This window comes from Porphyromonas gulae DSM 15663, assembly GCF_000378065.1.
GTDB classification, from domain to species: domain Bacteria; phylum Bacteroidota; class Bacteroidia; order Bacteroidales; family Porphyromonadaceae; genus Porphyromonas; species Porphyromonas gulae.
This window is the reverse complement of the sequence record NZ_KB899166.1, coordinates 1-47,473: the sequence shown is the minus strand read 5'-3', so window position 1 is coordinate 47,473 and position 47,473 is coordinate 1. Positions and strand designations below refer to the sequence as shown.

Genomic DNA, 47,473 nt, shown 5'->3' with positions numbered 1-47,473 from the left:
TGCCCTAACAACAATGTTGCTACTCTGTTGGCTAAAGCATACTGCTCGTTACAAATGGGGGCTGGCAAACCTTGTCGTGTCGTTAAGGCTGAACACTTTTACCAAAATTGATCTTGAAAAGTGGCTTAACGAACCCTTCAAACCGCCTCCGGATGACAACAATTAGGGGAAAGGCGGGATTAAAATTCTTATTTTTTCGTTGGGCTGTATAACTCAACGGGTTACGCCTAACTCATAATTTATTTAGGACAACATTGGGTCTGGATATAAAAACACAACTCTTCTGATGTCTCAGATAGTTCTTTTCACTTTTAAAAGGCGTTGGCATACAATAATTTAGTAAAATCCTGTTGAACAAATGCTTTCTTGTATTCCCTTTTGTAAACTATAGTAGAATGCTGAAGGAATGATCCCCTTACGCTCCAAAGTTAGCCAAAGCTTCCTTTAATTTCTCAGGTTCTTCCAGTTGTTTATCTATTGCCTCCTTCAGTTCTTCTATTTCTTTACAAAAATGTTCTTTTAGTACTTACTAACGAGAGGTCTAAATAGGACTGTTACAGAATTCACAAATCTGGTCTTAAGTTTCTTTCAATAAACAGTAGCCTGCTTCATACTTCATCTCCTTCTCGTTTCATCGGCACAGGACCACACTCTGAGCCAAATAATTCGAATACTTTATTGACTTTATCAAGGCGAAGCGTGGTCTTTCCCTGTTCCAGCTCACGCACGAAGCGTAACCCTACTCCTGCTTTCTCAGAGAGATCTACTTGTGTCAGTTTATATTTCTTGCGCATCTCTTTCACGTACTGCGCTATGATTGTCTTTGCTACCATATTATTTACTTGAAGTATCACAATCTGAATATGTACCCAAAAGAGGTAAAATGGGTACATATTCAAGGCTTATCACTGTGCACCGCATACTTCTTCAAAGTCATTATATACCTTATCAGTGGCGAATATAGGGAATAAAAGTCATTATACCCCTTTTCGGGGATACAATTCTTATGAGAAATAGTTAGAATTCAGCCTCCATATTCTCCAGAATTTTGAATCCAATTCTGAGTTCATCTTCGATTTTCAGCAGAAGCAGAATCAGTAGCATGAGAAGGATGTAATAGTTCTTGATATGGACTTGTACATCGTCACCCACAGGTATTGCACCATGAGCATATTGGTTACGGATAGCGGGGCCATTAGTGTATTTGCTATTATTGAGATAGTAAGAGAACAGATTACGCTCAGATTCGCAAAGTAGGTGGTCGTCAATTTCTAATAAATCTTCTTCTTTCCATTTGTCTAGCAATTCACGAACAGGCTTACTATGATGCCAATACGATACTACACGATTGCGCCAAAGGCAAGCTAGTATTTCAATTGCAGATTTGTTGTTAGGTCTTAGTACCCCTTGCTCATCAATCTTGACATATCCTCTGGAAATTAATTTGTTTATCTTATTCTTATGGTAATCTTCCTTATAAACTGAATAAGAGACGTCACAACTTGTGATAAAATCATAGAAGTTATGAATCCTTGTAGTATCAAATCCATCAACAACATGCAGGACTTCTGCCGTTCGGTACAAAAGCATCATCGGTTCTAAAATCTCCAAAGGATGCCCTTTGATCACGTAATACTTATTGTCGAAAAGACTTTTAATATCTGTTATCAGCAATGGTTTCCCATATGAAAATAGTCTAGGGTCTATATCTCCCTCTTCTACAAACAAATTGTATTGTTTTGAAACCGAGTCCAACTCAGGTATTATAGTTCGACATTTAGCCACCCAATCGGCATCTTCTGCTGGCAATGTTAATTGCAAAGTTGGATAGCCATAGTCTTTCTTAAAATGATTCTCATAGAAGTTTTTTACCAAGGATTCCAGTCTTTGCCCTATTGCGGGAAGCACTTGCGAATAGAGGTTTGTATTGGCTAGTGCGAAGTTATTGCTGATCTGACAACTTTGATTCATGAAATAAGCATCTTTGCCACAATCCATAAGAACCGATTCAAAACCACCAGTTTCAGAATCTTTATTGACAAGGTTTATCAGACAATCCTCTCCAAGCAGACCGAAAAGATTTCCAAAAACGAGAATCTTCTCCGTTTCGTTCAGACCCTCAATATATTTCCAGCTATGAACTTGCATAAATACATTTTCTCTTTGCTCTATTCTGGTTGGTGGAATATTATCATTTCTATCATACTCTACACCATAAGAGAAATGAATTGCATTTGCCTTGTCAAAGAACTTCTCATTCAATTGCTTTTCCACATCTTGTGCAAGAAGTCTTGTCTTTGGAGTAAGGACAATCTCATTAGCATTGTCCTTTACTTGCATCACGAGCCTCACGTAGTTGAGGTTAGGCTCGCCCTGGTTCAAGAAGTCTACAATAATCTGCTCCTTGTCGGCAGATGTCAATGATGACGGGAAGAAGTACGTCTCACCATTATCATTTAAACTACTGCGTGCATATTGATCCAAGAGGATATGAGCAGATAGACTATTACTCATCATCTTGCTCTTGAGATATTTCGCGAACTTATTTACGATCCGTTCCTGTTGCAGAATCAGACGCAAATTTCTATCTTCAGTAAGTACTTTGTCCAAAAAAGACTCATCAAGCAAATCTAAAAGATTATAATTGGCGACCACCTCCCAGAATGATTTTGTATAGCTCCAGTCTATCGACTTGTAATAATCATACAGTGCTTCTTTGGGTATAGCTCGTAGATATCTCACAATAATTCCTGAGAAACTCTTGACCATTGATTTCAGACCATCAATATAATCCTCTTTCCAAGTTGATAGATGGTTGTCACGATCTATATGTTTTTTGATGTGATAGAGTTCCAGAACATCATTGATATCTTTGACGAATTTTGATGCATCAAAATTCATCAATAGGTCCTCTATTTGCTGTAAACTCCAGCCTATGCTCAAATCATGTTGGGAATAGTATTGTACTCTATATCTTTCCATATTTATATCTATGAAATTATAATAGGTAGATCTCCTTTATTTACTGTGCTATAATTATCTTCGTTAGTATATAAAACATTTTATACCCTATCAATGGCAAATACAATGAAAAGAAAACCATTATATCCCCTTTCAGGGTTATTTATTTTATTCTAATGCTTTGCCGAAAGTTCCCAGCGATCAGCGAAGAGGACTATTTCTCTTTTGGATACTCCCAGTTGAGTAGCCAAAAATTGCCAATCTTTTAGGGCATTGCACACCTCCGAGATGATATTGTTAGCAACTTCTCGACTCAGCATATATTCCTCTGAAGCATCTCTAAGAAGCAAGAGGTCTGCCTCGTTAGACGTAGAAGTAACCAGTAAACTCTGATGTTTACTTAATGTCGGGTTTATATCGTAAGCAGGAGAAAGTGTCCAACCTTTTTGGGTGAGCAAGAACCCATGATTTCGGAAGTGGTCATCACTATTGCCAATGCAGATATTGAAAACAACACGACGATATAGTTCTCTTAGGTTACTCTCGACATCTGTACAGTGGCGAATGATAAAATCCACAATATCTAAGTAACCGTAACCATTCATGGCATTATCTCCATCATGCAATCCAAGAAGCGTCATAGCCGAGGCAAAGTGGATACGTTTCCCTTGCTCTGTTCTATCAAAACGCTTGGAGATTAGGGAGTGATAGGTCTCTGAGGTTTGTAATACCCTTGTGTCTGCCACAGTGATCCCAGCCCTTTTTGCAAGCAAATGACAGAGGTGCTCCCACAATTCGGCATCATAATCATCCTTACGAGAGGGAAACTTTGCAATACATAAAGAGCCATCGGTATCCAGCACACTGGCTTTGGGACGCGCTCCACCAAGAGAAGTGCCAGGCTGAATCAGCTGTACGATCCATCTTTTATCAGGGAGTTCGTTCCGCTCTTCACTTTGTTCTATTTCCTTGCTTGCAGCTTCCAATGCGCGAATATCGGTCAAGGGTGGAATCCTCAGGGTCGGAGAGCTATTAATAAAGTCAGCATCTGCACTTTCTTTGAAACGGAAACCTCCCATTCGTGAATAATCATCAATCCCCAAGAGGTAATCAAAGGAGGTAAGACGGCGAAGAGGACGTTTCTCCTCTTGTGCTAAAATCTGCTCTTTGCGATTAAGTAGTGTCCGCCCCCATCTATCGGGCAATGCATCCGAAAAGCATCCGAAAATATCACCACCTCCTGTTGTATACTGTACACCCGAGTAATTGTTAAGATCTGCGCTTAGGAATAATCCTCCCTGTGTTCGTAGCCATTCTTCATTGAAGCAGAAGCCATAGCTGTCTGTCCCCCGCAGAGACTCATAGCTCAATTCCCCAACAAGTGTCGGTTCTTTCAGCCAATCAAAATCAGCATATATAAGTAGTTTCTGCATAGTTTATTCTTTCTTGGAGGCACGGCGGCGATTGATGAGAGAAAGGTCTTGGAGACGTCGCCCCAGTTCATCGTCTTTAGCAAGATGGAGGATGTCGTCCTCAAGTTGAAGGGCATAGAGTACTCGCAAGTAAATCCCGATCGACACAGTAGGAGCTCCTTTCTCCACACGAGAGACGGTCAAAGGGGAACAAGTAGCACGCTCAGCAATCTGTGCCACACTAAGATTACGACGCAGTCGGGCTAACTTGATTTGCTCTCCTACAATCTGCATCTTCTGCTCTAATTTTCGGGGCAACTTAGTCCCCATTGTATTCTTTGCCATATATTCAACATATCATATAGTATGCAAATATACGCTTTTAATCTCACTATTATGATTGTTGAGAGAAAAATAAGTATATCAAGTGTTTTTCCTGCACCACATTGCCTTAATATGCTCCGAAATGGGTACTTTTGCAGTGGGCAAGCATGCTAAGTACAAATGGAAGGTGTTGTAATCTATTGATTTATAGAGTGCAACACCCAAAAGAAGATTGAAAGACTGAGAACTAAGCCATGCGGGACAAGCACGTAACCACCTATAAAACAGTTAGATAAAACTGATTTTTCATTTATTTTAGGGTGTCTTGTACCGATTAAATGCTTAATTGCCTTAATGATAGAGAGGTAAACGTGCTGCATCGGAAAATAACTCAAAGCCTATCTGGAAGAATCTAAAGAGCTACCCGAAGCGGAAAGGAAACAAGGGATTGTCGAAAAGCTAAAAAGTTTTGGCAAAGACTTGGGACTTAATATTCTCGCGAACATCATTACTAATCCCTCGATATGGGGAGGGCTTTAGGCAAGATATATAAATGTAATGGGGCTGCGCCAAAATTCATTTTGACACAGCCCCTCTAAATTGTTCGTGGGAGGGTCTATCGGAAGGGTGTTTAGCTAAGGCCTTCGATGAAACCGTCTACTATATCTATATGTACTGCTTGCGGCTCTTTGGGGAGTCCCGGCATACGCATGATTTCTCCGATGATGACCACGAGCATACCTGCTCCGCGATTGATAACGATGTCGGAAACTTTTAGCTCGAATCCTCTTACATCACCCTTGGCTTTGGGGTCGGATGAGAAAGAGTACTGTGTCTTGGCAATACAAACAGGGAGATGATCCAATGACTGCATAGCCACCTTCTTCAGTTTGCTCTCTGCTTTGGAGCTATACACCACACCTCCTGCGCTGTAGATTTCCTTGGCAATCTTTTCGATCTTTACTTTCACGGGGTTCTGCGGTTCATAAGCGTAGTTGAGAGGCTTGGACGGATTGTTTTCTACTGTCTCTACGACCAGTTTTGCCAGTTCTTCCGCACCCTTTCCTCCTTCAGCGAAAGCGCTGTTTACAGCAAAGCCTACACCCTGTGCCGCACAATGCTCGCGAACGATGCTGATTTCTTCTTCCTCATCGGTGTCGAAACGGTTGAAGGCAACGACTACCTGCTGACCGAATTTTTTCAGATTGTATATGTGGCGATCCAGATTGGAGAGTCCTCTTCTGAGGGCTTCGGCATTGGGCGCTTTGATCTCTGTTTCGGCAACACCTCCGTGCAACTTGAGGGCACGCAGAGTGGCTACGAGAACCGTTAGCTTGGGTGCAACCCCCATTTCACGACATTTGATGTCGAGGAATTTCTCTGCTCCCAGATCGGCACCGAAACCGGCCTCTGTAACGGCATACTCACCGAAAGAGAGTGCCATCTTAGTGGCCAGAATGGAGTTACAGCCGTGGGCGATATTAGCAAAAGGACCACCGTGTACAAACGCCGGCGTATGCTCTGTGGTTTGTACAAGATTGGGCTTTACGGCATCTTTGAGCAAGACGGCAATCGATCCGGCTATGCCGAGATCCTTAACCGTAAAGGGTGCACCGTCTTTGGTATAGCCGAGAAGAATATTCTCAAGACGGCTGCGGAGGTCTTCAAAGTCTTTGGCCAGACAGAGGATAGCCATGATCTCGGAAGCCGGCGTGATATCGAAACCTGTCTGACGAGGTATTCCGTCCGAGATGGTACCCAATCCCGTAACGGCATTGCGCAGAGAGCGGTCGTTAACGTCCAATACACGCTTCCAAAGTACTTCCGAAAGTCCATCGCAGGTATTGCGGTTCTGATAGATATAGTTCTCCAGAAGGGCGGTAATCATGTTGTGAGCCGAAGTGACGGCATGGAAATCACCTGTGAAGTGGAGGTTGATGTTCTCCATGGGCAACACTTGTGCGTAGCCACCACCGGCAGCACCACCCTTCATACCGAAGCATGGACCGAGCGAAGGCTCACGCAAGGCTACGATAGCCTTCTTACCGATATGGTTGAGACCCAAGGCTAATCCGATGGAGACCGTGGTCTTACCCACACCGGCCTTGTTCGGCGTAATGGCTGTCACGAGAATCAGATTTCCCTTTTTTACTTTCTCTTCATCGATACAACTTAGCGGCACTTTGGCTATGTATCGTCCGTATGGCTCTAATTGCTCGACAGGCAGGTCAATAGACTCTGCGATCTGTTCGATTTTTTGCAGTTCGATCTCGCGTGCAATCTGAATGTCCGATTTCATCCTGTTTTATTTTTGAAGTTTGAGATTCCTTTTTTGAGGCGTTTTTATTCACTATGTATATAACAAAAAAAGAAGAGATCGGTTGTATGGTCGGGGAAAAAGCTTACCTTTCGAAAGATTTTTCAGAAAAGACTTAATTCAAAAAAATGCACTGTTATGGCTGCTAAAGGGAAAAAAAAGAATTTCGTGTTGGACACTAATGTGATGCTGCACGACTATGAATGCATAGAGAAATTCGAAGAAAACGACATCTATATTCCTATCGTATCGCTCGAAGAGTTGGATAAGTTCAAAAAAGGAAGCGAACAAATCAACTTCAACGCAAGAGCCTTTGTGCGCCGTCTGGATGAAATATCCGATCAGGACCTGTTCAAAAAAGGTGCTTCCCTGGGAGACGGTCTGGGGAGAATCTTTGTCAAGATCAATGGCCAGTATCATAATAAAGTAAAAGAAGCATTCGGCGAAAATAAAGCCGACCATCGCATCCTGTCCATTGCTATGACTCTGGCCGATGAGCAGCCGAATATCAAGACTATCCTCGTCACCAAAGATGTAAATCTACGGATGAAAGCGCGTTCCCTCGGAATGCTCGTAGAGGATTACATCAATGACAAAGTGACTCGAGTAGACCTTTTCGAAAATGCAGAGCCCGAGTACGAAGGTGTCGATGGCGACCTGATCGATCGTATCTATGCCTCCAAAGACGGCATCGACATAGACGAATGGGAATTGGGTTCGAAGATCGATCCTAACGATTGCTTCGTGATGAAGAGCGAACGCAACAGCGTATTGGCTCGTTATAATCCCTTCACCGGTAAGATCGTACGGGTAGAGAAAGGACACTATTTCGGGATCCAACCGCGCAATGCCGAGCAGACCTTCGCCATGCATATGCTCACAGATCCGAATGTAAAGCTCATAGGACTGACGGGAAAAGCCGGTACGGGCAAAACATTACTGGCTCTGGCAGCAGCTCTCAGCCAGGAACAGTCCTACAAACAAATCCTGCTGGCACGGCCCATCGTCTCGTTGGCCAATAAGGACTTGGGATTCCTGCCGGGCGATGAGAAAGCCAAGGTGGCGCCGTATATGCAACCTCTCTTCGACAATCTGAATGTAATCAAAGGACAGTTTGCTCAGAACAGCAGCGAACTTCGCCGGCTGGACGAAATGCAGAAAACCGAAAAGCTCATTATCGAAGCTCTGGCATACATCAGAGGACGTAGCGTGTCGGAAACGATATTTATCGTCGATGAAGCTCAAAACCTGACGCCCCACGAGATCAAGACGATTATCACCCGTGCCGGAGAAGGTAGCAAACTGATTTTTACGGGCGACATCGAACAGATCGACTCACCATACCTCGATGCCCAGAGCAACGGATTGGCCTATATGATCGAAAGGATGAAAGGGCAACCGCTCTTCGCTCACGTCAATCTGATCAAGGGAGAACGAAGCGAGCTGAGCGAATTGGCCAGCGATTTGCTCTGATTTCGTTTCCTCAAGGAAAAACAAAGAGGCCGACGTTCGATGTCTATTATTCGAACGTCGGCCTCTTTTCTTTGCCAACGCGCTAAGCACGATTGCCCTCTCGCCGGTGTAAGAAGATTATAGCAGTGAAGTAAATTCGAGAATTTCTTAGCAATGTATGCTTCTGTATTTCATATATTTGTTTCTCAAATAGTAAGATTTAATAAGAAGTTAATGGGGAAAACTGTAACGACATATTTGGTCGATGGCGATCCGAAAGGAACTCAATACGCATTTATCAGCAATAAGATTTGTCAGATGTACGTGGTGCCACGTTCCGACCTCTCTTACCTGAACGAACAAGAGAAGCTGCATAAACCGGCATTCTATATCCTGATAGGCGAAGACGAAACTACCAAACCTCAGGCCTATATAGGAGAGACGGAAAACTTCAGAGAGCGCGTAAAAGACCATGAGAACAAAAAATCATTTTGGCAGAAGGCTCTTATTTTTGTTTCGAAGGATGCCGATATGACGAAGGTCGATGTGCAATATCTCGAACACAAAGCCATTGCAGAAGCCAAGAAGTCAAACACTTTTATCCTCAACGAGAATAAGCAAGTGCCCAAAGCACCGAACCTGCCGGAATATCAGAGGGATACGATGGATGAGTTTTTCGAGGACATCAAGTTTCTCGCTTCTTTCATTGGGTGCAACATCTTCGAGATCACGAAGCCCAAAGAGGAGCATCTCTTTTATGCGAAAGGTAGGGGCTGCGATGCCAAAGGATTTTACAGTTCGTCCGGTTTTACTGTGTTGAAAGGAAGCATTATAGCCGAAAAAAGTACTCCTTCTTTTCATTGGAAGGAGAAAAGAGAAAAACTGATAAGTGAATATGCCACGAAAAAAGGCCTTGCATTAATTGTGACATCGGATATACCATTTTCCAGTCCGAGTACTGCAGCCATGTTTTGTCTTGGTCGAAGTGCCAATGGATGGGATGAATGGAAAGACAAAGAACACATAACTCTGGATGCCATTTATCGCAAGCAATTGGAATAATTAACCGCCGTCTATTAGTAAAGCAATCGGATTATCAGGCACGAAGGCCCTATAAAGGCTGGTAAGTGGATAATAATCAAATAGAACGTGAAGAATGTGTTGTACATAATATTGAGCGGTCTTTTACAGCTTGTCTCGCTTATAGGAGCACCTTGTCCAAAAAGCAAGACGGTCCAGAACCATATTTTATATATTTTGGTGGCCAAGCACTTATCATAGGTTCAAACATATATACTATAAGTAAATGTCAAGTAATATAGCTTTTCGAAAAATCTTCCCTCATGAGTATTGCATGTTGGAGAGCTTTTTGTACGAAGCCATTTTTATACCTGAGGGAGTAGAACCCCTTCCGTATGACATTATTTATCAACCAGAGCTGTATATGTACATTGAAGACTTTGGGAGTAAAGCTTCAGATCTAGCAGTAGTAGCTGAAGTGGACGGAATCATAATCGGAGCAGCATGGGCACGTATCATAATGGACTATGGACATATTGATGATCAAACGCCCTCTCTTTCCATCTCGCTACATCCAAACTTTAGAGGACAAGGCATCGGTACAAAACTTTGGAAGACATTACTTGACCATCTCTTTCTGGCTGGTTATCACCAATGTTCTCTATCTGTACAAAAAACAAACTTTGCTACTAAAATGTATCTACGCAGTGGATTTTATATCGTCAAAGAGAATCAAGACGATTATGTAATGGTAAAGAGGCTCAGAGAGTAGGGAAATCAGAGACACTACCACATTGTCAACAATATACCATAACCGATCGTTTGCAATCGATTTCAGCAATCATATTTGTACCATGCAATTGCAATCCCCTGTAAATCAATATGGATTTATTTTGAAGAAGAAATCATGGAGATGTTGATGATTTACAGAAGCTGCTACAGAGTAATTTGAGGATAGTGATTGCTTGAGGATACTACATTGCCGGGGTGAAAATGCGAGCCGAAAAAGTTTTCAACAACGAAGAAGTGTTTGGAATGATTCTAAATAAGCTGTTGAAAGAGGGTGAGGTGCAAGGTGAAAAAGGTGAGGGAACGGAGTTTGGAGGATCGAAATTCGCTTATTAAGAAGTTGGAGAACGATTTTTATATAAAGCGATTTCAATAAATATATAGATCGTTTTCAATTTGTATATAAATCGTTTTTCATTTATATATAGATCGAAAATGATTTCTATATAAATCGCAGGCCGAAAAAGGCCTTTTCAGGAGCTGAAATAAAAGAGGCACCCACCGAGTTGCATAGCGAACTCGGTGGGTGCCTTGTCTTTTGGCGTGAGTATGGAAACCTTATTTCGGACTATTCATCATAGGCGAAAATGCTCTTTGGGTAGATACTATATGGGTGTATTCGCTGAATAAGACGAGAGATAACAGGGGATGAGATGTAAGGTGCATAAATGGGAAGAGTATAAGTGTTTATTATTAAGCCGTTTTCGTTCGGATGATAAATGTTGAAATAGAATAGAGATCTTTAGCTTCATTGAAGCGGTTTGTCTTTTGCAAATGTAGCCAATTCCTGCGATTCCCAAGGGACTTGATGACTTGTGTGTATCATTTGTGTCTGTTCTGCTGATTGCCTATAGGAAGGGTACGGGATGGTCATGGCTCGATATGGAAGCAAGGGAGCCTTGCCGTATGCTACATAAGGTATTCTGTTTGGTAGGATGGACGGGGATAGGCTTCGATTTTTTCCGTAAGTTTGTATTGATATTGTTTCTTGCATACACATTCAAAACTGTTGACAGCATGGCAAGCGAAAGAAAACTGAAAAAGCAGATAACCGGAGCCATTTCCGAAGTTTTTACCGATGCATTCCTGCTCAAACTCTTTGTGAAAGAGGAAAAAAATGCAGAGGTGGAAGCTATCCTCAATCGTATTCTCCAACTTCAAGATACCACCATCGCCAAGATTCGTTGCAACGACGGCAAGCACAATCCTGCACTCGTAAAGAAGTATTATCGCCATCTGGTGGATGATTTCAAGAAAGAACTGTCCGAGATCGTGAAGAGTATTTCGGCATGCGCGTCCGATAATTGATTTGTCTCTTACGTGCATTAACGCAGAAATAGCATAGACATAATAGAGGTATTTTGAAGTTTTTATCACGATTGTTGCTCAGGATGATGGGCTGGAAAGCTCTCGTCCCGTCTGCGAATCCGCCCCAAAGCGTCATTTGCGTGGCTCCTCATACCAGCAATTACGACTTTTTGCTGGGCAAGCTCTACTATTGGTCTATCGGTCGGAAAGCCGGCTTCCTGATGAAGAAGGAATGGTTTTTCTTCCCTTTGGGGCCGATCTTCAAGGCCATGGGTGGGATCCCGATCGACCGCTCGCAGCGAGGTTCCACTGTCGAACAGGTGCGCGAATTTTTTAAGCGGCATGCTGTTTTCAACGTTGCTATCACCCCGGAGGGTACAAGGAGTTATTCCCCTCAGTGGAAAACGGGATTCTACCGTATCGCCGTAGGTGTCGGAGTGCCTATTCAGCTCGCCGTGATTGATTATAGCCGTAAGGAAATGAGCATATTCGAGCTGTTCACACCCACCGGCAATGAGGAAGCGGATATCGCCTACATCAGAAGTCGCTACAGGGCATCGCAGGCACGACACCCTCAAAATTTCGCAGAATCAGCAATATGATCAAACACGAAAGCTCTCAGCCACTGAGAGTCGCCGTAGCTCAATGCCGGATAGACTGGGAGGATAAGCAAGCCAATCTTCGCCGAATGGAACGATTGGCCGAAGAAACAGCCGGCAGGGCGGATGTCCTCTTCTTTCCCGAAATGATGACTACGGGCTTTTCGATGAACGTACAGACACTGGCCGAACCATTCGAAGAGGGCGAAACCATTATGAGTCTAAAGGGAATGGCAGCCCGATATGATTTGGCTCTGTCGGCTACGATGGCCGTGCGAGAGGACGGGAAGTTCTATAATCGTGCCTATTTCGTGACACCGGAGGGAGAGGTCTTCCATCAGGACAAGAGGCACCTCTTCCGTGTGGGAGGAGAGCATGAGGTGATGACTCCGGCACAAGAACGCCGGATCTTCAACTATCGCGGTTGGAAGATATTTATCATTCCTTGCTATGATCTGCGTTTCCCCGTCTGGTGTACCAATACGGATTTGGAATACGATTTGCTCGTCTGCATGGCCAACTGGCCTGAACCGCGTCGTGCTGTCTGGCAAACGCTGCTCCAGGCTCGTGCCATGGAGAACTATGCCTATGTGTGCGGCATCAATCGGGTGGGGGAGGACGGCATCGGCCTGCGCTATACGGGCGATTCGGCTATCCTTTCACCACGCGGTGAATATCTTGCCACTTGTGCCGAGGGAGAGGAAAAGGTACTTTGTCATACACTCGACAAAGGGGCGATGCAGCGTTTTCGCGACAAGTTCCCCGCGTGGATGGATATGGACTCTTTCGTCATCAACTATAATATTGACCTGCATCCGTAGTACTTACGGTCAGGATAAGGAAATGGAAATAGGCTTCGTGCTTTTTTCTATAATTTTGTACCGCGTCGTACTAAGACGATAATACAGAAAATAAACAATGAAAACACTTGGAAAACTCATCGCCTCGAAGCTCATCGAGGTGAAAGCCATCAAACTGCAGCCGAACAACCCTTTCACATGGGCTTCGGGATGGAAAGCTCCTATCTATTGTGACAACAGAAAAACGCTGTCTTATCCCCAAATTCGCTCCCTTATCAAATTGGAATTGGCTCGCGTGATTTCCGAGACTTTCGGCGATGTCGAGGCTATTGCAGGTGTAGCTACAGGGGCTATAGCTCAGGGAGCATTGGTGGCCGATCTGCTTGGATTGCCTTTTGTGTATGTGCGCTCGTCTCCCAAGGATCACGGATTGGAGAACCTTGTGGAGGGCGAACTCAAACCGAACAGCAAGGTGGTAGTAATCGAGGACTTGATCTCTACAGGTGGTAGCAGTCTCAAGGCAGCCGAAGCCATACGCAATTTCGGTTGCGAAGTATTGGGTATGGTCGCAGTCTATACGCATGGATTCCCGATGGCTGAGCAGAATTTCGAGAAGGCAGGAGTCAAGCTTGTGACGCTTACCGACTATGATCAGGTGATAGAAGAAGCCTTGCGGACGGGCTATATTTCTGCCGAGAATGTGCATCTGCTTCGCGAATGGCGCAAGAGTCCCGAAACGTGGGGTGTCTGATCTCTTTTCGGGCTACACACTTCGCACACCAAATTATATACACTGTAAAGTATGACAGAATACGCAAGCGAAATAAAAAGTATAGCGGCACCGATCACGGCTGTCTATTCCAAGCTGTCCGATCTCTCCAATCTCAAGGGAATGGAGGATAAATTGCCCGAAGGCAAGATCAAACTGACGGGGATAGACAGCGATAGCTGCACGCTTTCGGTGAATCCGGTGGGGCAGATCTGTTTGCGAATAGTAGAGCGTCGGCAGGACGACCTGATCAAATTCGAGGCAGAGCGTTCTCCCATGCCTTTCAACGTGTGGATTCAGCTCAAAGAGGCTGCACCCGATGATACCAGACTGAAGATTACCCTGCGTGCCGAGCTGAATATGTTTGTGAAGCCTATGCTGGACAAGCCCCTGCGCGAAGGTGTGGATCGGCTGGCGCAGCTTTTAGCTTCGTTGGACTATGCATGAGCCGGTTGTTATGAGCAGAAACGTCGTGCTGAAAATGCTCTCTCTGATACTTATTGGAGGGAGCATCTTTGCTTCGTGCCGGAAGCAGATTGCCGTGCAGAGTATACCGAATATGCCTGTGAACTATACCATCTACGACAATAGTGCACAGGCGATCAAATTGGCCAAGGAGGGGATGCTCTCTATCACGAATGTGGAGGTGGCGAATACCGCTATAGGCTATGGAGGGCTCTTGGTGGTGTCGAGGACGATAACACCTTCGGCCGAGGATCTTGCCTACGATCTCAGCTGTCCCTATGAGGTGAAACAGGATGTGAGGGTTAGGCCCTCTACGGACAATTCGTTCGCCGTTCGCTGTCCTGTCTGTGGCAGCGTATTCAATGTGGCTGAGAATGGCGGTGCTCCCATCGCGGGCCCTGCTGCCTCATCCAATTCGCCCAGAAGAATGCGTCAGTATCGGGTGATCCGCCAGCCCGATGGCATTCGTATTATCAACTGATGCCCGTCCCATTTTTTAATCAGCATCATATTGTCAATAAAAATCTGATGCTTAATTGGAAAAGGGAAAGTGCTAAAAATCCCGTAACCGAGTACTCCGGTTACGGGATTTTATTTGGTTTTTAGCAAGAGGGGGAACTTTCAAGTGTATGTTTCGGGAGCGAATACTTTGAGTGATCGGCCGTAAGTGCGGATTTCGATACGCTTGCCGAACATGACAGGATCGCCATCGAGGTGCATCACGCCCTCTGTCTCTCGCTCGATAATCAGGTTTTCCGCCTTGTAGGTGTCCAGATTGGAGTTGCTGTTGATACGCTTGGTAAAGAGTTGTAAGGCCAATTGTGGTGCTTCCAATGGATTGAACGGACGGATAATAACCACATCCATCTTGCCATCCTCCAAGTCGGCCGAAGGAGCGATATAGGCGTTATTGCCATATTGGGGCGCATTAGCACAAGTGACGAGGAAAGCTTTCTCCACAAAGGATTTGCCGTCTATCGTCAGTTTGTATTCTTTCGGCTCGTTTTGGAGGTAACTCTCGATCATGGTGCGCGCATAAGTGATAGGGCCTCGACTACCTGCTTGCGCAAACTTCTTGCTTACTTCGGCATCGAATCCCAATCCGCAGGTGCAGAAGAAAGGGCGACTGTCCGCTTCACAGCAGTCGATAGTGCGAACATGTCCGGTCTTGATCACTTCGAGAGCCTTCCCGACAGTGAGCGGCAGCTTGAGGGCACGTGCCAGCCCGTTGCCGGATCCTTTCGGGACGATCCCCAGCACTACATCCGTATAGCGAAGGCTTTGGGCTATCTCGTTCACCGTTCCATCGCCTCCTACTGCAATGACGCAGTCGTAATGCTTCTCCACAGCTTGCGCTGCCAATTCACGTGCATGGCCTGCGCGTTGCGAATAGGTGATAAATAGTTCGTGAGGATCACGAGCAAACACATCGGCTATCAGGCTCGGTATATTGCTTTTTGATCCGATGCCCGATATGGGATTGATAATGGCCAGAATCTTCATGTTGGGGCTTGTCTGCTTAACGGTGTGTTTCCATTCTCTTTTCCGCCAGAAGCTCATATCGGCTTCCCGGCTCGCCATAGTTGCAGAATGGCACGATGCTGATACCTCCGCGAGGAGTGAAGTCGCCCCACACCTCGATATAGCGAGGTTGCATCAGGGCGATAAGATCCTTCATGATGATATTGACACAATCCTCATGAAAAGCACCATGATTGCGGAAACTGAACAGGTAGAGTTTGAGGCTCTTACTCTCTACCATCTTAACGTCCGGAATATAGTTGATGTAGATGGTGGCAAAGTCTGGTTGGCCTGTGATAGGGCATAGGCTTGTAAACTCGGGACAGTTGAACCTTACCCAATAGTCATTCTCCTGATGCTTGTTGGTGAATGCCTCCAAGACTTCGGGGGCATAGTCGTTGCGGTATTCTGTTTTGGAACCAAGGAGCGACAGTTCCTTTTCTCCTTCTCTTATGCCGGTCATACGAGTTCGTTCTTATAATGATTATGATACAAAGGTATTGTTTTGGTGCCAAAAAGATGGCTGCATCTTTTTCTGCTGAAAAATTGCCGAAAAGACTCTGCGTTTTGGATGTTGTCCTTTTTCCCTTTCGTACGAGTCAGAGCAGTTCGCGATAGAGCTGTAGCATACGAGAGGATACTACTTCACGCGAGTAGTGCCTGAGGACAAAGGAGCGACAAGCTGAAGCAACAGCTTCGGGGGAGGTTTCTTGTAGGGTAATGGTCTTGGCTATCCCTTCTGCCAAATCGGATGGATCACGAAAAGCGGCCAAATATCCGGTACTGCCCGATACGATCATCTCCGGTATACCTCCTACACGAAAAGCCACACAGGGAGTACCGACGGAGAGAGCTTCCATAATAGTATTAGGGAGATTCTCCTCCAAAGAGGGCGTTACAAAGAGATCGGTGGCACGGTACAATTCGGCCATTTGGCTTGGCTCACGAATATAACCGACCGGAATAAGGTCATAATCGGGAAAAAGACTTCTCACCTCATCGCGGAGAGAACCGAATACGACAAGAGTGATTCGTTTGCTTAAGTCCGGCTGTTTCTCTCGAAGTCTTTTCATCGCTTGCGACAGCTCATGTATCCCCTTGCGAGGATCATCCGCCTGTACAGCTCCGAAGAGAAGCAATATTCTGTCTGTCGGCAAATCCATTATTCGGCGAGCTTCCGAACGTGAACCCGGGGCAAAGAGATTCGTGTCGATGGGATTCGGTATCGATTCGATTCGCAGTCCATCCGTCAGTGCGCTTTGCCGTGCCAAATCGGCCAACCAATGGCTACAACCGATAAGCGTAGGCCGGAGTAGGGATATTACTCGGGATTTTCTATTCCATACAAGACGAGCCAAATCCTTCTCCTTTTGGGAGGAAATCTGAGGACAAGCACCGCATTCGGTTTGGTATCGCAGGCACTCTCGGGCATGGTGACAAACTGCTGTCACAGGCCACATATCGTGCATCGTCCATACCACGGGTTTGCCACAGCGAGCAAAACGCTCCAGCCCTCTCAGTGAGAGGAATCCCTGATTGATCCAGTGCAGATGGATGACATCCGCCCAGCGTACCCACGGGTGGCGACTGACATCATAGCCGGTGAGAGCCGTACTGACATGAAAGAGGCGGCTTCTATCCCGACCGTTATGCATGTAAATATGAAATCGTTCGGCTAAAAAACGGTATCTGTCGGCTGTTTTTCCACATCGTCCGCCATGTAAAGCCATTATATCGGGGTTTATCGTATCGCGGTTCAATACCAACATCCTGACTTCGGCTCCTGACTCCTGTAAAGTTTCCATCAAGCGCATGGCAGCTACAGCTGCTCCGCCTCGTGCATCGGATGTATTCAGCAAGAGGATTTTCATCGGCTAAGCAGGGATAGCACCGGGGCTATAGCTTGTTCGAAAGTAAACGGCATGAGAGAAGGCCGAAGGCTGTCGCCACAGAAAGGTGTGATGCTTGCAAGCAGATCATTGCACGCTTGAGAGAGAGCATTCGGTTGCATGGGGGAGAAAGTACGTCCGTTGCTTTCTGTAATCAGGCAAGATGCCCCGGCAATATCGCTGCAAACCACAGGAACGCCTGCTATGAGAGCTTCGTTTACGACCGAACCGAAACATTCGCGCGTACTCGGTAATACGAGACAATCGGCTTGCGTATAGTAGGCATAAAGCTCTGCTCCCTCCTTTTTCCCCGCAAATACGATTCGTTCCGGATAGCCTGTAGCTTGCGCTTGATTCATCAGGATTGACTGCATCGGACCATCACCGACGATAACGAGATGAACGTCGTTGGGTAGGGTGGAAAGACTATCGATCAGTGCCGGCAGGTTTTTCTCCTCTGACAAGCGTCCCACATACAGCATCATTCGAGTACTGTCAGGGACGAGATCATGCCTCAGATCTCTGCCTATACCGAAGGCCTGTTCATAGAGGGGTCGCAGTACTTTCTCGTCCTGTAGGATCGGGAAGAAGACGAATCGCTCCCTATCCAGTGTGGCGAAGCGAGAGGCATAGAGATCGCAGGCACGGCTGTCGCATAGAATAACGCCGTCCACGTAGGAGAGCATCCGATGCTTGAGACCTCGACCATAACGCAGCTCTGCTTCTGCCATTTGTTCATTGTCATCGCACAAGACATACAGCTTGGTTTTCGGACTGAACAGGCGACAGGCAGCAGCGAGGGTCAGTGTCAGGAGATTGAATTCGCTACAGAGCACGACATCGGGACGAAGGCTGCGAACCAATGACGCGGCATAGGGACGAAAGTTTTTCAATCCTGGAATTTCCGGAGCGGGAGGAAGTACACTGCTTTGAAAGTGAACACGCTTAGCCAGTTCACCGGCATCGAATCGTTGTTCAATAGGTGACGCAAATTCGAAGTAGATATGTGCATCGAAAATTGCCGACAGAGTATTGAGCAGTTCGATACGGTAAGGAGCAAGGGCGCGGTGAATGACAAGCAGTCGTTTGGGCGGATTCATTGCCTTTTTCTCTTATAACTACCCAACAAAGGTAATTCATTTGTCGAACGGCATTTCTGTCGGACAGCGAAGAAATGTCTGTAGTGTGTTGTACTGACTATTGGAAATTACAGCCAAGGAGCTCGGGAGGATTCCTTGGCTGTAGTAGATCGAGAGTCCTGTGCGAAAAATGGGCTTCTTCGGAATGAATCGGTATAGGGCAGGGCTTTGACCTCCTACAAACATCAGCCCCATTGATACGGCTGCTCAGCTCTCTTCGGAGGTTGGGGCCTCTACCACTTCGCCGAAGAGAGTGACCGAAGAAGCATCCTTGATTCGTACATAGATGTATTGTCCCACGCGGTGACCGTTTTTATCGAAAATCACCACCTTGTTTTGCTGAGTGCGGCCGAATAGCTGTTCGCGCGATCGTTTGCTGAAGCCCTCTATCAGCACTTCGAAGGTCTTGCCTATATCCCTCTTGTTGCTCTCCTCGCTCAGACGATTCTGGAGGGCTATCATCCGATCCAGACGGGATAGCTTTACCTCTTCGGACACATCGTCTGCGAGGTGGCGAGCAGCATAAGTACCCGGCCGTTCGGAATACTTGAACATAAAGGCAGAGTCGTAACCCACCTCTTCCATCAGGCTTAGAGTGGCTTCGAAGTCTTCCTCCGTCTCCGAATGGAAGCCACAGAAGAGGTCGCTGCTGATGGCGCAGTCCGGTATGGCCCGGCGGATGGCTGCTACCCTGTCGAGATACCATTGGCGCGTATAGCCGCGCTTCATGACGCGGAGCATCTTGTCGCTTCCGCTCTGTGCCGGCAGGTGTATATGATTGCAGATATTGCGGTATCGTGCCATGACCGCGATGGCCTCGTCATCCATATCCTTGGGGTGAGGAGAGGTGAAGCGTATGCGCATGTCGGGCACAGCTTCGGCCACTGCTGCGAGCAGATCAGGGAAGCGAATGATCCGCCCGTTCTGTTCGTATCGGTAGGAGTTTACATTTTGCCCCAGCAGTGTTACCTCGCGGAAATTCTTGGCTTTCAGATCCCGTACTTCGTTGAGGATGCTCTCTATTTCGCGGCTTCTCTCTCGGCCTCGTGTGTAGGGTACGATGCAGTAGCTGCAGAAGTTGTTGCACCCACGCATGATGGAGACGAATCCGTTGATATGCACACCACCCATTTTGAGCGGCATCACATCTTTGTACGTTTCCTGCGTGGATAGCTCCACGTTGATGGCCTTTTCGCCTTGTTCTGCTGCTCCGACGAGGTTCGGCAGGTCGAGGTACGAGTCGGGTCCCGCCACCACATCCACATGATGCTCACGGATCAACTCCTCCTTGACACGCTCGGCCATGCAGCCCAATACCCCGATAACGAGACGGGAAGAGGCCCGTCTTTTCTTCCGTAGCGAGTGGTAATATGCCAGTCTGTTCAGCACTTTCTGCTCGGCATTGTCCCGTACCGAACAGGTATTCACCAGGATCGTATCTGCCTCATCCACATTGTCCGTGAGGCTGTAGCCGTCCATCTGCATTATGGATGCTACCACCTCACTGTCGGCTACGTTCATCTGGCAGCCATAGGTCTCGATGTAGAGCTTGCGCTCTTGTTTGTTCTCGGCGGATTTAGAGTCCGCTCCGATTTGTTCGATCATGCTTGTATGTTATATCAAATTGTCGTATTATCTCGATTATTACCGACAAAAGTTTGTAAAACTACTTCGTGTTCATTATGTTTGTGATGGAAAAGTAAGATTTTTCATAGTTAAGGTTTTGGTTAATTTGGGAAGGAGTGAGTCGTGAGACTCGCTCCTTTTTTGTTTTGATACTCTTGTCTATCGCCCCTTGTCGGAATTTGTCGATATTCTTCCCTCTATATGAAAGAGTTTCAGTATTTTCGCAGGCAGCAAAGTTAATCGATTTCAACAACAACCAATTAAGCAATAATAATACGTACTATGGCTCTAAGATTTATCACTGCGGAAGAAGCAGCGGAGTTTGTGCATCACAACGACAATGTCGGCTTTAGCGGTTTTACCCCTGCAGGCAACCCCAAGGTAGTACCTGCAGCAATAGCCAAACGGGCTATTGCAGAGCATGAAAAAGGCAATCCCTTCAAGATCGGTATGTTTACCGGTGCCAGTACCGGTGCCCGGTTGGACGGTGCTTTGGCACAGGCCGATGCTGTGAAGTTTCGCACTCCATATCAGTCCAATAAGGATCTGCGCAATCTTATCAACAATGGTAGCACTTCCTATTTCGATCTTCATCTCTCCACCTTGGCTCAGGATCTGCGCTATGGCTTCTATGGCAAGGTGGATGTAGCCATCGTAGAGGCAGCGGACGTTACCGAAGACGGCAAGATCCTGCCTACTACGGGTGTCGGTATCCTTCCCACCATCTGCCGTCTGGCAGACCGAATCATCGTGGAGCTTAACGACAAGCACCCGAAAGAAATCATGGGCATGCACGACTTGTGCGAACCTCTCGATCCGCCTGCCCGTCGTGAGCTGCCTATCTATAGTCCTTCGGATCGTATCGGCAAGCCTTATGTGCAGGTGGATCCGGCCAAGATAGTCGGAGTGGTGCGCACGAGCGAACCCAACGATGAGAGCGATTTCGCACCCCTTGACCCTGTAACGCAGGCTATCGGAGACAATGTGGCTGCCTTCCTCGTGAGCGAAATGAAAGCCGGACGAATGCCCAAGGACTTCCTTCCCTTGCAAAGCGGTGTGGGCAATGTGGCTAATGCCGTCTTGGGAGCATTGGGCGACAATCCCGAAATACCGGCTTTCAACGTGTACACAGAGGTGATTCAGGATGCCGTTATCGCTCTGATGAAGAAAGGACGTGTCAAGTTCGCCAGCGGATGTTCGCTCTCTGTGAGTCGCTCCGTGATACAGGATATCTATGCCAATCTGGATTTCTTCAAGGACAAGATCCTCCTTCGTCCGCAGGAATACTCCAACAATCCCGAGATCGTCCGCCGATTAGGTGTCATTACCATCAATACGGCTCTCGAAGCGGATATTTTCGGCAACATCAACTCTACGCACGTTAGCGGTACCCGTATGATGAACGGTATCGGAGGTTCGGGCGACTTCACTCGCAACGGCTATGTCTCCATCTTCACCACACCATCCATCATGAAGGACGGCAAGATCAGTTCTTTTGTCCCGATGGTAGCGCATCACGATCATAGCGAGCACTCCGTGAAGATCATCATTTCCGAATGGGGCGTTGCAGACTTGCGAGGCAAGAACCCACGCGAGCGTGCTCATGAGATCATCGACAAATGTGTGCATCCCGACTATCGTCCCCTCCTCCGCCAGTATCTGGAGCTTGGAGTCAAAGGACAAACACCGCAGAATCTCGACTGCTGCTTTGCCTTCCATCAGGAATTGGCCAAGAGTGGCGATATGCGCAATGTACGCTGGGAAGACTACATGAAGTAATCGGTCGAGCAAGGACGCTTGTGTCGGATTTGTGATGTACAAGCGCGAATAAGATCCCGACGTTTTTGTCAGATACTAAGGCATCCGCCTGAGTTCGGTCGCGAACTTGGGTGGGTGCCTCTTTTTATTTCATCTGTCGAAGAAGCCTTTTCTGCTTCTCGTTTTATATATAGAACGCTTTACAATCTATATATATAATGAAAACGATTTATATATAAAACGAAAATGATTTATATATAAATTGAAAACGATAAATATATAAATCGAAAATGGTCTATATATAAATCGTTTCCCGATCTCTTTTCAGCCACTTCTGCTTTTCCATTCAGCCGCTTATTTAGAACCATTCCAAACGCCTCTTCGCTGTTGAAAACTTTTTTGGCACAAGTTTTAATGCTTGCCGGAAGGCTGTTTTGCCTATTATGAGATCGAAAATCATAAAAGATCCCTTGTGCGACTAAGGCTTTCTTTGCATATTTGCACTTATGAAAACCAATTTATCAATAGTAGATTTTAAGACTTTGCACTTATTATGAATAAGGAGCTACCAAAAACTATCACCTCAAGACAACTTGTCAGGATGCTGAAAGATGCTTCCGGAGAATCCAAAGGGCCGAAATTCTGTTTCTTGATAGGAGCAGGAGCATCCATGTCTTCCGACATTCCCACCGGAGCAGATTTGGCAAGGAAATGGATCCAGGAAATAGAAGAGGATTGCGGTAAAGACGATTTTGCGAAATGGAAGAATAAGGTTGGAATTTCAGAGGACAATGTGGGAGAGTTCTATCCGCAGATCTATGAAAAACGTTTTGGCCATATCCCTGAATCCGGTTACGATTGTATTAGACATTATATGGAGGGTAAAGAGCCATCCCTTGGCTACCTTATTTTGGCTAATATCATGGTGAGGGAAAAGCACAATGTGGTGATCACGACCAATTTCGACAATCTTTTGGAGGATGCCATTCGTACTTATACGAAGGAAAAACCTTTCATCGCCGGGCATGAGGCTTTGGCCGGTTATGTGCCCAAACGTAGCGATAGGCCTATTATTCTGAAGGTCCATCGGGATTTGTTCTTCCATCCCTTTTCTGATCGGGAGCATACCGGAACCATACAAAAAGCCTGGGAAGACATATTAGATAGATTCCTTTCGGATTATTTTCTGATTGTGCTTGGCTATGGGGGAAATGACGAAAGCTTAATGGACTATTTCACATCGCTCAATAATCGGAAGCAGATTTATTGGTGTGTATACAATCCTGGAGAAGAGCCATCTAATCAAGATTCAGAAAACGATCTTTCTTGGCGAGAGCATCTTTGGGGTAAACTCTCTTCAAAAGCTCGAAACATACTGAATCCTAATGATTTTCTGATAACAATAAATGGATTTGATATATTTATGTACGATTGTTATGCTGCATTAGGATATAAATTTCTTGATGGAATAGAGGAAATAAAAAGACCTAATCCAATGCATGAGCTATTAGAGGCGACTTATCGACGTCTTGAGAATATTAATGCACAAAGAAAAGAAATCTCAGAGATAAAAAGGAGTTTGTCACAGGAAACCTCAGCATCATATCACAATGTTTTGTCCGGTGCTTTGAGCTATTTGTTTGACGCAAATCAAGAGACAGATATAGACAAGAAAGACAAGATCTACCAAGAAGGTATTGCCAAGTATCCTCAAGATGCGAATCTATTAGGAGATTATGCCAATTTCTTACATACTATTCGTCACGATTACGACCAAGCCGAGATGTATTACAAGCAAGCATTAGAGGCAGATCCGAAGAACGCAATTACTCTTGGCAATTATGCCGTATTTTTAAATAATATTCGCCACGCTTACGACCAAGCCGAGAGGTATTACAAGAAGGCATTAGAGGCAGATCCGAAGAGTGCCAATAAGCTTGGCAATTATGCCTCATTCTTACATGCTATCCGTCGTGATTACAAGCAATCCGAGGTGTATTACAAGCAAGCATTAGAGGTAGATCCGAATCATGCGAATACTCTTGGGGATTATGCCTTATTCTTACAGGATATTCGTCACGCTTACGACCAAGCCGAGACGTATTACAAGCAAGCATTAGAGGCAGATCCGAAGGATGCCACTGCTCTTGGGAATTATGCCTTATTCTTAAAGGATATTCGTCACGATTACGACCAAGCCGAGTCGTATTACAAGCAAGCATTAGAGGTAGATCCGAATCATGCGAATACTCTTGGGAATTATGCCGTATTCTTAAAGGATATTCGTCACGCTTACGACCAAGCCGAGGCGTATTACAAGCAAGCATTAGAGGCAGATCCGAATCATGCGAATACTCTTGGTAATTATGCCTTATTCTTAAAGGATATTCGTCACGATTACGACCAAGCCGAGGTGTATTACAAGCGAGCATTAGAGGCAGATCCGAATCATGCGAATACTCTTGGTAATTATGCCGTATTCTTACAGAATATCCGTCACGCTTACGACCAAGCCGAGGGGTATTACAAGCGAGCATTAGAGGCCGATCCGAAGGATGCCACTGCTCTTGGTAATTATGCCTTATTCTTAGAGAATATTCGTTGCGATTACGACCAAGCCGAGGTGTATTACAAGCGAGCATTAGAGATAGATACTAATAACGCTAATAAGCTTGCCAACTATGCTCATCTTCTTATTACGTATCGTGAGGATCTCAAACGTGCTGATAGTTTGATCCGTCAAGCATTCGAGAGTGCCGATAATAACGAAAGGATGAAACCCTTGCTGGCCGAGTTATGGTTCTACAGATATGCGCACTATTACGAGGAATGGGGAGCCGAGGCGGAAAAAGAGCTGACAGCTTTGTTGAATGCCGGAGCGAAATCCATCGGCTGGAACTTGGCCCCGGATATTGAGCTGGCTCGGAAAAACAAGCATCCGCATATAGAGCGGGTGGAAGCCTTTGCCAAGGCATTGACAGAGGAAGCGTAGCAGGCTTTTGGCTGCATTGCCATTCGCTATTTACTTCGTTGGAACAAAATGCGGATATCCTTGTTCCATATTTGGGTTGCTCATGATTGAGGCAATTCGCTTCGGACAGAGGGCATAACGAGGAGGGAGGAAGTCTTTTTCTCCTTTGGTATAGTATGCTTCGCCTACTATCCTATCCCATACCCCTTTGGGGTTCATGGGCTTGAGGGGTGGTGAAAAGTAGCGTATCTTGCTCTTTTTTCGTTAATTTGCAATTTGCAACAAAAAACAGCCTCCTCCGGAAGCTCGGAGAAGGAGTCGGTTATCGCTTTTTGTCATAGGTAAGAACTATCCAAATCATAATAATAACGAACGGACTAATCTAAATGGAAAAGAAAAGAGTCTACACCTTCGGCAATGGGAAGGCCGAGGGAGAAGCAGGGATGAAGAACCTGCTCGGAGGTAAGGGTGCCAATTTGGCCGAAATGAATCTTATCGGTGTGCCGGTGCCTCCCGGTTTTACGATCACGACAGAGGTTTGTCAGGAATACTATACATTGGGCCGAGACAAAGTAGTGGAACTGCTGCGTGGCGAAGTAAACGATGCGATCAGAAATATCGAGGGACTGATGAAGTCGAAATTCGGCGACACCGAGAACCCTCTTCTCGTATCCGTACGTTCGGGTGCTCGTGCTTCCATGCCCGGTATGATGGATACGATCCTCAACCTCGGTCTGAACGACGAAGTGGTGGCCGGTATCGTACGCAAGACCGGCAACGAACGATTTGCCTGGGACTCTTATCGTCGCTTCGTGCAGATGTACGGCGATGTGGTACTCGGTATGAAGCCCACGAATAAGGAAGACATAGATCCGTTCGAAGAAATAATCGAGAAGGTCAAGGAAGAGAATGGTGTACACTTGGACAACGAACTCTCCGTAGAAAACCTCAAAGACCTCGTATCCCGTTTCAAGGCAGCCGTAAAGGCACAGACGGGCAAGGACTTCCCTCTCTCCGCCGAAGAGCAGCTTTGGGGTGCTATCATGGCCGTGTTCGACTCTTGGATGAATGAGCGTGCCATCCTCTACCGTCGCATGGAAGGTATCCCGGCAGAATGGGGTACGGCCGTGAACGTACAGGCCATGGTATTCGGCAACATGGGCGAAACTTCGGCTACCGGAGTGTGCTTCTCTCGTGATGCCGGTAGCGGTGAGGATCTCTTCAACGGGGAATACCTCATCAACGCTCAGGGCGAGGACGTTGTGGCCGGTATTCGTACGCCTCAGCAGATCACGAAGATCGGATCGCAACGCTGGGCCGAAAGAGCCGGTATCGCAGAAGATGTGCGCGTGGCTCAGTATCCTTCCATGGAAGAGGCCATGCCCGAAATCTACAAGGAGCTGGATACCCTGCAGCAGAAGCTGGAAGATCACTACCGCGATATGCAGGATATGGAGTTCACCGTACAGGAAGGTAAGCTCTGGTTCCTCCAGACCCGTAACGGTAAGCGTACGGGCTCTGCCATGGTAAAGATCGCCATGGATCTCTTGCGTCAGGGTGTGATCAGCGAGGAAGAAGCCCTTATGCGCATTGAGCCTAACAAGCTGGACGAATTGCTCCACCCCATTTTCGACAAGTCTGCTCTCCTTAGAGCACGCGTGCTGACCAAGGGCTTGCCTGCTTCGCCGGGTGCCGCTACGGGTCAGATCGTATTCTTCGCCGATGATGCCGCTCAGTGGAAAGAGGATGGCAAGCGCGTGGTGATGGTGCGTATCGAGACTTCGCCCGAAGACTTGGCCGGTATGTCCGCCGCCGAAGGTATCCTGACGGCTCGAGGAGGTATGACTTCGCATGCTGCCGTAGTGGCCAGAGGTATGGGCAAGTGCTGTGTATCGGGAGCAGGAGCATTGAACATCGACTATAAGGCTCGTACCGTAGAGATCGACGGAACCCTCTTCAACGAAGGCGACTACATCTCTATCAACGGTTCTACCGGTGAGATATACGAAGGACAGGTGGAGACGAAAGCCGCCGAAATGGATCAGGACTTCACCGATCTGATGGCTTTGGCCGATAAGTATGCCAAGCTGAAAGTTCGTACGAATGCCGATACTCCTCACGATGCCGAGATGGCTCGCAGCTTCGGTGCGGTAGGTATCGGTCTTTGCCGTACGGAGCATATGTTCTTCGAAGGCGAGAAGATCAAAGCCATGCGCGAGATGATCCTGAGTGAGACGGCAGAAGGTCGCGTACGTGCTTTGGCCAAGATCCTGCCTTATCAGCAGGAAGACTTCAAGGGTATCTTCCGTGCTATGGATGGTTTCCCCGTGAATGTACGTCTCCTCGATCCTCCCCTGCACGAGTTCGTACCTCATGATCTGAAGGGTCAGGAGGAGATGGCTCAGATGATGGGTGTGGATGTGAAGATGATCCAGAAGCGTGTGGAAGACCTGATGGAGCACAATCCCATGCTCGGCCACCGCGGTTGCCGTCTGGGCAATACCTATCCGGAGATTACGGAGATGCAGACGCGTGCCATCCTCGGTGCTTGCTTGGAGCTGAAGAAGGAAGGTGTAGTCTGTCTGCCTGAGATCATGGTACCTCTGACGGGTATCCTCCATGAGTTCAAGCATCAGGAAGAGGTAATCCGTGCCACGGCTGCCAAGCTGTTCGAAGAGAAGGGCGACAGTGTGGAATTCCAGGTAGGTACGATGATCGAAGTACCGCGTGCTGCCCTTACGGCGGACAGAATCGCTTCTTCGGCCGAGTTCTTCTCATTCGGAACCAACGACCTTACGCAGATGACCTTCGGTTACTCTCGTGACGACATCGCTTCGTTCCTCCCCATCTATCTCGATAAGAAGATCCTGAAGGTGGATCCGTTCCAGGTACTCGACCAGAAAGGTGTAGGCCAGCTCGTAAGAATGGCTACGGAGAACGGTCGCAAGGCTCGTCCCGATCTGAAGTGTGGTATCTGCGGTGAGCACGGTGGTGAGCCTTCGTCTGTGAAGTTCTGCCACAGAGTGGGATTGAACTATGTGTCCTGCTCTCCTTTCCGTGTGCCCATCGCACGATTGGCAGCAGCACAGGCTGTCATCGAAGAAGGCAAGTAAGAAAAGAATACGTCAGCCTCTTTTCCGCCTTTGTGCAAGGAGGCTGACGGCTATCAGTCTATAGTGGAAAGAGCAAGTCCGGTTGTCGGGCTTGCTCTTTCTTTTTTATTCCTATTCTCTCTCCTCTCCGAGATTCATCCTGAGCATACTCTCCTCCCTCCTTTTTTGCACTTAACTCGATATGGAAAGTGCAAGGACTCACTGGCAGTACAGGTCCGAACATCTGTCGATAAACCTGCGTGCCGGGTATGGTATGGAAAACAAGCTGCCTACACTGAATCATCTGTATCCGGACAAGATCTACCGTGACTTCATGGTACTGAATGCCTATATGCAGAATCCCGAACTAGATCATCTCATCACTTATGCTTATATCCACAATCCCGAGAATCCGATTATCAGGGAGAATCGCAATGTCAAAAAAGAGATCGGTATAGATATGACGTACAAGCGGTTCAACTTCTCTCTGACGCTCTTCCACGAAGAATCGCGAAGCGGTTTCGCGTATTTCGAATCCTATCTGCCGATAGCCTTCGATCGCTATACCAAGCTGATAGCCCCTCTGCAAGCATGGACACCATACCATGAGCGGAATGCTACGCCCCTTTGCCGGTATAGCCTATGACCATGTCGGCTCCAAATTGGATTTTGGACTTTCGCTTTCGGCTGCTTATCGAATAGTGCTGACGCATTCGTATAAGATTCGTATCATCCAGAAGGAGCAGCTCGACTATCAGCTGGCCTATTTGCCCTATGCCTATCGTAATAGAGAGGGTGTGGAGGTGCGCTCCTCTCTGTACGTTTCAATTCCGATGCGGAATACCGATCGCCTGATGGCAGAGCTGCGGTTGTATGGCGACCTGATGAAAAGAAAGGACGGTATAGCCTATGGCAAAACGCCCGGCGTCATCTCACATATCCTGTCCGATCCGCAAGCCGAACGAACATCCGGCCATACTATCGGGGCTACCTGCAATATCTTCTACCTCTTCTAAGCCTTCTGTCGGATAACTTGATCCGATAACCAAAGCCGATAATCAAAGAATAATCTGTGATGAGTGTAGGCGAATGGCATGCTCCAAGGGAAGCATGGCATTGATCAGCAGTATTTCTTCTGCCTTCCTGAGGTCTTCGATTTGCAGGTCTGCCGGTCGTATTTGACCCGTTTGGAGCAGATACCGGCGTTGTACGCCTCCTAAGAGAGGGATGCGTGGTGTGAGAAGTTCTCCTCCCATACGTAGAAGAAGGTTGGTGTAGGATGTGTCTGTCAGGAGTCCGTCGCGTAGGATAATAATCTCATCGGCTTCTCCTTTTTGCAAGAGAAGAGCTTCGAGAGGCGAACGGTCAGCCTGCTTCAAATGATAGTCCAAATCGGCTGGGGCCGTTACGATACGCAGGGAGGATATTTGGCGTGGCGTATAAGGTGAAAAGGAAACGTCCGAAATCCCCTCCTTACCGTATAGAATACGACATTTGGCTATTCCATGCATCAATTCCCGAGGGCATAGATTCGTCAGGCAAGGCATTTCCGGTAGAGGAAAGCCCTTTTCGTCGCATGTGCGACTCATTCGTTCCCGATGGAGCGCAAGCAGATAGGGCAGGCCGTCTTCGATGCGGATGGTTTCTATATAGCACATATCCGATCAGAATGGCAGATATACCTTTTGTTGCGTTTCGCGGTATTCATCGTCACAGCGGCTGTTGATGGTGATACCACCGCCACTGCGAAAAAGGTATTGGCCATCGGGAAGCTGTTCGATGTAGCGAATCATTACAGCCGAGTCGAAGCTACTTCCATCGAAATAACCGAAAACACCTGTGTAGAAGCCTCGTTGCTGCCCCTCTGCCTCCCGTATAGCTTCGATAGTAGCCTCTTTGGGTGCTCCGCTGATGGAGCCGGCGGGCAACAGTTCTTTTATAATGGAGCCGAAACGCTTCTCTTTATCCGCAGGGAGTGTCCCCGTGATCTCCGAACTCATTTGCAGCAGTCGCCCCTTGTTCGTGCGGAGTTCATCCAGATAGCGAAAGCGAGAGACGCGCACGTGATGGCTGACTCGGTTCAGATCGTTGCGTAACAGATCTACGATGGTGCGATGTTCGGCCGTTTCTTTATAGTCGGACAGCAGACGGCCGGCGGCATCCGGCAAGGAAGCATCTATGGTTCCCTTCATCGGGTTGGTGGAAATTTGCCCATTCTCTATTTTGACAAATCGTTCCGGACTGAAACAAACCAGTCGTTCGGGAATCAAGAGCTTGTATGAGGCGCGGCTGCGACTGAATACCTTCTCAAGCGAGATATTCATCTCTATGGGTGTAGCAATGGTGAGATTGGCCAAGAAGCTATCGCCACGCATCAGGGCTGTGCGGATCCGATCGAAACGATGTCGGTAGGTCTCCAATGATTCGGGGTGGGGGATAAAAGTCACGGGAGCCTTGCTCTCATTCGTATCGGTATGTGTGGGAGCATTCCCTTGTCCTCGTACGTCGAATAGGATTTCTTTTTGATTCAGCGGTTCCGATATGAAGATCCCCTCATCCATCTCAAAGTCTATGGCAAACAGAAATGATCGTCCGCACCGGCCGGATTCATCCATTCGCCTGATCGTTTCCTCTGCCTTCATTTGAAAGGGGCAGCCAGCCCCGTAAGCCTTTGTCATATTAGCCTGATGCCGTTGTGATGGAGAATATCCTCATTTATATCCCTATGGTTCTATCGCTTTTCGGATCGGGTATTCTCCTTTTTCTCGGCAAAGATAGGAGGTATATGCTGTATGAGCGCGAGTTCGATCTATCGTCACCTCGGAAATACGTCCCAAAAAATCTGTAATTGCGGTCTGAGTTTCCTGAAAAAGTGGAACCGCAATTTTTTCGTTTCGGCGCGTAAATTTTTTGCTTCCCGCGCCACAATCAAGAAATTTTCGCGCCACGTTTTGGGGAGTGTCAAACGGGGAAATTTTGGCGCGTGGCCTGTGCTGAAAAAGCTATGAGCCAAGGACGTGAAGAGAACCCTAAAAGTTGTTTGTCTAAGTTTTAGGGTTCGCTTCAATTCACTTCATTTGACATAGCCTCTTGTTTTATTTATTTTTGTATCAGAACAAGAAAATAAGCATCAAGTTGATGATACAGAGAATAGATATCACTGGCTATAAGTCAATCAAAGATCAGTCCATAAAACTCTCTCCAATCAATGTGTTGATTGGGGGGAATGGGATTGGTAAAAGCAACTTTATTTCTGCATTTAGCCTGATCAATAGTTTGTATGAACAGAGATTACAGAGCTACATCATAGAGCGAGGTGGGGCGGATACTTTCCTATATATGGGGCGGAAGATGACCGATCGTATTAAGTTGGATATCTACTTCGGCGAGCGAAATCAGGAAGCTATCAATCGGTTTATTGCAAGCCTAAAAATAGCAGAAAATCGATTGTATGTGGAGTCTCTTAGCACTGCATTCAACAATGGGATATGGCACGAACGTGAATATGAGCGCGATGTAGATGAGTCTTCTTTTAAACATTACAATTGGGGACAGGCATATTTTGTTAATGAACTGATCCAAGCATTGAAGATCTACCACTTCCATGACACAGGAAATCAATCCCCTATGAAAGCACTATGTCGTGTAGATGACAATCATAGCCTTAGGCGTGACGGTGCCAATATCGCAGCTTTCTTGTATTACCTCCAACAAAAGCACCCGAAGCACTTCTATCGCATAGAGCGTACGGTTTGCTCTGTTGCTCCATTCTTTGAGGGTTTTAACCTTATGCCCAATCGTCTTAATGAGAGTACAATCCAGCTAGAATGGAAGCAAAAAGGGGCGGAGGATGTCTATTTCAACGCCTATCAGCTATCGGACGGCACGCTTCGCTTCATCTGTCTTGCTACGCTTTTGCTTCAGCCTGAGCCACCTCGGAGCATTATTATTGATGAGCCTGAGCTTGGCCTACACCCTATGGCGATCAATAAACTCGCAGCTCTTATCAAGAGTGTTTCTCTGCAGTCGCAGGTGATCATCACAACCCAGTCTGTAACCCTAGTAGACAACTTTGCTCCGGAGGATATCATCGTCGTTGATCAGTCCCACTACGCGACAACCTTTAGGCGTATGTCTACGGAAGAACTTACTGCTTGGCTGGAAGATTATAGCCTTGGAGAAATTTGGGAGAAAAATATCATTGGTGGACAACCTTGGGCTAAGTAGTGAGATGGGGAATATGAAAAAACGGTTTGTTTTTATTGTCGAGGGAAATACAGAGGTTGCCTTTATTCATAAACGTGTGATCCCATACCTAATGAGCAAAGGCTACCGCAATGGCTGGTTTACGACCTCTATACCGGCGATGTATGCCCAGAAGATTACCACCAATAGGCAGCTTAATAAAAAGGGAGGTGTGGCTAGCTTCAAATCCTTAAGCAATGAAGTAAAAAAGATAGCTGCTCAAAGAAATGTCTTGATTACTACATTATTGGATTTCTTTAGACTGCCAAACAATTTTCCCAACTATACTACCGATAGTAAAAAGATCTCAGCTATAGAGCATGGGGTTAGACATGGTATTCAAGGTGTTGATCCTTCGATCTTCTATCCATATATTCAGCGGCATGAATTGGAAACACTCATGTACACGAGTATGGATGGGTTTGAGATCGTTTGTGACGAAAAAAGAGAGTTAGATCAGCTGAGAGCAATTGTAGAGAGTTACGATAATCCCGAAGATATCAATTCTGGGGCTGAAACCTCGCCTTCTAAGCGCCTTATCAAGATTTTCCCAAAATATAAGAAGGTTTCTGATGGAGAACTGATATTTGAGGCTTTGGAGATTGATGCTATACGAGCTCGATGCCCCCGTTTCAACGATTGGATACAAATCCTTGAGGACGGATTAAAGAAAGGATACTTTTAAGCCAGATTTTTCATTATACTTTTTTATGGGACTTTGAGCTCTTGTACTCTTCTCGATAAAGAATATCGCTCAATCTATGCTTGCAACGCCCGACAATGCGTAGACTTTCCACTGCTGAAATAATCTAATACACTCATGATATTAAAGGGAGTTCAATGAATTACTATTTCCGGGTTGGGGCAGTAGCATTAGAAATAATTTTTGTGGCATAAACTTCCAAAAAATGGGTACTGTACGCCTACGCCGGTGTCCTGCACCGTGCAGGAAGGCATCGTATACCTACTCTTAAATTTGAAACCGCGTTGCACATATAGCCGGGATCTGCACAGACTCCGAATTTATGGATATGGAATAAGACAGAGAAAAAATGGTAGCTTTGTTCCGGTTTCAACAATTGACAATGAAAAACTATGCTTAAGAAAATCTTTTCTGTACTACTCGTTTGCGCGGCAGCGGTAGTCATCTCTTCCTGCTCCGGCAAATTACGTCCTGTGACTGCCGATTTGGTAAAGGCTGAGCCACAACCACTCGAAGTCGTGGGAAGCAAAGTGCCTGTGACCGTGAGTATCGCTTTTCCTGCCAAATGGTTCAATAAGAAAGCCGAACTTACAGTGAAGCCTGTGCTGCGCTATGCTACAGGTGAATCATGGGGACCTTCATTCCTTTTTCAGGGAGAAAAAGTACTTGGCAATGAGCGTGTAGTCAGCTATGACAATGGTGGCAATCAGCAGCTCGTATTCTCTTTCCCTTATAAGCCAGCCATGGACAAGAGTGAACTCTTCTTAACCTTCGAAGCCAAAGTAAAAGGGAAGAAAATAAATCTTCCGGATCTCAAAATCGCTGATGGTGTAATCAGTACGGAAGCCTTGGCTTCTGCTCTTAATGCATCGGCGGCAATCGCTCCGGATGCATTCCAGCGCATCATCAAGCAAGCCTATGATGCAAATATCATGTTCCTCATCCAACAGGCACAGATTCGTGCACAAGAAATCAACAAGGGTGAGGTGAAAGACTGGAAAGACTTGGTGGCCAATGCCAAGGATGCTCCCAATCAGGATGTAACGGTGGAGGTACAAGCCTACGCTTCTCCTGATGGCGGTGTGGAGCTGAACGAAAAGCTGTCCGAGCAGCGCGAGAAAAATACGACTACTGCTCTGAAGAAACAATTCCAAAAGAGCAACATCAAGGATGTAGAGATCAATGCACACTATACGGCACAGGACTGGGAAGGCTTCAAGCAGCTTGTGGAGAAAAGCGATATTCAGGACAAGGAACTTGTTCTGCGTGTTCTTGCTATGTATCCGGATCCCGAGCAGCGTGAGCAGGAGATCAAGAATATCTCTACCGTATTCAGACAGCTGGCGGATGATATCCTGCCCCAACTACGTCGTTCGCGCCTTATCGCCAATGTCGAAATCATAGGTAAGAGCGATGACGAGATCAAACGTCTTGCAGCCCAGAACCCCGGCCGGCTGACCGTGGAGGAGCTGCTCTATAGTGCTACTCTGCTCGAATCTCCTGCTCAGAAGGAAGATATTTACAAGGTGGCTACTCAGATCTATCCGGATGACTATCGTGCTTATAACAATATCGGTATGATGCGTTATCGCAGCGGTGATTTGGAGGGTGCTCGTACTTGGTTCCAAAAGGCTGCAAGCGTGAAGCCTAATGCAGAAACGGATATGAACCTTGGGCTGCTGGCTCTCAACGAGGGTAATGTGGAGCAGGCTAAGCAGTATTTCGGCTCGGCTGCCAATGTGCCCGAATTGGGCGAAGCTCTTGGCTTGCTCTATCTGCAAGAGGGCAATTATGCTCAGGCTGTAGCGGCCTTCGGTAAGACCGAGAGCAACAATGCTGCCGTGGCCAATATCCTCAATCGCGACTACAACCGCGCACAAGAGATCCTCAACAGGATAAAGAACCCCGATGCCACTACTTACTACCTCATGGCTGTTGTGGCTGCACGTACGAACAATTTGGATGGTGTGGTAAACTCTCTTCGTGAGTCTATCAGCCTCGACAGCAACATGATGAAGAAAGCTGCTACGGATCTGGAGTTTGCCAAATATGCAAACGACGGAGGTTTCAAGTCTCTGCTCCGCCGCTAAATAGAAAAAAGAGCCCTTAGGCTCTCCATAAAAGCAAAGGGGACTATGTCAAAATCGAATTTTGACATAGTCCCCTTCTCTTGGCTCTATTCTATAGGTAAATCGTTTTAGATCGTCCTTACATTACACAGTGTTATTCTCTGAAAGAGGTAGAGAGGCTTGCATGGATTACTTCACCTTCGTGAGAGCTTGGTCCACGGCTTCGAGTATGGGCAATACCGATATGGGAGAACCCACAGCCTGTTTCATCCAGTACTGTGGCACCAGCCGTCCCTGTACGAGCATGCGCTTCAGCTCCACGGCCAAGGATTTTCCCTTGATGTACTGTTCGATCTGAAAGTCGATGATATGCCCCATCGGATAGTTGGGCAGGTAGAGCGGATAATTGATCATGTGCGAATAGATGCCCAGAATGGTCTCGTCCTTTTCTCCGAGAATGCCGGCATAGTACTTGTTCCAAATGGTTTTGGCTGCCTCCATGACGGCGAGTTTCAGTTCGTGTGCATCAGCTTCGGGATGCGTGTACATCCATTCCCAAACGGCCATGTCTACGAGGGATACGCCCATGATCTCGTAGCAATTCCAGAAGTTGGTCAGAGCCTCGTTGTACTCTTTCTGCGGATCGGGTTTGATGACACCGAGAAGTTCGAGATCCCGCTTTTGGAAGAGAAAAGCGACGGCTTCGGTGAAAGACGTGTTCGGCACGCCGTTGAGCATGTAGTAGTCCACATCGTTCATCGTGATGGTTTGCTCGGTATTGTGTCCGAACTCGTGTACGGCTATATTGTATCCTTTGTAGTCCATCCCCGTATCGGCGATACGTGTGCGCAGGTGAGCAAAGTCATTGCGCATCATCGATCCTGCTGCATGGCCGGCACCTCGCGAAGGATCCACCATCACCAAAGAAGCTATCCGCTCGGCATCTTTGCTTTCGAATCCCAGCTTGCGCAGGATGTTCGGCAGATCGGCTTTCAGAGCTTCGGGTGTAGGATATTTGGCTGCGGTGATTTTGTCCAATTCGCTCTCCGGCATGCCGGACTGCGAGCGGAAGCCATTGTACCAGATGTCGAACGGCTCCAACGGGCGTCCCAATCGTTTGCTGATCAGTTGGGCCACCTTCTTTACCTGTGGAGAGGAGAGCAGGGTCTCGAATAGTCGCTTGACGTCTTCTTGCGGAATCTCCATCTCTCCCTCGAATGCACGCAGGATCTGGTTCGGCTGATGTGGCATATACGCATCCTGTGTTTGCATCGCACGGAAATTGGCCACGAAATATTCATATCGCGTATCGGGTTCGGCATGACCTCGGGTAGCAGTGCCGGCCGAGTCGTAGAGCATATTGCTGAGCGGATCCCACTGAAAGTCCGTCTTATTGATTACTTCTCGTGGGATGCTTTGGTCGATGATCCTTTTGATGATCGCGTATACCATTCGCTGCTTTTCCAGTCCGTCTTTGGGGTCTGCGTAGTTGCTCTTGATCTCATCCCGTAGTCCCCAGTGAGTGATCAGTTTCATGTCGCGGGGAAAGAGCGTGGAGCCATCGGGACGTCGTAGGTAGCCCATGCAGATGTTGTACTCGGATATGTAGGCATCCCCACGTGTCAAAGTCTCCGATACGTATTGCTGTACTTCGGCCGGTATGCGCGAAGCAAAGCGGTCACCCATTCGTGCAAAAGCCCACTCTTCTCTGCTCCATTTTGCTCCCAGCTCCATCTTTTCCGCGAGAGAGTAGTAGGGGAAGTTCAGTGCAGCTATCAGCCCGACCTTATTGGCATAGAGATCATCGCTCAGGTGTGCTGATGCGCTATATCCGCCGAAGATCATATCCAGAGAGGTGATTTCCGGCCCTTTGAGGTGGAGGGGTTCTTTCAGGGCCAGATCGATCTTGTTGAAGTAACCGTTGAGGATTTCCAGATTCCGCTCCAGCGTACTATACATACGACGCTGACCTTCGAGCGTAGGTTCGAAGTTTTCGAGTACGAATGTGCGAAAAGCCTCGACGTCGCCATCCCCGGCTCGCCATAAAGCAGCTACTTGTGAAGTGCCACGGTCAGCTCGAAAATGAACCTCCTTGCCATAGCGTCTTACCAATAGGTCTGTCAGTTCACTGAGCATTTCCTGTCGAAAGGACATACGTTTTTGCATCGGGTTTATGTTTTGAAGGTTCGCCGTTTGAACTGTCGTATTTGCTTGGGCAAATGCCGTGTATCCTCCTACGGGAAGTAAAGTCAGCGACCATGCCAATGCCAGTGATAGCTGTTTTTTCTTCTTCTTCTTCTTCTTCATACTATTACTATTATTCGATAATCATCGAATCGAGCCATTTTCTATTTGTTTAATAAGTTTTTTATTCCTATTGGTAGATATAGAACGTGAGTCTGGCGGTCAGCCTAGTGCGTGATATTTTACCTGTAGCTTCCTGAAAAATTATTTTGGTTAATCGTTGTTCAACTTCATATTTAGTTTAAGTTGTTGTAATCGTGCTAATTGTCGTTTGTGAGCTGAATTTCATTGTTTGGAAACTTGACACTAATTTGAAGAAAAGTGTCAGATTCATCTTTGTAGATAATATTTGTTTGAACCCTGAAATCATCTCCTATCTTTAAATATTCTTTCATCTGCTTTTTTGTGTTTTTTATAAAACGCTTTGTGGAAGCATTTTTTGTTAAAAACAGAGTGTTTATAAAGCAGATTGGGGCATTAAAAGAAATGAAAGTTGGCTGGTAGATTAGTAAATTTGATGAGGGGGATTTTATTTTGAATTTCATTTTTTTGTTAATACTTCTAAGGTTTGAATTTTCCGGAGATTTTGGGGAAATATCTTGTGTTACTTTTACTATTCTTCCCAGATTATCTGTCTCAAAAACAGTGTTAGATAATACGTATTTTGTATTTGGCTTTTTGTTTAAGTTTAATATGTCAATTGTTTTTGGAGTTATAAAATTGTCATTTTGAGTTGCTAATAATTGATTTTTATGTTTAATGTAAATGGTGCTTTTTTCTTCTGTGAAGTATATCTCTCTAGGGTTAATAATCTTGTTCTTCTTGTCAAGACTGCTTAGGTGTGCATCAGCATATTTGCTCCAATACAACAAATGTGAAGATTTGGCTCTTAGACTTGAGTGTAAACTGTTGTTGTAAATCCTTGTCGCATCGGGGTGGTTATTTAGAATGAATGAGAGATTGTGATTCATATTTATGTCAATAAGGATAGTGTCAAAAATACTTTTGTCAAAATCCGGGAGCTTTAGAGAATCGATTACTGCTGTTAAGAGTAGGCTAGCTAAATCATTTTCCTTTATTGAAAGAGTGATCGAATCATATAATGCTGTTGTAATTGTTTTTATCCTTCCTTTTGCTAATGTGTTGAAATTTCGATTTTTTAAAACTTCGTAGAATGAATTTATCTTATTTCTCTGGCTTCTTTGGATCTTTCCATATAAATCGGTTTCTTTATTCATGTCATATTTTTTGTCTACTTTGTCTAAAAGCGACTTATTAATGAGTATTGAGGAAAGATTTCTGGATTCTTTTTTTATGTTTTCCTCTAGGTGCGAATTTACAGCCGAATTCCAGATTAGAGAACCAGCACTGCCTAATTGTTTTTGCGCTCCGTTTACAATATAGTCAGCTGCTTTTTCTGCAATCCAATCAGAGATTTGCGAATTGCCTATATTGAAGCATAGGAAAAAAAGAAAACTAAATTGAATTACCTTACTTATTGGCATGGATCTTGAAATTTTTCTGATTTTCAATGACATATGATTCTATTTTTTTTCGTGTTGAGGCATTTTGATTAAGAATGGATTTCTCTAAGTTTACTAGAACATTTTTCATGTATCTTTTTCTCGCTGCAATCTCTCTTATTATTAAATCATCTACGGCATTAACATCTATAATCCCTTTGCCAATTAGTCCGATTATACCCAAGCCAACAGAGTTGGCTGCTGAACACATATTAGTGCTCATATTTTTAGAATTGATGAATTCTTTTCGAGCAACTTCAATGCTAGATAGATCGACAGATGGTGTCGTATGGTTGACTGAATATAATGGTATTGAAATTTCCATTTTGATAAAGTCATTTTCTTTTCCAAGTTGTTTCGAAAAGAAATTCCTAGCTAAATTGATTTCTTTGCAAAAAAAATTTATCTGCTTCTTCCTGAAGTCTCCTTTGTAGTGCTTTCTCTGGTATGCATGCATTCACCAATAGTCGATATTGTTTTTCTGCAGCATCAATATTATCTGGAATCATGCCTATTTTTGCATAATAGATGGCAACTTGCCTATATCCATTATATAGAAATTCTAATGCAGACCTCTCGATGGCATAATGCAAATTTTTTAATAGTCTTTTTTCGTTGTTTAAAAACCAGTCAATGTTATTTAGTAGAATATCTCTTTTCTCCTCGTTTTTTTGATTTAGATATTGTTGTATTTGGGTGGGGCGAATTTGAGGTAGAGTGCGCTGTATATAGTTAAGTTCAAGCAAAGTTATTGTGTCAGCAGATGTGTTTATAAAAGTATTTAATAAATTTTCCACGATGAAGCGCCTTTCCGGATGACTCTTTATGTAAGCGTCAATTTCTTCCATAGTCATTTCGGAAATTTTTTTCGTAATTTCTAACGTTTTTTCTTGCGAGAGTTTGTTGAAGAAATTAGATAACTCCCTATTGGATTTGCAATATTTCATGTCAGCCAAACATTCTTCATACGATAATTCTTTCTCTTCTATCGATAATAATAGGGCATCTTCAATTTGAACTTTATATTCTGGATAAGTATTATATATTTTAAGTAGTTCTATGAAATCTCCTTTGAGATAGGCTCGTTTTATTTGTGTTGATCCATTTTCTTGTGCTGTTAAGTTTGACGACAGCCAAAGAAGAGAACTTGCTAGAAGAATAGCTTTTAACATTTTGAATAGCTTTAGTAAAATTGGTCTTGTTTATCCTATGATTGACAACTATGCAAAAGTAATCATTTTTTTTCTTGAGTGAGATCTTGTTTGTATTGTTGTACATTTTGTTTTCAGCTATTGTCTTTCTTGCTTTTCGAATCATTGAACAGGTATTTGAAATACTGTCTTTGAGGCCAATATAAAATTGAATGTAAACTTGGATTTGTCTCAGAATGCCTTTTTCTGTTGTTTGATTAAAACTCTTTGCCAAGCCACGCTTTCAGATGATTTTTTAGTTAGCATTGGCAGAGCCTTAAGTGCGATAGTTTCTCTTATACTTATATCAGTTTTAGTTTTATGGGAAGTTTTTACCAGTCGGCTATATTTGCTTTTGCCTCTACTATTTTCTCTATCTCGTTCGGTAGATTATGGAAAAAATCTATTCCGGTTATTTTCTCTACTTCATCTATTGTCTTGACATAAAAATCTTTTTTTCTGTTTGTATCTGTATTTTCGCAGATGAAACCAATACCTTTAGGTTTCTCATGAAGTGTTAAAACGACTTTGAAGAAAGCTTCTGGAACAACGATTTGATTGTGGCCTATTGTTATCTGTTTCTCTTTAGGAATAATCGGTCCGCATACAATGTATATTTTATTATGTTTTGTAGCCCATTTGCGACATGTTTGTTCTATTTCATTCCAGTCTCCACTGTTAAGCTTGCTATTTTGTGGGCATATATTAGATAAGAGAAAGGATTCATGCATAGCGTCTTTGTCCCATTTATTGTCTCCAGCTGGACACATATGTCCTCTAGACCATCCACTATTTTTATAGTCGCTATTGTTGGCTCGAGGGGATGGTACCTCTATGTCTTCGATAAAAATATTTTTTGCTCTTTTGTTTTTCCCTCTTGTACGATTCTTAGTCAGTTGCCATGCAACCCAATTAGGTAATAGCGTATGCTTGTTGTACGAAACAGTATATCCTTTCCTCTTCAATATTAATTCCTGGCAATTCTTCAATTTAGCAGGTATCTCTAACACTGAATCATTTTGCAGACTTTCTTTCTTAGAGAAAAGCTTACCATTAATTTTTTCTGCAAATGTATTTGTAGAAATTTTCTTTTCAAAGTTTCCCGTGATGTCAATAAGCGAAAAACTAATTAGGGCAAAGATTATACCAATCTTATACTTTTTCATTTCTGTTTGATCTGTTAAATAGAGAATGTTTATGTGGTTATTTTCCTTTCCTGATGGTTGGCAAGAATGTTAAGCCAAGGACAAAGCCACTTATAAGTCCTCCAATGTGAGCCGCATTGTCTATTCCTACAGCTAATCCGGCTGTTAGGTTGATCCCGACAAAAATGGTTGTACTCAGCAAAAATGGTTTGTCAATGGTACCAGGGAAAGTTTTTGTTAATAACAAAGCGAGTAAAACTCCATATAACCCCAATATTGCTCCTGAACTTCCTACGCTTATTGTGTTTTCATGCCACCAAACACTCGTGATGCTGGACAAAATGCCGATCAATAAATACGTTATCGAAAATTTCCTCCTTCCCAGCTTTGGCTCCAATTCCACACCTACAACATACAATGCAAGCATGTTGGCCGCAAGGTGGATTATTCCACCATGTAAAAATGTGTTTGTAAGCAGGCGCCACCATTCACCGCTTTGTACCAAGGGACGAAAGTTTGCACCCCATTTCATCAAATTGGCTCCGTCAAGGTGGATGAAACTTCTTTCTTTCAAAGCGAGGAACCAGAAGACAGCGATGTTGATGTATATGATGATGGGGGTTATCAAGAAGTCTCCATGTGGTTTGATATAACTCAGTTGCATCCCAAAATTTCGACTAGCCACTCTATCCGGCTTGCCCGCTTTGATTCGTTTTAGTTCTTTCGGATCTATTTGAGGTTTTAGTGACAAAAACAACCAAAGAATCGTTCCTGCAAAAGCAGCAATTAGCATACTTTCGAGTTTGTTTCCGTTTCTGTTGTTGAAAGGCTCTTGGACCCCAATCAATATTGTTTCATGGCGCTTGTCTATGCCTTGACTGATAGCTTGAAGATATCCATCTCTATCGTCAGTGTTACCGATTCTTTCCAAATAAGAGATGTCCGATACATCCTTGTTGTTGAAGAGCCTTAGGCTTATTTGGATAAAGTCATTGATTTCTTCAGTCTTCCTATTCTCTTTGAGGCGGTTGCTGATCGTTTTGTGATAAGATACACCTAACCAAGCGCACGGATTATTTGTTGCAGTATCTTTTTCACTATCTAAAAGCGGTATGGACATATAGAGATCCATTTTGAAATACTGAGAGTATCTGCCGCTTACATTATAAGAGAAATGTGTGCTACTTCTCTTTTTGTCTATATACCATCTTTTCACTGTATAGTACTTTGTCGGAGGCAAGCGATTGATCTCTTTGATCGAGTCTAATTCTGTTAGTTTCCCTGTAGCTGACTCCATATAACTCTGAGCGATTGTCAATGGGATAGTCAAGGCTATCCAGGCGATGCAACTGTACAAGAGGCGCCAATCTCTTCTTCTCCATTTTAGTTTTAGTACTTTGAGCCTGGATGGAATATAAATCCATGAGATCAAAGCTGTTAGAATTATAGGAATCAAAAAATTACTGACTATTTCTTTGGGTTGAAAGAGGGAGAGTTCGATAATGAGTAGCCAGTGCAAGAAAGTATATCCTATTGTCAGGCAGATTAGAATGAGGACAAACGGCCGGAAAACTATTCTGAGTTTTTCTTTCATAGAAGGGTATATTGCTTCAACCTATAAGTCTGGATCGAAATCTACTTTTTTAATTTCCTCATCTGTCATCGTTCTTATATGGGGTAGTAAGAACGATATACTTTTACGATAAAACAAAGATAATTATACTACATCGAAGAAAAACATTTTAGGTTAAGACCGTAAAGTCTAAATATTTCTTTCTGTAAGGTATTGGCTCGAACGAAATGGTCGTTGAGAAAAATAAAAAGAGACGTATCTCCCCCTCGGGAGGTACGTCTCTGCTTTTTCGTTTTTGTATCTGCTCTGTGTGAGCAGAGGGGAGTGAGGTCAGGGATTAGCAAACGCCCTGAGCTACCATAGCTTTGGCAACCTTCATGAAGCCGGCGATGTTAGCACCCTTCACGTAGTCGATGTAGTTGCCTTCCTTACCGTAAGTAACGCACTGGTCGTGGATGTCTTGCATGATCTGGTGCAGCCACTTGTCCACTTCTTCGTTCGTCCAAACGAGGTGCATAGCATTCTGTGTCATTTCGAGACCTGAGCAAGAAACACCACCTGCATTAACAGCCTTACCCGGAGCAAAGAGCATCTTGTGCTCTACATAGTATTCGCTGGCTTCGGCTGTACAACCCATGTTAGACGTTTCAGCTACGAGGATAACACCGTTCTTGTGCAGTGTCTTGGCATCTTCGAGGTTCATCTCGTTCTGCGTAGCGCAAGGCATAGCGAAGTCTACCTTTTGCTCCCAAGGCTTCTTGCCGGCGAAGAACTGAGCGTTGGGGAATCTCTTAACGTAGTCAGATACTACGTCATTGCCACTGTCGCGGAGGTCAAGCATGCACTGGAATTTCTCCGGTGTGTTGATACCGTCGGGATCGTAAACATAGCCGTCAGGACCGGAGATCGTAACAACTTTCATGCCCAGCTCGGTAGCTTTCTGAGCTACACCCCAAGCAACGTTACCGAATCCGGAGATAGCAACAGTCTTGCCCTTGTAGTCTACGCCATTTTGCTTACACATGTTCTGTACGAAGTAAACAGCACCGAAACCGGTAGATTCGGGACGCAGACGAGAACCGCCGAACTCGAATCCCTTGCCGGTAAGCGTACCTGTATGCTCACGAGCGAGCTTCTTGTACATACCGAACATATAACCTACTTCGCGACCGCCTACGCCGATGTCACCGGCAGGAATGTCGGTGTCAGGACCGATGTTCCGCCACAATTCGGTCATGAAGCTCTGGCAGAAACGCATGATTTCGGCTTCGCTCTTGCCCTTGGGAGAGAAGTCGGCACCACCTTTACCTCCACCCATGGGGAGAGTAGTGAGTGCATTCTTGAACATCTGTTCGAATCCGAGGAACTTCAGGATAGAGAGGTTCACTGAAGGATGGAAACGGATACCGCCTTTGTACGGACCGATGGCATTGTTGAACTGAACGCGGTAGCCGATGTTTACCTGTACCTTACCGTGGTCATCTACCCAGGGTACACGGAATGTGAATACACGATCCGGCTCTACGATACGCTCGATGATACCGTTCTTTTCGAACTCGGGATGTTGGTTGTACACTTCTTCTACTGAGAGAAGAACTTCCTTCACTGCTTGGAGGAATTCGCTTTCGCCGGGGTGCTTAGCCTCCAGCATTGTCATAATTTCTTGGGTCTTCATAGAGAACTCTAAATAATAGTAAGAGATTACTCCGGCAAAAGTAGCTAATGTGTTTGGAACTTTCAAGCCTTTTCTCAAAAATAAAGTTTTCTGAGTTCGCTTGTGCTCGCGAGGCAACTGAACTTACCTCCAGTAGGCTCTGTAAAGGAGCAAAAAGGCACCTCTCGACTGCCAAGAATGTACGGCCGAAAACAGGCTTCGGTACAGAATAAGCAGTTTGTTTCCGGAGTAAGTGTGAGCATTCGTATTTGATCAGAATAGTCGGAGAAGGGGGTGTATCAAGAAGCCACCTTCCGGAACTATTCCAATATGACTGCCGTACCGGAAACGGCAACCATCAGCATGGATGTACCGATGGTTTCGTAGTCGATGTCGATAGAAAGAATGGCATCGGCACCTAATCGCACGGCTTCACGCTGCATCTCGTCCAGTGCTTCGTTCTTCGCTTTGTGGATTACTTCCTCGTAGGATCCGGAGCGTCCGCCAACCACGTCTCGGATACTCGCAAAAAAGTCGCGTACAATGTTGGCTCCCATGATGGCCTCACCGGAGACTATGCCACAGTATTGGCGAATGTGTCGTCCTTCGATATTGGGGGTTGTGGATAGAATCATGATGGTTGTTTTTTGTCTTGTTTGGGATCAATGTGCTACAAAGATAGCAGTCTAAGGTCAAGGAGGTGCCAAAAGGGATATTCCCTCTCTTCGGGGCAGTTACACCTCTTTTGAGGTGAGAGTATTTGTTTTTCTTTTCACTCTTGAGAAGAATTGAATTGTACTAATTTTTCCCAATCAATGTCTCCATCTTCTTTGCAAAATTCTTTTGTAAATTCTTTTGTAAATTTATTGATGGTTTTTGTGTATGAATTGATAAATTCTTCATTCTTTTGTTTTGCCTTGTGCCCAAGTGGTTCAATTATTTTAGTATAGAGATCTTTATCGCCAGAAATAAATTCCCAAAAGCGTTGTCCACAATATTTATAGTATGCTCCTTTGTCCGGTTTATTATCTTGTCCATAGCAGCATCCATTCACAGCAATAACATTTAAATTTGATTTGCTTGTACGTAATGTTTTCTTCGCTGTGTTAAAATCCGCTATCATCTTTTTTTGTTGCGAGCTATTACCCCAATTAGGGCCTGATTTTATGGAGACGATATATCTTTTTTTATCCTTCTCAAACTCTAAATCGACTCCCTCTATCCCTGACTTTCGGCCTCCATATACCTTTTCGTTGATAAAGATGGCTAATCCTTCTAACCAATCGCCAAAAATAGTTTCCTCATTAGAGGAAATATGTGCATCTACAAATCCCCGAACAATTTGTTCTGCCGTCAAAACATTTTTTGCTTTAAATAAGTATGGGTTTTTGCGTTTTAATACTTTTTCGAGTTTTAATTTGTCGAGACTGTCAATGCGATTTGTGTGGAAATTGCTTATTTCATTTTCAACGTATTCTTTTACGTCATTTATTTTTAACTTTTTCATAGTTTGATGGGTTTTCGAATAAATATTGCTCGAATTGATTGAGACGATTTTTTACCATTGTGTAGTATTCGGGTATTACATCTATGCCGATAGAGTTTCTTTTCATCCTGTTGGCAACGAGTAGCGTGGTGCCTGAACCCATGAAAGGATCAAGGACAGTGTCATATTCAGTTGTAAATAATTTGATAAACCATTCTGGTAATCCTTCTGGAAATGCCGCACTATGATTTTTGTTATTACATTCTGTCGCGAGATATAAGACATTGGTCGGATATGCTTTATCTCTGTCGATCCAATTGGAAATGTTTTTCCCGAATCCACTACCAACTTTAGAATTGTCCCGAATCTTGTCTGTTTGGGAAAGCTTTTGAAGTCTTGTTTTGGCCCAATCTCCCATGGGAACCATAACCTCTTCCTGGTACATCTTAAAGTGTTTATGTTTGTTGAATTGCAAAAGTCTTTCCCAAGCATCACGGAAACGATTGGGCCATTTTCCCGGATACGAATTTTTTTTATGCCAAATAAATTCTTCTGTCCAAAGCCACCCCTGCTTACGCATTTCAATGATTAGCTCCATAACATAAGTACTCCTTTCTCCAGCTACGACTTTTTCTTTTATATTTAGTATAAACGTACCAGAAGGCTTTAACACTCGTAATAATTGTTCGGAAATCGGTAAGAACCACTCTACATATTTATCCGGTCGAATACCACCATAGGTGCTTTTTCGCTGATCTGCATAAGGTGGTGATGTTATAATTAAATCAACTGAATTAGACGGGAGTAATTTCAGTTGTTCTTTACTATCACCTAAATATAAATCCGTTTTTATTTCCTTCATTTTTATACAACTATTGAAATCGTCAATGGTTTTGCTTGTTTGAAGTTTCGATCATCACTCTACATCGTTTTATGCTTATTGTAGCTTTTTGCACTTCCAAAGTTAATTAAAAACAGTTATATCCAATTCTGCTCAAGCTCTCAAACAGGGCAACCGCATCAAAATAGAGCTATCTTCGGGTTATGGATGTACAAGATTATTTTTCTAAGGATTAAGCACTCTGATCGCGTCGCACACCTCCGCGTTATGGATGTACAAGTTTATTTTTCTAAGGTAGAAGATCCACGTGTAGTGGGTCGTTGCAAGCATAAGTTAAGCGATATTCTGGTTATAGCACTGGCGAGTTATCTGTGTGGAGGCGAGGATTATGAGTCCATGCATGAACTTTGCTTAGAGCGAGGAGCATCTCTTCGCCCACCGGTTGAGTTGCCGAATGGTTGTCCGAGCGTAGACACCTTTGAAAGAGTGCTCCAACGTATTGAGCCTCAGTCTCTCTATGCTTGTCTTCAAGTTTATGGGAAAGAACTCATTAGCGACTTAGATGGTAAACATATCGCCATTGACGGC

The 47,473-nt window shown here is 45.1% G+C and carries 42 protein-coding genes; 19 read left to right on the top strand and 23 right to left on the bottom strand.

Features of this window, described 5'->3' with window-relative positions:
• Window positions 1–608: 608 nt before the first annotated feature.
• The 5 genes from F452_RS0107120 to F452_RS0107100 form a co-directional block, all read right to left on the bottom strand.
• Window positions 609–833, bottom strand: coding sequence for a helix-turn-helix transcriptional regulator (locus tag F452_RS0107120; protein WP_026292284.1), 225 nt, complete (start codon window positions 831–833; stop codon window positions 609–611).
• 184 nt (window positions 834–1,017) lie between these two features.
• A complete protein-coding gene (locus F452_RS0107115; protein WP_018965528.1) occupies window positions 1,018–2,982 on the bottom strand; it encodes a hypothetical protein in 1,965 nt (654 codons plus the stop codon).
• Window positions 2,983–3,134: 152 nt separating this feature from the next.
• Window positions 3,135–4,394, bottom strand: a complete 1,260-nt coding sequence (locus F452_RS0107110) for a type II toxin-antitoxin system HipA family toxin (protein WP_018965527.1) — start codon at window positions 4,392–4,394, stop codon at window positions 3,135–3,137.
• Between the two features lie 3 nt (window positions 4,395–4,397).
• On the bottom strand, window positions 4,398–4,718 hold the full coding sequence (locus F452_RS0107105) for a helix-turn-helix domain-containing protein (RefSeq protein ID WP_018965526.1): 321 nt from the start codon (window positions 4,716–4,718) through the stop codon (window positions 4,398–4,400).
• A gap of 610 nt (window positions 4,719–5,328) precedes the next feature.
• On the bottom strand, window positions 5,329–6,996 hold the full coding sequence (locus tag F452_RS0107100) for a formate--tetrahydrofolate ligase (protein ID WP_018965525.1): 1,668 nt from the start codon (window positions 6,994–6,996) through the stop codon (window positions 5,329–5,331).
• A 156-nt stretch (window positions 6,997–7,152) separates the two neighbouring features.
• On the opposite strand from F452_RS0107100, the gene F452_RS0107090 reads away from it, so the two are divergent.
• The 9 genes from F452_RS0107090 (at window position 7,153) to F452_RS0107045 (ending at window position 14,697) form a co-directional block, all read left to right on the top strand.
• A complete protein-coding gene (locus F452_RS0107090) occupies window positions 7,153–8,487 on the top strand; it encodes a PhoH family protein (protein ID WP_018965524.1) in 1,335 nt (444 codons plus the stop codon).
• A gap of 213 nt (window positions 8,488–8,700) precedes the next feature.
• Window positions 8,701–9,528 (top strand): GIY-YIG nuclease family protein, encoded by an 828-nt coding sequence (locus F452_RS0107085; protein WP_018965523.1) that lies wholly within the window; start codon window positions 8,701–8,703, stop codon window positions 9,526–9,528.
• A 244-nt stretch (window positions 9,529–9,772) separates the two neighbouring features.
• On the top strand, window positions 9,773–10,258 hold the full coding sequence (locus F452_RS0107080) for a GNAT family N-acetyltransferase (protein WP_033317164.1): 486 nt from the start codon (window positions 9,773–9,775) through the stop codon (window positions 10,256–10,258).
• 1,034 nt (window positions 10,259–11,292) lie between these two features.
• Window positions 11,293–11,583 (top strand): hypothetical protein, encoded by a 291-nt coding sequence (locus F452_RS0107070; RefSeq protein ID WP_046200697.1) that lies wholly within the window; start codon window positions 11,293–11,295, stop codon window positions 11,581–11,583.
• Between the two features lie 83 nt (window positions 11,584–11,666).
• Complete coding sequence (locus F452_RS0107065) at window positions 11,667–12,185, top strand: lysophospholipid acyltransferase family protein (protein WP_018965519.1); 519 nt, start codon at window positions 11,667–11,669, stop codon at window positions 12,183–12,185.
• Window positions 12,182–13,003: a nitrilase family protein gene (locus F452_RS0107060; RefSeq protein WP_018965518.1), complete on the top strand. Its 822-nt coding sequence runs from the start codon at window positions 12,182–12,184 to the stop codon at window positions 13,001–13,003. Before F452_RS0107065 ends, F452_RS0107060 begins: the two co-directional genes overlap by 4 nt.
• Before the next feature lie 97 nt (window positions 13,004–13,100).
• Window positions 13,101–13,733 carry an orotate phosphoribosyltransferase gene (pyrE, locus tag F452_RS0107055; protein ID WP_018965517.1) on the top strand — a complete coding sequence of 211 codons (633 nt, stop codon included), beginning with the start codon at window positions 13,101–13,103 and terminating at the stop codon, window positions 13,731–13,733.
• 51 nt (window positions 13,734–13,784) lie between these two features.
• Window positions 13,785–14,198 carry an SRPBCC family protein gene (locus F452_RS0107050; protein ID WP_018965516.1) on the top strand — a complete coding sequence of 138 codons (414 nt, stop codon included), beginning with the start codon at window positions 13,785–13,787 and terminating at the stop codon, window positions 14,196–14,198.
• A gap of 10 nt (window positions 14,199–14,208) precedes the next feature.
• Window positions 14,209–14,697 carry a hypothetical protein gene (locus F452_RS0107045; RefSeq protein WP_235290102.1) on the top strand — a complete coding sequence of 163 codons (489 nt, stop codon included), beginning with the start codon at window positions 14,209–14,211 and terminating at the stop codon, window positions 14,695–14,697.
• A 140-nt stretch (window positions 14,698–14,837) separates the two neighbouring features.
• Here the strand turns inward: F452_RS0107045 and F452_RS0107040 are convergent, their stop codons facing one another.
• The 5 genes from F452_RS0107040 to miaB form a co-directional block, all read right to left on the bottom strand.
• On the bottom strand, window positions 14,838–15,719 hold the full coding sequence (locus F452_RS0107040; RefSeq protein WP_026292280.1) for a diacylglycerol/lipid kinase family protein: 882 nt from the start codon (window positions 15,717–15,719) through the stop codon (window positions 14,838–14,840).
• Between the two features lie 16 nt (window positions 15,720–15,735).
• The gene (gene queF, locus F452_RS0107035; RefSeq protein ID WP_018965513.1) at window positions 15,736–16,200 is read right to left on the bottom strand and encodes a preQ(1) synthase; all 465 of its coding nucleotides are present in this window, start codon (window positions 16,198–16,200) and stop codon (window positions 15,736–15,738) included.
• Between the two features lie 136 nt (window positions 16,201–16,336).
• Entirely contained in the window at window positions 16,337–17,608 is a 1,272-nt protein-coding gene (locus tag F452_RS0107030) for a glycosyltransferase family 4 protein (RefSeq protein ID WP_018965512.1), read from the bottom strand.
• Window positions 17,605–18,726 carry a glycosyltransferase family 4 protein gene (locus F452_RS0107025; RefSeq protein WP_018965511.1) on the bottom strand — a complete coding sequence of 374 codons (1,122 nt, stop codon included), beginning with the start codon at window positions 18,724–18,726 and terminating at the stop codon, window positions 17,605–17,607. Before F452_RS0107025 ends, F452_RS0107030 begins: the two co-directional genes overlap by 4 nt.
• Window positions 18,727–18,972: 246 nt before the next feature.
• Window positions 18,973–20,370 carry a tRNA (N6-isopentenyl adenosine(37)-C2)-methylthiotransferase MiaB gene (gene miaB / locus F452_RS0107020; protein WP_018965510.1) on the bottom strand — a complete coding sequence of 466 codons (1,398 nt, stop codon included), beginning with the start codon at window positions 20,368–20,370 and terminating at the stop codon, window positions 18,973–18,975.
• Window positions 20,371–20,673: 303 nt separating this feature from the next.
• On the opposite strand from miaB, the gene F452_RS0107010 reads away from it, so the two are divergent.
• From F452_RS0107010 to F452_RS0106985, 5 genes are all read left to right on the top strand, one after another.
• The gene (locus tag F452_RS0107010) at window positions 20,674–22,170 is read left to right on the top strand and encodes an acetyl-CoA hydrolase/transferase family protein (RefSeq protein ID WP_018965508.1); all 1,497 of its coding nucleotides are present in this window, start codon (window positions 20,674–20,676) and stop codon (window positions 22,168–22,170) included.
• A gap of 532 nt (window positions 22,171–22,702) precedes the next feature.
• A complete protein-coding gene (locus F452_RS0107005) occupies window positions 22,703–25,141 on the top strand; it encodes a tetratricopeptide repeat protein (RefSeq protein WP_018965507.1) in 2,439 nt (812 codons plus the stop codon).
• A 365-nt stretch (window positions 25,142–25,506) separates the two neighbouring features.
• Window positions 25,507–28,233, top strand: a complete 2,727-nt coding sequence (gene ppdK, locus F452_RS0106995; RefSeq protein WP_018965505.1) for a pyruvate, phosphate dikinase — start codon at window positions 25,507–25,509, stop codon at window positions 28,231–28,233.
• A 253-nt stretch (window positions 28,234–28,486) separates the two neighbouring features.
• A complete protein-coding gene (locus tag F452_RS0106990) occupies window positions 28,487–28,858 on the top strand; it encodes a hypothetical protein (RefSeq protein WP_039443828.1) in 372 nt (123 codons plus the stop codon).
• A complete protein-coding gene (locus F452_RS0106985) occupies window positions 28,827–29,228 on the top strand; it encodes a hypothetical protein (RefSeq protein ID WP_018965503.1) in 402 nt (133 codons plus the stop codon). Before F452_RS0106990 ends, F452_RS0106985 begins: the two co-directional genes overlap by 32 nt.
• Window positions 29,229–29,270: 42 nt before the next feature.
• On the opposite strand, the gene F452_RS0106980 is transcribed toward F452_RS0106985, so the two are convergent.
• The 3 genes from F452_RS0106980 to F452_RS12820 all read right to left on the bottom strand — a co-directional run bounded on the left by F452_RS0106980 (window position 29,271) and on the right by F452_RS12820 (window position 31,138).
• Window positions 29,271–29,870: an aminotransferase class IV gene (locus F452_RS0106980; RefSeq protein WP_018965502.1), complete on the bottom strand. Its 600-nt coding sequence runs from the start codon at window positions 29,868–29,870 to the stop codon at window positions 29,271–29,273.
• 6 nt (window positions 29,871–29,876) lie between these two features.
• Window positions 29,877–30,854 (bottom strand): aminodeoxychorismate synthase component I, encoded by a 978-nt coding sequence (locus F452_RS0106975; protein WP_018965501.1) that lies wholly within the window; start codon window positions 30,852–30,854, stop codon window positions 29,877–29,879.
• Between the two features lie 173 nt (window positions 30,855–31,027).
• The gene (locus F452_RS12820; protein WP_143733569.1) at window positions 31,028–31,138 is read right to left on the bottom strand and encodes a DUF1661 domain-containing protein; all 111 of its coding nucleotides are present in this window, start codon (window positions 31,136–31,138) and stop codon (window positions 31,028–31,030) included.
• 1 nt (window position 31,139) lies between these two features.
• Here F452_RS12820 and F452_RS13370 point away from each other — a divergent pair, with 1 nt between their 5' ends.
• The 4 genes from F452_RS13370 (at window position 31,140) to F452_RS0106955 (ending at window position 35,250) form a co-directional block, all read left to right on the top strand.
• Entirely contained in the window at window positions 31,140–31,220 is an 81-nt protein-coding gene (locus F452_RS13370; RefSeq protein ID WP_234197188.1) for a hypothetical protein, read from the top strand.
• 130 nt (window positions 31,221–31,350) lie between these two features.
• Window positions 31,351–32,439, top strand: a complete 1,089-nt coding sequence (locus tag F452_RS0106965) for an AAA family ATPase (RefSeq protein WP_018965499.1) — start codon at window positions 31,351–31,353, stop codon at window positions 32,437–32,439.
• Window positions 32,440–32,443: 4 nt separating this feature from the next.
• Window positions 32,444–33,142, top strand: a complete 699-nt coding sequence (locus tag F452_RS0106960) for a DUF4276 family protein (protein ID WP_018965498.1) — start codon at window positions 32,444–32,446, stop codon at window positions 33,140–33,142.
• A 410-nt stretch (window positions 33,143–33,552) separates the two neighbouring features.
• Window positions 33,553–35,250 carry a tetratricopeptide repeat protein gene (locus tag F452_RS0106955; RefSeq protein ID WP_018965497.1) on the top strand — a complete coding sequence of 566 codons (1,698 nt, stop codon included), beginning with the start codon at window positions 33,553–33,555 and terminating at the stop codon, window positions 35,248–35,250.
• A 168-nt stretch (window positions 35,251–35,418) separates the two neighbouring features.
• On the opposite strand, the gene F452_RS0106950 is transcribed toward F452_RS0106955, so the two are convergent.
• From F452_RS0106950 to F452_RS0106900, 10 genes are all read right to left on the bottom strand, one after another.
• Window positions 35,419–37,536 carry a hypothetical protein gene (locus F452_RS0106950; RefSeq protein ID WP_018965496.1) on the bottom strand — a complete coding sequence of 706 codons (2,118 nt, stop codon included), beginning with the start codon at window positions 37,534–37,536 and terminating at the stop codon, window positions 35,419–35,421.
• 197 nt (window positions 37,537–37,733) lie between these two features.
• Complete coding sequence (locus tag F452_RS0106945; RefSeq protein ID WP_152567440.1) at window positions 37,734–39,011, bottom strand: hypothetical protein; 1,278 nt, start codon at window positions 39,009–39,011, stop codon at window positions 37,734–37,736.
• Window positions 38,965–39,321, bottom strand: a complete 357-nt coding sequence (locus F452_RS0106940; protein ID WP_018965494.1) for a hypothetical protein — start codon at window positions 39,319–39,321, stop codon at window positions 38,965–38,967. Before F452_RS0106940 ends, F452_RS0106945 begins: the two co-directional genes overlap by 47 nt.
• A gap of 46 nt (window positions 39,322–39,367) precedes the next feature.
• Entirely contained in the window at window positions 39,368–40,168 is an 801-nt protein-coding gene (locus F452_RS0106935) for a hypothetical protein (RefSeq protein ID WP_018965493.1), read from the bottom strand.
• A gap of 350 nt (window positions 40,169–40,518) precedes the next feature.
• The gene (locus F452_RS0106930; protein WP_018965492.1) at window positions 40,519–41,352 is read right to left on the bottom strand and encodes a DNA/RNA non-specific endonuclease; all 834 of its coding nucleotides are present in this window, start codon (window positions 41,350–41,352) and stop codon (window positions 40,519–40,521) included.
• A 37-nt stretch (window positions 41,353–41,389) separates the two neighbouring features.
• Window positions 41,390–42,925 carry a rhomboid family intramembrane serine protease gene (locus F452_RS0106925; protein WP_039431899.1) on the bottom strand — a complete coding sequence of 512 codons (1,536 nt, stop codon included), beginning with the start codon at window positions 42,923–42,925 and terminating at the stop codon, window positions 41,390–41,392.
• Between the two features lie 316 nt (window positions 42,926–43,241).
• The gene (gene gdhA / locus F452_RS0106915; RefSeq protein ID WP_018965489.1) at window positions 43,242–44,579 is read right to left on the bottom strand and encodes an NADP-specific glutamate dehydrogenase; all 1,338 of its coding nucleotides are present in this window, start codon (window positions 44,577–44,579) and stop codon (window positions 43,242–43,244) included.
• Window positions 44,580–44,878: 299 nt separating this feature from the next.
• Window positions 44,879–45,193, bottom strand: coding sequence for a YbjQ family protein (locus tag F452_RS0106910; protein WP_018965488.1), 315 nt, complete (start codon window positions 45,191–45,193; stop codon window positions 44,879–44,881).
• A 137-nt stretch (window positions 45,194–45,330) separates the two neighbouring features.
• Window positions 45,331–46,065: a PmeII family type II restriction endonuclease gene (locus F452_RS0106905; protein WP_018965487.1), complete on the bottom strand. Its 735-nt coding sequence runs from the start codon at window positions 46,063–46,065 to the stop codon at window positions 45,331–45,333.
• Window positions 46,043–46,906, bottom strand: coding sequence for a DNA-methyltransferase (locus tag F452_RS0106900; RefSeq protein ID WP_018965486.1), 864 nt, complete (start codon window positions 46,904–46,906; stop codon window positions 46,043–46,045). Before F452_RS0106900 ends, F452_RS0106905 begins: the two co-directional genes overlap by 23 nt.
• Before the next feature lie 246 nt (window positions 46,907–47,152).
• On the opposite strand from F452_RS0106900, the gene F452_RS11125 reads away from it, so the two are divergent.
• The coding region (locus F452_RS11125) for a transposase family protein (RefSeq protein WP_167319371.1) at window positions 47,153–47,473 on the top strand (321 nt) is incomplete at its 3' end.

Coding starts and splice junctions, on each gene's coding strand:
- F452_RS0106955 (WP_018965497.1), top strand. CDS start 33,553: ATGCTTAAGAAAATCTTTTCTGTACTACTCGTTTGCGCGGCAGCGGTA.
- F452_RS0107100 (WP_018965525.1), bottom strand. CDS start 6,996: ATGAAATCGGACATTCAGATTGCACGCGAGATCGAACTGCAAAAAATC.
- F452_RS0107105 (WP_018965526.1), bottom strand. CDS start 4,718: ATGGCAAAGAATACAATGGGGACTAAGTTGCCCCGAAAATTAGAGCAG.
- F452_RS0106960 (WP_018965498.1), top strand. CDS start 32,444: ATGGGGAATATGAAAAAACGGTTTGTTTTTATTGTCGAGGGAAATACA.
- F452_RS0106900 (WP_018965486.1), bottom strand. CDS start 46,906: ATGAAGGAAATAAAAACGGATTTATATTTAGGTGATAGTAAAGAACAA.
- F452_RS0106925 (WP_039431899.1), bottom strand. CDS start 42,925: ATGAAAGAAAAACTCAGAATAGTTTTCCGGCCGTTTGTCCTCATTCTA.
- F452_RS0107120 (WP_026292284.1), bottom strand. CDS start 833: ATGGTAGCAAAGACAATCATAGCGCAGTACGTGAAAGAGATGCGCAAG.
- F452_RS0107045 (WP_235290102.1), top strand. CDS start 14,209: ATGAGCAGAAACGTCGTGCTGAAAATGCTCTCTCTGATACTTATTGGA.
- F452_RS0106905 (WP_018965487.1), bottom strand. CDS start 46,065: ATGAAAAAGTTAAAAATAAATGACGTAAAAGAATACGTTGAAAATGAA.
- F452_RS0106980 (WP_018965502.1), bottom strand. CDS start 29,870: ATGTGCTATATAGAAACCATCCGCATCGAAGACGGCCTGCCCTATCTG.
- F452_RS0107005 (WP_018965507.1), top strand. CDS start 22,703: ATGAATAAGGAGCTACCAAAAACTATCACCTCAAGACAACTTGTCAGG.
- queF (WP_018965513.1), bottom strand. CDS start 16,200: ATGACCGGCATAAGAGAAGGAGAAAAGGAACTGTCGCTCCTTGGTTCC.
- F452_RS0107090 (WP_018965524.1), top strand. CDS start 7,153: ATGGCTGCTAAAGGGAAAAAAAAGAATTTCGTGTTGGACACTAATGTG.
- F452_RS0107025 (WP_018965511.1), bottom strand. CDS start 18,726: ATGAATCCGCCCAAACGACTGCTTGTCATTCACCGCGCCCTTGCTCCT.
- F452_RS0107085 (WP_018965523.1), top strand. CDS start 8,701: ATGGGGAAAACTGTAACGACATATTTGGTCGATGGCGATCCGAAAGGA.
- miaB (WP_018965510.1), bottom strand. CDS start 20,370: ATGATCGAACAAATCGGAGCGGACTCTAAATCCGCCGAGAACAAACAA.
- F452_RS0107040 (WP_026292280.1), bottom strand. CDS start 15,719: ATGAAGATTCTGGCCATTATCAATCCCATATCGGGCATCGGATCAAAA.
- F452_RS0107010 (WP_018965508.1), top strand. CDS start 20,674: ATGGCTCTAAGATTTATCACTGCGGAAGAAGCAGCGGAGTTTGTGCAT.
- F452_RS0106910 (WP_018965488.1), bottom strand. CDS start 45,193: ATGATTCTATCCACAACCCCCAATATCGAAGGACGACACATTCGCCAA.
- F452_RS0106950 (WP_018965496.1), bottom strand. CDS start 37,536: ATGAAGAAGAAGAAGAAGAAGAAAAAACAGCTATCACTGGCATTGGCA.
- F452_RS0106930 (WP_018965492.1), bottom strand. CDS start 41,352: ATGAAAAAGTATAAGATTGGTATAATCTTTGCCCTAATTAGTTTTTCG.
- F452_RS0107115 (WP_018965528.1), bottom strand. CDS start 2,982: ATGGAAAGATATAGAGTACAATACTATTCCCAACATGATTTGAGCATA.
- F452_RS0106945 (WP_152567440.1), bottom strand. CDS start 39,011: ATGTCATTGAAAATCAGAAAAATTTCAAGATCCATGCCAATAAGTAAG.
- F452_RS0107070 (WP_046200697.1), top strand. CDS start 11,293: ATGGCAAGCGAAAGAAAACTGAAAAAGCAGATAACCGGAGCCATTTCC.
- F452_RS0107050 (WP_018965516.1), top strand. CDS start 13,785: ATGACAGAATACGCAAGCGAAATAAAAAGTATAGCGGCACCGATCACG.
- F452_RS0107065 (WP_018965519.1), top strand. CDS start 11,667: ATGATGGGCTGGAAAGCTCTCGTCCCGTCTGCGAATCCGCCCCAAAGC.
- F452_RS0106965 (WP_018965499.1), top strand. CDS start 31,351: ATGATACAGAGAATAGATATCACTGGCTATAAGTCAATCAAAGATCAG.
- F452_RS0107030 (WP_018965512.1), bottom strand. CDS start 17,608: ATGAAAATCCTCTTGCTGAATACATCCGATGCACGAGGCGGAGCAGCT.
- F452_RS0106935 (WP_018965493.1), bottom strand. CDS start 40,168: ATGTTAAAAGCTATTCTTCTAGCAAGTTCTCTTCTTTGGCTGTCGTCA.
- F452_RS0106985 (WP_018965503.1), top strand. CDS start 28,827: ATGCTACGCCCCTTTGCCGGTATAGCCTATGACCATGTCGGCTCCAAA.
- gdhA (WP_018965489.1), bottom strand. CDS start 44,579: ATGAAGACCCAAGAAATTATGACAATGCTGGAGGCTAAGCACCCCGGC.
- F452_RS0106990 (WP_039443828.1), top strand. CDS start 28,487: ATGGAAAACAAGCTGCCTACACTGAATCATCTGTATCCGGACAAGATC.
- F452_RS0107080 (WP_033317164.1), top strand. CDS start 9,773: ATGTCAAGTAATATAGCTTTTCGAAAAATCTTCCCTCATGAGTATTGC.
- pyrE (WP_018965517.1), top strand. CDS start 13,101: ATGAAAACACTTGGAAAACTCATCGCCTCGAAGCTCATCGAGGTGAAA.
- F452_RS0106975 (WP_018965501.1), bottom strand. CDS start 30,854: ATGAAGGCAGAGGAAACGATCAGGCGAATGGATGAATCCGGCCGGTGC.
- F452_RS0106940 (WP_018965494.1), bottom strand. CDS start 39,321: ATGGAAATTTCAATACCATTATATTCAGTCAACCATACGACACCATCT.
- ppdK (WP_018965505.1), top strand. CDS start 25,507: ATGGAAAAGAAAAGAGTCTACACCTTCGGCAATGGGAAGGCCGAGGGA.
- F452_RS0107060 (WP_018965518.1), top strand. CDS start 12,182: ATGATCAAACACGAAAGCTCTCAGCCACTGAGAGTCGCCGTAGCTCAA.
- F452_RS0107110 (WP_018965527.1), bottom strand. CDS start 4,394: ATGCAGAAACTACTTATATATGCTGATTTTGATTGGCTGAAAGAACCG.